This window comes from Catellatospora tritici, assembly GCF_019083965.1.
In the GTDB taxonomy this organism is placed as follows: Bacteria; Actinomycetota; Actinomycetes; order Mycobacteriales; family Micromonosporaceae; genus Catellatospora; species Catellatospora tritici.
Window position 1 is genome coordinate 57,672 of record NZ_JAHRCY010000008.1, and the last position, 56,370, is coordinate 114,041.

Below are 56,370 nucleotides of genomic sequence, written 5' to 3' on the forward strand. Positions count from 1 at the left end.
CGCTGGAGGAGCTGCGCTCCTCGCTGGAGCGGGCGGGCCTGGTGGTCTCCCCCGACGTCGCCCGCAGTGCCCGGCGCGGCGCCCACGTGCTGCTCGCGCTGTTCGCGCTGGGGCTGCTGCGGGCCTGGTCGGGCATCCGCAACGACCGGCCCATCGTGTACCTCGTGCTGGTCATGGTCCCGCTGCTGGTCGTGGGCCTGATTCTGCTGCTGCGCCGCCCGACCCGCACCAGGGCCGCCGACCGGGCGCTGGTCGACGCCCGTCGCCACTACTTCCACCTGTCCCCCGGCCAGCAGCCCTCCTGGGCCACGTACGGCGCGACGAGCGCGGCCATGGGCGTGGGCCTGTTCGGGGCGGCCGCGCTATGGAGCGCCGACCCGGCGTTCGCCGCCGAGGCCCAGATCGAGCAGGTCCGCCGGACGACCGGCGCCGACGGCAGCACCACCTACTCGTGCAGCACCGGCTCCTCCTGCAGCGGCGGCTCGTCGTGCGGCGGCGGCTCGTCCTGTGGCGGTGGCTCGTCCTGCGGCGGCGGTGGGTGCGGCGGATGACCCCGCTGGCCGGGCGCGGGGTCGGCATCGGCTGGCGGCCCGAGATCGCCGGATTCGTGGCGGAGCTGCCCGGACTGCGCTTCGTCGAGGTGGTCGCCGAGTCGGTGCCGCACCGCGGCCACGGCGAGCCGCACCCGGCACTGGCCGACCTGGCCCGCGCCGGGGTGGCCGTGGTGCCGCACGGGGTGAAACTGTCCCTCGGCGGCGCCGAACCGGTCGACCCGCACCGCGTCGAGCACCTGGCCCACTGCGCGCGGGTGCTGCGGGCGCCGCTGGTCAGCGAGCACATCGCGTACGTGCGCGCGGGCGGGTTGGAGGCCGGGCACCTGCTGCCGGTGCCGCGCAGTCGGGCGGCGGTCGCGGCGATCGCGGCCAACGTCGCCCGGACCACCGCCGAACTGGACGTGCCGCTGGCGCTGGAGCCGATCGCGGCCCTGTTCGACTGGCCCGACGACGAGCTCACCGAGGCCCAGTTCCTGACCGAGGTGCTGGACCGCACCGGCGCGCTGCTGCTGCTCGACATCGCCAACGTGTATGCCAACGCCCGCAACCGCGGCACCGACCCGCTGGCCCTGCTCGCCGAACTCCCGCTCGACCGGGTGGCCTACGTCCACGTCGCGGGCGGTTCCGAGCGCGGCGGCCACTACCACGACACGCACACCGACCCGGTGCCGTGGGAGGTGCTGGAGCTGCTGCGCGAGCTGTGCGACCGGTCCCGGCCGCCCGCGCTGCTGCTGGAGCGTGACGGCGACTACCCGCCCGCCGACGCCCTGCGCGCCGACCTCGATGGCATCGCTCACGCCGCCGGCTACCCGGTGATCACGTGACCCCCGCCGCCGGGCGAACGCCCGCCGCGAGGCGCCGGCCGAGGGTGCAGTCTCGGGGAAACTGCGGGAATCACGGCCGGAGTTCGCGCACTTTCCCCGAAACTGCACCGACCAACGGCACGCGAGGGCGGCGCGGGGGGATGGCGTGACGGGCGAGGCGTGGCGGGACGAATTGGCGCGGCGGCAGGAGGAGCTGGTCCGGGCGCTGGTGGGCGGGGGTGAGCTGCCCGGTGGGTTCGTGGCGCGGGACGTCGGCGCCACCCGTGACGCGCTGCTGCGCAAGCGGGCCGGTGAGGTGGCCCGGGTGTGGCCGCTGCTGGCGGCTTCGGCCGGTCCGGGCCGGTGGGCGGCGGAGTTCGGCGCGTGGGCGGCGGGACGGCCGCCGCAGGGCTCGCTGCGTGACGGCTGGGACTACGCGCGGGCGCATCCGCCGACCGGGGCGGCCGCGCTGGAGCTGGCAGAGCGGGAGCTGCTGTGGTCGTACGACAGCAGCTCCGCGCCCCGTCCCCGCCGGGGTCTCGGCCTGCGCCGGGTCGGCGGGGTGTTCCTGGTCCGCTGGCGCGGACGTGTCCACCGCTGGTGACGGTAGCCCAGCCCCACGTTAGCCCAGCGCGACGGCCTGTGGATCGGCCGCCGGCCCCGGGCCCGTGGCCGAATCGGTGACCGAGTCCAGCTCCCCGGCTCGCGGTGACCCTGTCGCGAGAAACTGCGTGCGGTAGAGGTCGGCGTACAGCCCACCCGCGGCGAGCAGCTGCTCGTGCGTACCGCGCTGGACGATGCGGCCGCCGTCGAGCACCAGGATCTGGTCGGCCTCGCGCACGGTCGACAGCCGGTGCGCGATGACCAACGAGGTGCGGCCGGTCAACGCGGTGGTGAGCGCCTGCTGCACCGCGGCCTCGCTCTCGGAGTCCAGGTGCGCGGTGGCCTCGTCGAGGATGACGATGGACGGGGCCTTGAGCAGCAGCCGGGCGATGGCGATGCGCTGCTTCTCGCCGCCGGAGAAGCGGTAGCCTCGCTCGCCCACGACCGTCTCGAGGCCGTCGGGGGTGTTGCGGACCAGGGTCTCGATCTGCGCGGCGCGCAGCGCGGCCCACAGCTCGTCGTCGGTGGCGTCGGGCTTGGCGTAGCGCAGGTTCTCGGCGATGGTCTCGTGGAACAGGTGGGCGTCCTGGGTGACCACGCCGATGGTGTCGCGCAGCGACTGCTGCGTCGCGTCGCGCACGTCGACGCCGCCGACGAGCACGGCGCCGGAGGTGGCGTCGTACATCCGGCTGACCAGCATCGAGGTGGTGGACTTGCCCGCACCGGACGGCCCGACCAGCGCGACCAGCTGCCCCGGCTCGACCGTGAACGAGACGCCGCGCAGCACCGGCTCGGTGGCGACCCGGTCGAGGACGGCCACGTCTTCGAGCGAGGCCAGCGACACCTCGCTGGCGGTCGGGTAGCGGAACACCACGTCGCGGAACTCGACGCGGGCCGCACGGGGCGGCAGGTCGACCGCGTCGGGCTTCTCGGCGATGGCCGGGTCCAGGTCGAGGACCTCGAAGACCCGGTCGAAGGAGACCAGGGCGCCCATCACGTCGACGCGGACGTTGGACAGGGCGGTGATCGGGCCGTACAGGCGGGTCAGCAGCAGGGCCAGGGCGACCACGGTGCCCGCCTCGATCTGGCCCTGGACCGCGTACCAGCCGCCCAGGCCGTAGACCAAGGCCTGGGCCAGCGCGGCGACCAGCATCATGGCGGCGAAGAAGGTGCGCGAGTACATGGCGCTCTCCACGCCGATGTCGCGCACCCGCCCGGCCCGCCGGGCGAACCGGTCCGCCTCCACCTCGGGGCGGCCGAACAGCTTCACCAGCAGCGCCCCGGCCACCCCGAACCGTTCGGTCATGGTGGCCTGCATGCGGGCGTTGAGGTCGTACGACTCCTTGGTGATCTCCGCCAGCCGGTGTCCGACCCGGCGCGCGGGCAGGATGAAGATCGGCAGCAGGACCAGGGACAGCACCGTGATCTGCCAGCTCAGCGTGAGCATGACGCCCGCGGTCAGCACGAGCTGGATGATGTTGCCGACGACGCCGGACAGCGTGCTGGTGAACGCGCGCTGGGCGCCGAGCACGTCGTTGTTGAGCCGGCTGACCAGGGCACCGGTCTGGGCCCGGGTGAAGAACTGCACGGGCAGCCGCTGCACGTGGTCGTAGACCTGGGTCCGCAGGTCGTAGATGAGGCCCTCGCCGATGCGGGCCGAGTAGTAGCGCTCGGCCAGCGACAACAGCGCGCTGAGCACGGCCAGGGCCGCGATGTACAGCGCGATCCGGATCACCGTCGCGGCCGCGTCGGGGTCGGGCGCGGCTCCGCGCGGCGGCGCGATCACGTCGACGACGTCCTTGGCCAGCAGCGGGGTCGCCACGCCGATGACCGCGCCGAGCACGATGGTCACCAGGAACACCGTGATCTCGGTCCGGTACGGGCGGGCGAACCCGAGGATCCGCTTGGCGGTCTGCCGACCTATCTTGCGGTCCTCGACACTCTGCCCTCTTCGCATGGAACGCATCAGCTGTTCCATGCCCCCCGCGCCACCTGGATGCATTACGTGCCTCTCGCTATTCCGCTCGGTCAGCCGGATTTAACGCGACCCGGAAACGGAAAATTCCTTAGCGGGGCTAATGATATCGCGAACGCAATTCGAGGACGAAAGCGGAATGCCTACTCGCCCAGTCCGGCCAGATCTCGAATACGGCGGGTCTGCGCTTCGCGTTCGGCCCGTTCCTGTTCCGGATAACCGCGCCCGGAAGCGCCGGACAGGAGCGCCTTGATCTCGATCACCGCGTCGCGCTGCCCGGCGAGCACCGCCTGCGCCAGGTCAGCGGCGGCCGCGTCCAGCTCGTCGCGCGCCACGACCAGGTTCACCAGGCCGATCCGCTCGGCCTCGGCCGCGCCGACCTTCCGGCCGGTCACGCACAGCTCCAGGGCCCGGCCGTAGCCGACCAGCTCGACCAGCCGCTTGGTGCCGGTGAGGTCGGGCACCAGCCCGAGGGTCACCTCGGCCATCGCGAACACCGCGTCGTCGGCGGCGATCCGCAGGTCACAGGCCAGCGCCAGCTGGAATCCGGCGCCGATGGCATGCCCCTGCACGGCCGCGACGGTGATCAGGTCAGGGCGCCGCAGCCACGAGAAGGCCTGCTGGAACTCGGCGATCCGGTCGGCGCACGCCTCCGGACTGATCCGGGCCAGTTCCTGGAACTCGCCCCCGGCGACCACGCTCAGGTCCAGGCCCGCGGAGAACGACCGCCCCTCCCCGCGCAGGACCACCACCCGCACATCGCCGGACAGGCCACGCGCGAACTCGCTCAGCGCCGCCCACAGGGCCGGGGTCTGCGCGTTGCGCACCTGCGGACGGTCCAATGTCACCGTCGCGACTGGACCCTCGACAAGTACGCGAAAGCCGGTCGCTGTCTCGTCAGACATCGGCCGGCTCCCACTGCTGCCTTGGTGCAAGCGGAATCATGCCTTCTTCCGCCGCCTGGCTCCGCCGCGCTGCCGCAGCGCCACACCGGACTCGGTGAGCACGCGGTGGATGAATCCGTACGAGCGACCAGTAGACGCTGCCAGCGCGCGGATGCTCTCACCCGACGTGTAGCGCTTCACGAGGTCCTTGGCGAGCGTCTGGCGTTCGGTGCCGACGATCCGGCGACCCTTCTCGGTGGCGGTAGCTGTACCGGTGGCTGCCATGTTGACTTCCTCACGTCCCGGACGATGCGGTTGCGGTCCCACCTATTAGACCGCCTCCGACGATCATGCGCTAGATATCAATTCCATGCCAACCGACACGCAAGGTGCTGTCGGGTACCCGATAGCCCGCATATAGCGTATGGCGCCATGACGGCTGAACCCGCGAGCGACCGCGCCAGGCAGTGGCGAGACCTGTTGGGCTGGTCCCTGCTGGTCGGCATCGGCCTGCTCGTGACCTGGGTGGCGGTGCGCGCCGGGGCCCGGCTCGGCACCGCCAGCGCCCCGTTCCTCGGCAGCTTCCGGCTCAAGGTCTCACCGCTGTCGGTCCTCGCGCCCATGGTCGCCGGGGCCGTCCTGGTGGCCGCCTGGCGCGGTTGGATCCATCGACTGCCGTGGTGGGCGATCAGTTCCGGCTCGGCGGTGGCGATGTTCGCCTGGGCGGCCGCGCTGGCTCTGGTCGACGGGGCCGACGGGTTCACCCGTTCGCTGTCGCCGGACAGCTACCTGGGCGACGTGCAGGAGGTCGGCGACCATCCGTTGGACTACCTGCGTACGTTCACCAGCCGCTCGGCCGAGCACACCACCGCCACCCGCGGCCATCCGCCCGCGCCGGTGCTGCTGCTGTGGGCGGTGCAGCGGCTCGGCGTCAGCAGCCACCTGACGCTGGCGCTACTGGTCACCGCGGTCGGGGCGCTGTCGCTGCCGCTGATCCTGGCGGCGGTGCGGGACATGGGCGGCGAGGTGACCGCGCGGGCGTACGCGCCGGTGCTGGTGCTCGCGCCGTACGCGGTGTGGGTGGCGGTGTCGATGGACGCGGTGGTCGCCACGATCGGGGCGGCGATGACGCTGGCCGGGGTGCGCGCGACGCGACGGCACGGCTGGCGCGCGGCGCTGTGGGCGGTGGCGGCCGGGCTGCTGCTCGGGGTGGCGGCGCTGTTCTCGTACGCGGCGGCGTGGCTGGGGCTGTCGGTGGTGTGCCTGTACTTCGCGCGCCGCCGGGCCGCCCTCAACCTGTTCAGCGGACTCGGCGCGCTGCTGCCGGTGCTGGGCGCGGCGCGGCTGGGCTTCACCTGGACCGACGGGCTGGGCGCGGCGTACGACGACTTCAACCAGCGCATCGAGCCGCATCGCTCGGTGCTGTGGTGGAGCCTGATCAGTGTGTGCGCGCTGCTGCTGGCGGCCGGTCCGGCGCTCTATCCGAGCCTGCGCAAGGTGCGCAACACCCCGGGCTGGCCGTTCCTGGTCGGCGCGGGCGCGGCGGTGCTGTTCTCGATCGGGGCTGGGCTGGCGCGCGGCGGCGTCGAGCACGCGTGGCTGCCGTACTTCCCCTGGCTGACCCTGGCCGCGGTGGCCCCCGAACGCCCCGGCGGCGAACCGGTGGCCTCCCCGCTCATCCTGGTGGCCGTCGGCGCCATGGCGGCGATGGTGATCGAGGCGGTGCTCGCGACCCCCTGGTGACGCCGCACGCCGAGACCGCCTCGGCCGGCCCCGCTCCGCAAGGAAAGGAAGGGCCCCTTCTTATCGCTTGGCGAGGTATGAGGGGCCCTTCTCAACGCCGTCGGCGGGCGCAGCCAGGTCAGGCGAGTTCGACGAGTTCGAGCAGGTCGTCGGACCAGGCGTCCTCGTCGCCGTCGGGCAGCAGGATGGCGCGGTCGGGCTTGAGCGCCGACACGGCACCCGGGTCGTGGGTGACCAGCACGATCGCGCCGGGGTAGCGGGCGATCGCGTCGAGCACCTGCTCCCGGCTGACCGGGTCGAGGTTGTTGGTGGGCTCGTCGAGCAGCAGCACGTTGGCACCCGAGCAGACCAGGGTGGCCAGCGCCAGCCGGGTCTTCTCGCCGCCGGACAGCACGCCCGCGGGCTTGTCCACATCGTCGCCGCTGAACAGGAACGCGCCCAGGATGCGGCGCAGCTCGGTGTCGGTCTGCTCCGGCGCGGCCGAGCGCATGTGGTCGAGGATGGTGCGATCGACCTCCAGCGTCTCGTGCTCCTGGGCGTAGTAGCCCAGGCGCAGCCCGTGACCGGCCTTCACCTCGCCGGTGTCGGGCTCCAGCATGCCCGCGAGCATCCGCAGCAGGGTGGTCTTGCCCGCGCCGTTGAGGCCGAGGATGACCACGCGCGAACCGCGGTCCACCGCGACGTTGACGTCGGTGAAGATCTCCAGCGAGCCGTACGACTTCGACAGGCCCTCCGCCGTCAGCGGCGTCTTGCCGCAGGCCGCCGGGGTGGGGAAGCGCACCTTGGCCACCTTGTCGGCGGCGCGCACCTCGTCCAGCCCGGAGATCATCTTCTCGGCGCGCTTGGCCATGTTCTGCGCGGCGATCGTCTTGGTCGCCTTGGCCCGCAGCTTGTCGGCCTGCGCCATGAGCGCCCCGGCCTTCTTCTCGGCGTTGGCACGCTCCCGCTTGCGGCGCCGCTCGTCGGTCTCGCGCGCCTCCAGGTACGTCTTCCAGCCCATGTTGTAGCCGTCGACGGTCGAGCGGTTGGCGTCGAGATACCAGACCTTGTTCACGACGGCGTCCAGCAGCGAGGCGTCGTGGGAGATGACCACCAGGCCGCCCTTGTGGCCGCTGAGGAAGCTGCGCAGCCAGGTGATGGAGTCGGCGTCGAGGTGGTTGGTCGGCTCGTCGAGCAGCAGGATGCCGCCGCCGGTCTCGGTGGCGTCGCGGAACAGGATCCGGGCCAGCTCGATGCGGCGGCGCTGGCCGCCGGAGAGGGTGCCCAGGGTCTGCGCGAGCACGCGGTCGGGCAGGCCGAGGTTGGCGCAGATGCGGGCGGCCTCGGACTCGGCGCCGTAGCCGCCGAGTGCGGAGAACTGGTCCTCCAGCTGCCCGTAGCGCCGCATGAACTTCTCGTCCTCGGCCAGGCGGCCCTCCAGGGCCTTCATCTCGTTGCGCAGCACGTCCAGGCCGCGGGCCGACAGCACCCGGTCGGCGGCGGTGATGTCGAGGTCGCCGGTGCGCGGGTCCTGTGGCAGGTAGCCGACCGGCCCGCGCCGGTCGACCTGGCCCGCGTAGGGCATGCCTTCGCCCGCGAGAACCTTGAGGGTGGTGGTCTTGCCCGCGCCGTTACGGCCGACCAGGCCGATACGGTCGCCGGGCTGGACCCGCAGGGTGGTCTCCCCCAGCAGGATGCGCGCGCCCGCGCGCAGCTCCAGACCGGTGGCCGTGATCATGTATCTCTCCCAGGTCGGGGTGGCCACCGGGTGGCGCGGGGAATGAGGAACCCATTCTACCGGGGCCGCGGACCCCACCTGCCACGGCATTTGCCTGTGGAGCGCCCTGATTTAGGTGTAATTGCCCACAAAAATGCCTAGGCTGGCGAACGTGAGCATCAATGAAAACGCTGAACTCGATCCGTCACAGGTCGAGGACATGCGCGGCCAGGGTGGCGGTGGCGGCGGAGGCGGCTTCAACTTTCCACCCATGGGCGGCGGTGGCGGCGGCGGCATGGGCGGCGCCGGTGCCGGTTGCCTGGGCGCCCTGCTGCCCAGCCTCATGCGCAGCAAGATCGGCATGGTGGTGCTCCTGGTCGGGGCGCTGTGCGTCGGCATCCTGCTGTGCACCGGCGGCGGCTCCGGCATCTTCAGCGGCCTCGGCGGGGTGAACCAGCCCGCCACCCAGCAGCAGCCCGGCGACTCCGGCTCCACCGGCGACCTGGCCACGAAATGCTCGAAGGACAACCCCGACCGGTTCAACGACGCCGCCTGCCGCAACCTGCTCTACATCAATTCGATCCAGAACTACTGGCAGAGCGCCATGCCGCAGTACTTCGGGCAGCCGTACCAGAAGGCGACCACCCGGTACTTCACCGGCTCGGTCAACACCGCGTGCGGCCCGGCCACCTCCGGCGTCGGCCCGTTCTACTGCCCCGGCGACAACCACGTGTACATCGACCTGGCCTTCTACAACGAGCTGGCCAGCCGGTTCGGCGCCAAGGGCCAGTTCGCCCAGGCCTACGTGCTCGCCCACGAGTACGGCCACCACATCCAGACCCTGACCGGCACCGAGGCGCAGGTGCGCCGGGCACAGCAGCGCGACCCCGCCAACGCCAACCGGTACTCGGTCGCGATGGAGCTGCAGGCCGACTGCTACGCGGGCGTCTGGGCCAACGCGGCGAGCAAGACCACCGACGCCACCGGTGCCCCGCTGTTCAAGAGCGTCACCCAGCAGGACATCGACCAGGCCCTGGAGGCTGCCGCCGCCGTCGGCGACGACGCGATCCAGCAGAAGGCCGGTGCCCAGATCAACCAGGACGCCTTCACCCACGGCTCGTCCCAGCAACGCCAGCAGTGGTTCAACCAGGGCTACACCACCGGCGACCCAAGGCAGTGCAACACGTTCGGCGGTTAGGTTCGGAAGGGCACCTTCTTCTACGCGAAGCGATAAGAAGGTGCCCTTCCTTTCCTCAGGGCACGAGGTGGATGCGGATGTTGTGGGCGAGGGTGACGGCGTCGACCAGCACGGCGTGGCGGGGTTCGGGGACGTCGAGCAGGCGCTCGTGGCGTAGCGGGAGCAGGGGTTCCAGGCGTTTGTCGGTGAGGATCGACTCGATGGTGGACCGGTCGCCGCCGCAGACCAGGGCGGACAGGCTGTCCGCGTACGGCAGCAGGATCCGCGCCGCCACGTCCGCCGCGCTCTGCGCCGCCGCGCTGGCCTGGTTGTCCCGGCGCCGGGCGTACCGCTGCTGCGACCAGCCCCCCGCCGCCGTCCGCGCCTGCACGTAGAACGTGTCCACCTTGGACGAGATCAGCTCGTCGCCGTCGGCCACCCCGACCGCCACCGCGTTGCGCCGCGCCAGCAGCAGCCCGAGCCGACGCGGCACGGCCAGTTCGGCCAGCAGCGTGTCCACGTCGGCGACCTCGGGCAGGCCGGGCGGCGGCAGCAGCAGCGCGGTGTCGCCATTGGCGGCCAGCAGCTTCAGCCCCTCCTCGGTTGCGCCGTCGTGCCGCGAGTAGAACCCGTCCAGCCAGCGGCGCAGCCGCCGCGGCTGCACCTCGACCCAGCGGCCCCCGCCCTCGGCGGGCTTGGCGACCATCAGGACAGCAGCGCCGCGACGGCGGCGTCCACATCGGCCTGCGTGGTGTAGACGTGGAACGCCGCCCGGACCCGCCCACCGCGTACCGCGGCGCGGATGCCCGCGGCGGCCAGCTTCTGCTCGGCCCCGGGCACGTCGACGGTGACGATGGCGCTGTCACGCGGCGGCAGCCCGAGCCCGGCGAGGAAGCGGTTGGCCAGGGCGAGGTCGTGGGCCTGAATGTTGGCCACGCCGATCCGCTCGATGAGCTCCAGCGCGGGCGCGGTGCCGACCCAGGCGTGCCAGACCGGCGACACGTCGAAGGCGCGGGCGTCCTTGGCCAGGCGCAGCGGCAGGCCGTAGTAGCCGCCGTGCACGTCCTCGGCGGCGAACCAGCCCGCCTGCGACGGCCGCAGCCGCTCGCGCAGTCCGGGGGCCAGGTAGGCGAAGCCGGTGCCGCGCGGGGACATCATCCACTTGTACGCCCCGGCGACGACCACGTCGGCCAGTGCGCCGTCGAACGGCAGCCAGCCGCAGGCCTGGGTCGCGTCGACGACCACCCACGCCCCGGCGGCGCGCGCCGCCGCGACGATGGCCGCGTAGTCGGCGACCCGGCCGTCCAGCGACTGCACCAGCGCGAACGACACGACGTCGACCCCGGCGTCGAGGTGCTCGGCCAGCTCCTCCAGCGGTGCGGTCCGCACGGTCACGCCGCGGTCGGCCTGGACCGCGAACGGGAACACCGCCGAGGTGAACTCGCGCTCCGGCACCAGCACCACGCCGCCGTCGGGCACCGCGTCGGCGACCGACGCGAGCATCTGCGACACCTGGGATCCGACCGCGACATCGGCGACGTCGACCCCGATGATCCGGGCGTACGCCGCCCGCGCCAGCTCGGTCGACTCGGCCCAGCCCTCCCAGGAGACCCGCCCGGCCCGCCAGTCGTCCTGCGCCGCCTGCAGCGCGTCCCACGCCGGAGTCGGCGGCAGGCCGAAGCTGGCCGTGTTCAGAAACCCGGGCTCGGCGGCCCACAGGTGGGCCAGCTCGGCCACGGGCGAACCGGTCGGATTAGTGTTCATGACCGCAGTATTCCACCGAGCTGCGGGAACATACGCGGGCCAATACGGGAGTGGTGGCATGGCGCAGCAGTTGCTGGCCCGGCTGGAGGCGGGGCTGACCGCGGCGGCGGACCCGGAGCGGGCCCCGGCGATGCGGGCATACCTGCGGGACCAGTTCGACTTCCTGGGTGTGCCCAATCCGGGCGTACGGGCTGTGGTGCGGGCGGCCGAGGCCGGACTGCCGAAACCCGACCAGGAGCAACTGCGGGAGCTGGCGCTGGCGTGCTGGCAGCGACCCGAGCGGGAGTACCAGTACGCCGCCCTGCTGGTGCTGCGCCGCCACGCCAAGGTGCTGCGGCCCGACTTCCTGGACACGGCCCGCCACCTCATCGTGACGAAGTCCTGGTGGGAAACGGTCGACACGTTGGCCCCGCACGTCGTCGGGGTGCTGGTCGCCCGGCATCCGGAACTGGTCGCGACGATGGACGAGTGGAACCGCGGCGACCGGGTGTGGCTGATCCGCGCCTCGATCCTGCACCAGCTCGCGTACGGGCAGGCCACCGACGCCGAGCGGCTGTTCGGTTACTGTGCCGCGCGGGCCGACCACCCGGACTTCTTCGTCCGCAAGGCGATCGGCTGGGCGCTGCGCCAGTACGCCCGCACCGACCCCGCCGCGGTCCGCGCCTTCGTCACCGCGCACCCCGAGCTGTCCGGCCTGTCCAGGCGCGAGGCGCTCAAGCACCTGGGCTGAGCCGACCCGCCCCGGTGGGCCGAGCGCCCGTGGTAGGACGAGGTGTGGAGTCCAACTCGCTGGGCCGCACCATGGCGTTCACCGACGGGGTGGTCGCGATCGCGCTCACCCTGCTGGTGCTGCCGCTGGTGGACACCGCCAAGGAGGCCGCCGTCGTGCCGGTCGGGCGGCTGGTCGGCGAGCACGCGGGCGACTTCCTGGCCTTCGTGACGTCGTTCCTGGTGGTGTCGCTGTTCTGGAGGGTGCACCGGCGCATCTTCGAGAACCTCGCCCGCGTGGGCGAGGGCGTGCTGATGCTCAACATCCTGTGGCTGCTCGGGGTGGTGTTCCTTCCGGTGCCCACAGCCGTGCTGACCTACGAGGTGGGCCACGACAGCGGCGCGGCCGTGCTGTACATGGTGAACCTGACCTTCATCGCGCTGTCGGGACTGCTGCTGTCACTGCGCATCCGGCATCGCCCGGTGCTGCAGCGACCCGACCGCCGGAAGGCCATCGAACGGTCGGTGCGGCGAGGCGTCGTCGCCACCGCCGCGATGGTGGTGACGCTGCTGGTCGCCATACCGTTGGGAAACCTGGCGCTGCCGCTGCTGGCCTTCCTGCCGGTGATGCAGGCCATCGCGGCGCGGCGCTGGATCAAACGCTACGGCGATGACGCCGACGAGGGCGACGCCGACCTCACAGCGACTGGCGCAGCAGAGTGAGCAGCTCGTGCCCGTCGGCGACCACCACGTCCGGGGTGTGCTCGCTCTCGCGGGCCTTGCCGTGCGGCATCAGGATCGCCGCGCCGGTGCCCGCCCTGCGCGCGCAGGCGATGTCGCGGTCGGGCTGGTCGCCGACGAACCAGCAGGCGGCCGGTTCGACGCCCAGCTCGCGGGTGGCCGCCCAGATCATGCTCGGGTGCGGCTTGTACACCCCCAGCTCGTCGCTGTAGATCTGGGTCGCCAGCGCCCCGGTGACGCCCAGCTCGTCGAGGACGTCGCGGTGCGCCTGCCCGGACCGGGTGTTGCTGACCACCGCCACCGGCATACCCCGCCCCACGGTGAAGTCGAGCAGGTCGGCGATGCCCTTGCGCAGGTTCCAACTCGGCCGCAGCGCCCACATCCGGGTCAGGTCGCCGGCGTGCACGAGCACCGTCGCCCGCGCGACCGCGGGCCACTGGGCCGCGACCAGCTCGCCCCACAGGTGCTCGTGGCTGAGCTCCAGGCAGTTCTCGGTCTCCTCGCGCAGCCGGTCGCGCTCGGCGTCGGCGTGCTCCAGCGAGGCCTGGATCTCCTCGTCGGTCAGCGCACCGGCCACGAGCTGGCGCACGCGCTGCACCAGCCGGGTGTACGGTTCCTCGGATTTTCGCGATTCGACGATCACACCGCCGAAGTCGAGCAGCAGCGCGGCAGGGGTAGGCAGCATGGCGCTACTCTGCCACGATCACCCGCCCCGGACCACGGCACCGTACGCCGCGGGCGCCCGCGCATCCGGTGGTGCCGTCCGCAGGTGAACCTTCCCCTGGTCCACCTGCGGACGGCGGTCACGCGGCCCGCGTCCGGTCATCAGCCGGAGGCGAGCGTCCACACCGCGAGCCCCAGGATCATGGCGCTGGAGGCGAGCGCGGTGGCCAGCCGACCCTTCGGCCCGGACAGCGCCCGGCCGACCAGCGCCCCGCTCCCGGCCACCAGCAGCTGCCAGCTCGCCGAGGCCAGGAACGCCGCGACCACGAACACCGCGCCCTGCCAGCCCGCGATACCGTCCGACGCGGTGCCGCCGAGCACCAGCGCGCCGAAGTAGACGATCGTCATCGGGTTGAGCAGGGTCAGCCCCAGCAGAGCGGCGAACGCCCGCCCGGGTGTGTTCAGGCCGGAGGCCTCCCGGGCGCGGGCCGGGTCGCGGTAGTGGCTGATCGCCCCGTACGCGGTGTGCGCGGCGAGGCAGACCAGGATGGCGACGGCGATCCAGCGCAGCGGACCGGCGATCGGCTCGATCCAGCGGGCCAGCGCGGCACCGCCGAGCACGGCGACCAGGGCGTAGATCCCGTCGGCGGCGGCGACGCCGAGGGCGGCCCCGGCACCGATCCGCAGGTTGGTCCGAGCGGTGAGGCTCATCAGCAGCAGGGCGATCGCCCCGACGGGCACGGCTACGCCATACCCCGCCAGCAGGCCCGCCACGAACGCGGCGGTCACGAGCGGAGCAGGCTCGCTCCGGCCACGGACCCACGCTGCTGTCGACCCCGTCCTTCCGCCGTGGCGGACAGGGGCGCGACGCGCGAAGAGTGAGTGGTCATGGCGGCCATACTGCCCGCCCGCCCCGACCCCCGCACTCCATTTTCGCGTCGATGCCGCGAGGTAAGGAAGGGCCCCCTCTTATCGCTTTACGTAGCGGAAGGGCCCCTTCTTAACGGGCGTCGGTGGTGTGCGCGGGGAACGGGTCGTAGTCGACCTCGAGGCGCTCCTGGGGCGGGCGCTGATCCTGCGGCACATGCTGCAGGTTGACCCGGATGCGGTACCAGACCGAACTGCGCCCGCGCATGCCGTCCACCAGCACGTCGATCGGCTGAAGCAGGTCGGCCACGGCCCCGTGGCGGGCCTTCCACCGCTCGAACCCGGCCAGCGCCTCGTCCTTGGTCTTGGCGCGCGCGATCTCGATCAGCGGCATGGTCGACTGGCGGCGACCGGTGCCCTTCGGCGGCTTCTCGGCCGGGCCGAGCCGCTCGGCCAACGCCAGCAGGCCGTCCAGCGAGCCGGTCGCCGAGTCCATGCCCGCCCACGGGTCGCCGCGTTCGGCGAAGCGGGCGGCGACGGTGGACAGGGTGAACCGCTCGGCCCGGCAGGTGGGCACCTCGTCCCAGTCCAGGGGCGTCGACACCCGCGCGTCGGGCGTCGCCCGCACCGAGTACGCCGAGGCCACCGTGCGGTCCTTGGCGTTCTGGTTGAAGTCGACGAACACGCCCTCCCGGTCCTCCTTCCACCACCTGCTGGTGGCCAGGTCCGGCACGCGGTGCTCGACCTCGCGGGCCACCGCCTCGGCGGCCAGCCGCACCTGCGGGTAGGTCCAGTCCGGGGCCACCCGGGCGTAGATGTGGAAGCCGCGCGAACCCGAGGTCTTCGGCCAGGCGGTGAGCCCGTGCTCCTCCAGCACCTCCCGGGCCACCTGGGCCACGTCGAGGATCTGCGGCCAGTCCGAGCCCGGCATCGGGTCCAGGTCGATGCGCAGCTCGTCGGGGTGGTCCAGATCCTCGGCCTGGACCGGGTGCGGGTTGAGGTCGACGCAGCCCAGGTTCACCACCCAGGCCAGCGCGGCCGCGTCGCGCACCACGACCTCCTCGGCCGAGGTGCCCGACGCGTAGCGCAGTTCGGCGACCTCGATCCAGTCCGGCCGCTTCTCCGGCGCCCGTTTCTGGAAGAACGCCTCCTCGTCGATGCCCTTGACGAACCGCTTGAGGATCATCGGCCGACCGCGTACGCCACGCAGCGCCCCATCGGCGACCCCGAGGTAGTACCGCACCAGGTCCAGCTTGGTGAGACCGCTCGCGGCGAACACCACCTTGTCCGGATTGGTGATGGTGACCTCACGCCCGCCGACCTCCAACACCTCTGCCTTCCCCATGCCCCCACTGTAGGGAAGCTCAGGCGGTGCGGTGGCGGACCCAGACGTTGGGCTCGACGTAGACGGCGCTGTCGTGCGCGACGTCGACGTTGACCGGGGTCAGCGCGAAGGGCACATGCACCGGGCCGTCGGCGTCGAACGGCAGGCCGGTGCGGTCGCGCCACTCGGCCAGGGTGCCGGGGATGACCATGGAGCGCGGCGCCACCTTCTCGATCACTCCCCCGGCACGTACGTGTACCCGCAGCCACGGGTCGACGGGCAGCCCGTCGGGGCGTGTGCGGAACGCGTACACGCTCATCGGTTCGTCGGGGTCGGTCTTGCCGTTGGGCCGCACCGGCGCGACCAGGTCGGTGAAGCCGAGCCGGGCCGCGTTGTCGCGCATCGCGGCCAGCATCAGCGACGACAGCCCCTTGCCCTGCATGTCCTTGCGGATGCCGATCTCGATCGCGGAGACGATGTTCGGGGTGTCCCCGGCGAGGTGGGTGCGGATGCCGCGCCGGATCGCCCCGTCCCAGCCGTCGTCGGGCAGTTCGTCGCCGACCAGCTGGAACGGGATGCTGTACGCCTGCGAGACCACTGTGCCCGGCTCGTCCGGATGCTCGGCGACCAGGACGAACTCGGGGAAGATCAGGTGCGCCACGTTGTAGTAGATCGATGAGATCGGGTCGTGCCGCATGAACTCCGGCCACGGGGAGGGCATGCCCCAGAGCGGCTCGAGCAGGTCGGGACGGTCGGCGAGGACGGAGATGCGCATGGCCCGCAGCCTGCTACACCCGCCCGATCGCGACAACCGGTTAACGGCCCACCCAAGATCGTTCAAGTTGCCGGGCACTCGGGGGTATGACCTGTCAAGATCGTTCAAGTTGCCCGGCAATCGGGGGTTTGACGGGTCAAGATACGCCCGATTGCCCGGCAACTTGAACGATCAAGGGCCCGCCGGATGACCGGCGGGCCCTTGCGAGCTGGAATATCTCAGACGTTGAAGCCGAGCGAGCGGAGCTGGTCCCGGCCGTCGTCGGTGATCTTGTCGGGGCCCCACGGCGGCAGCCACACCCAGTTGATCCGCATGTCGGCGGCCAGGCCACCGCCCGGACCGCTGCACAGCGCGGCGCGGGCCTGCTCCTCGATCACGTCGGTGAGCGGGCAGGCGGCCGAGGTCAGCGTCATGTCCAGGGTGACGGTGTTCTCGTCGTCGACGTGCACGCCGTAGACCAGACCCAGGTCGACCACGTTGATGCCGAGCTCCGGGTCGACGACGTCACGCATCGCCTCGATCACGTCGTCCACCGGCGCCTTCTTCACCGCGCCGGCCTCAGGCCGCGCGGTGGTGTCCGCGGCGGTCTCGGCCCGCTCGGTGGTGTCCGCGACAGTCTCGGCCCGCTCGGCGGTGCCCTCGACGATGTCGGTCTCGCTCATCACACTTCCTCCTTCTCGAGGGCGACGGCCTGGGCGACCGCGTCCTTCAGGGCCATCCAGGACAGCAGCGCGCACTTGACCCGGGCCGGGTACTTGGCGACGCCCGCGAACGCGACCGCGTCCCCGAGCACCTCCTCGTCCGGCACGACCTGACCCTTGCCGCCCATGAGCTCGGCGAACGCGGTGTGCACCCGCAGCGCTTCGGGGATCGTGCGGCCGCGCAGCAGCTCGTGCAGCACGCTGGCGGAGGCCTGGCTGATCGAGCAGCCGGAGCCGTCGTACGAGATGTCGCTGATGGTCTGCCCGTCCAGGGCAACCCGCAGCGTGATCTCGTCACCGCAGGTGGGGTTGACGTGGTGCACCCCGGCGGCGAAAGGCTCCCTGAGCCCTCGCCCCTGTGGGTGCTTGTAGTGGTCCAGGATGATCTCCTGGTAGAGCTGGTCCAGCTGCATGGCTAGGCGAAGACCTTCCGCACCTGCTCGAGGCCGCGCACGAGCGCGTCGACCTCTTCGGTCGTCGTGTAGAGGTAGAACGAGGCCCGGGTGAGCGCCGGGACGCTGAAACGGTCGCAGATCGGCCGGGCGCAGTGGTGGCCGACCCGGACCTGCACGCCGAGGGAGTCCAGCACCTGGCCGACGTCGTGCGGGTGGATGCCGCCGAGGGTGAACGAGATGGTGCCGCCGCGGCCGACCGGCACCCCCGGACCGTAGATCCGCAGGTCGGGCACGGTGGCCAGGGCGTCGAGCGCGTACGCCGTCAGCTCCTTCTCGTGCCACTGGACGGCGTCCATGCCGATCGCGGACAGGTAGTCCACGGCCGCCCCGAGCCCGACCGCCTGCGCGATCGGCGGGGTGCCCGCCTCGAACCGGGCCGGTGCGGGCAGGAAGGTCGAACCGGTCATCCGGACCGTCTCGATCATCGAGCCGCCGCCCAGGAACGGCGGCATGCTGTCCAGCAGCTCACGGCGGCCCCAGAGCACGCCGATACCGGTCGGGCCGAGCATCTTGTGGCCGGTGAAGGCGATGAAGTCGACGTCGTAGTCCACCACGTCCATGGGCAGGTGCGGCACCGACTGCGAGCAGTCCAGCATCAGCAGCGCGCCGACCTCGCGCACCCGCGCGGTGATCCGGGCGGTGGCGTTGACCGTACCGAGCACGTTGGAGGCGTGCACGATCGAGACGATCTTCGTCCGCTCGTTGACCAGCTCTTCCAGGTTCGACTCGTCGAGGCGGCCGGACTCGGTGATGCCGAACCAGCGCAGCGTGGCGCCGGTACGGGCACACAGCAGCTGCCACGGCACGATGTTGGAGTGGTGCTCCATCTCCGAGATCACGATCTCGTCGCCGGGGCCCAGCCGGAAGCGCGGGTCGTCGGCGTGCGAGCCGAACGCGTGCGCGACCAGGTTCAGCGCCTCGGTGGCGTTCTTGGTGAACACCACCTCGTCAGGGCTGCCCGCGCCGATGAACGCGGCGACCTTGGCGCGCGCGCCCTCGTACAGCTCGGTCGACTCGGTGCCCAGGGTGTGCACCGAGCGGGCCACGTTGGCGTTGTGCCGCGAGTAGTACTCGGCCATCGCGTCGATGACCTGGCGCGGCTTCTGCGAGGTGTTGCCGGAGTCGAGGTACACCAGCCGATGACCGTTGACCTCCCGATCCAGGATCGGGAAGTCGGCGCGCACGCGCTCCACGTCGAAGCGCGGCTTGTCGTCGTACTGCGGCATCCCGGCCGGGATGGTCAACGTCGTCATCGTCTCGTCTCTCCTCAGGCGCCCACGGCCGCCGCGCCAGCACCGGCGACGTAGCGCTCGTAACCCTCGGCCTCGAGCTTGTCGGCCAGCTCCGGGCCGCCCTCCTCGACGATGCGACCGGCGACGAAGACGTGCACGTAGTCGGGCTTGATGTAGCGCAGGATCCGGGTGTAGTGGGTGATCAGCAGCACCCCGGTGTCGCTGTTCTCGCGCACCCGGTTCACGCCCTCGCTGACCACGCGCAGCGCGTCCACGTCCAGGCCCGAGTCGGTCTCGTCCAGGATGGCGATCTTCGGCTTGAGCAGCTCCAGCTGCACGATCTCGTGCCGCTTCTTCTCACCGCCGGAGAAGCCCTCGTTGACGTTGCGCTGGGCGAACGCCGGGTCCATGCCCATCTTCTCCATCGAGCCCTTGAGCTCGCCCGCCCAGGTGCGCAGCTTCGGCGCCTCGCCGTCGATCGCGGTCTTGGCGGTGCGCAGGAAGTTCGCCACCGACACACCCGGCACCTCGACCGGGTACTGCATGGCCAGGAACAGGCCCGCGCGGGCCCGCTCGTCCACGCTCATCGCCAGCACGTCCTGGCCGTCCAGGTGCACGCTGCCGCCGGTGATCTCGTACTTCGGGTGGCCCGCGATGGAGTAGGCCAGCGTCGACTTGCCCGAGCCGTTGGGGCCCATGATGGCGTGGGTCTGGCCCGACTCCACCGTCAGCGTGACCCCGTGCAGGATCGGCTTCAGCTCGCCCTCGGGCAGCTTCACCGACACCTGAAGGTCGCGGATCTCCAACTTGCTCATCGGCTTACTCCATTACTCGGTGTCAGGCTGACGTAGACATCACCGTCGCGGATCTCGACGGGAAAGACGGGGACAGGCTCGGTCGCGGGCAGCCCGGTCGGCGCACCGGTACGCAGATCGAAACGCGAACCGTGCAGCCAACATTCCAGCGTGCACCCGTCGACCTCGCCCTCGGACAGGGCCACCGCCGCGTGCGAGCACTCGTCGTACGCGGCGTAGAAGGCGTCGTCCTCGGCGTGGACCACCACGACCGGGACGTCACCCAGCTCCACCGCGATCGCGGCGCCCTTGGCCACGTCGTCGGCCGCGCAGGCACGGACGAATTCGGACATCGTCACGAGCCCGCCTTCTCCAGGCGCTGCTCGATCGCGGCGCCCAGCCGCTCGCGCAGCTCCTCGGCCGGGATCTTGTGCAGCAGCTCGGCGAAGAAGCCGCGGACGACGAGCTTGCGCGCCTCGCCCTCCGGGATGCCCCGGGCCATCAGGTAGAACAGCTGCTCGTCATCGAAGCGGCCGGTCGCCGAGGCGTGCCCGGCGCCGACGATCTCGCCGGTCTCGATCTCCAGGTTCGGCACCGAGTCGGCGCGCGCCCCGTCGGACAGCAGCAGGTTCCGGTTGACCTCGTACGTGCTGGTGCCGGTGGCGTGGTCCTGGATCAGCACGTCGCCGACCCAGACCGTGTGCGCGCCCTCGCCCTGCAGCGCGCCCCGGAAGTTCACGAACGAGCGGCAGTCGGGCACCGAGTGGTCGACCAGCAGGCGGTGCTCCAGGTGCTGCCCGCCGTCGGCGAAGTACAGGCCGAACAGGTCGGCCTCGCCACCCCGGCCCGTGTACTCGACGCTGGTGAACTGGCGCACCAGGTCGCCGCCCAGGCTCACCTGCACGTGCACGATCTTCGCGTCGCGGCCGAGCTTCACCTTGACGTGCTGGGCCTGCACCGCGTCCGGCGCCCAGTCGGCGACCGTGACCAGGGTCAGCTTCGCGCCGTCGGCGACGGCGACCTCCACGTTGTCGGCCAGCGTGACGCTGCCGGTCTGCTCCAGCACCACCGTCGCCTCGGCGAACGCGCCGACCGACAGGTAGGTGTGCCCGGCCGCGGCGCCGTCGGCACCGGCGCCGTTCAGCCGCAGCGTGAACGGCTCGGCGAGCACGGTCTCCTTGGCCACCTCGACCACCAGCGCCTGGCCCGCGTTCTCGTACGCCCACGCGCTGATCCGGTCGAACGGGGTGAGCACCCCGCCGACCTTCACGCCGTCCAGCGCCGCCGTGGACACGGTGACGCCCTCGGGCAGCGCGCCGTACTCGTGCTTGGGGGCGACCCCGGGCGCGACCGTCCCGGCGGCCAGCCCGCGCAGGCGCTTGAGCGGCGTGAAGCGCCACTCCTCCTCGCGGCCGGTCAGCGCCGGGAAATCGGCGGAGTGGTACGAGCGCAGCGCCTGGGACTTGGTCTTCGGCGGTGCGATTGCTTCGGTGGTCATCAGCCGACGGCGCCTTCCATCTGCAGTTCGATCAGTCGGTTCAGTTCCAGCGCGTACTCCATCGGCAGCTCCTTGGCGATGGGCTCGATGAAGCCGCGCACGATCATGGCCATCGCCTCGTCCTCGGACAGGCCCCGGCTCATCAGGTAGAAGAGCTGGTCGTCGCTGACCTTGGAGACGGTCGCCTCGTGCCCCATGGACACGTCGTCCTCGCGGATGTCGACGTAGGGGTAGGTGTCCGAGCGGGAGATGGTGTCGACCAGCAGCGCGTCGCACTTGACCGTGCTCTTGCTGTGGTGCGAGCCCTCCAGCACCTGGACCAGGCCGCGGTAGGAGGTGCGGCCGCCGCCCCGGGCGATCGACTTGCTGATGATCGTGCTGGAGGTGTGCGGCGCGGCGTGCACCATCTTGGCGCCCGCGTCCTGGTGCTGGCCCTCACCGGCCATCGCCACCGAGAGCACCTCGCCCTTGGCGTGCTCGCCGACCATGAACACGGCCGGGTACTTCATGGTCACCTTGGAGCCGATGTTGCCGTCGACCCACTCCATGGTGGCGCCCTCGTGGCAGACGGCCCGCTTGGTGACCAGGTTGTACACGTTGTTCGACCAGTTCTGGATGGTCGTGTAGCGGCAGCGCGCGTTCTTCTTCACGATGATCTCCACGACCGCGCTGTGCAGCGAGTCGGAGGAGTACACGGGCGCGGTGCAGCCCTCGACGTAGTGCACGTACGCACCCTCGTCGACGATGATCAGCGTCCGCTCGAACTGGCCCATGTTCTCCGTGTTGATCCGGAAGTACGCCTGCAGCGGGATCTCCACGTTGACGCCCGGCGGCACGTAGATGAACGAGCCACCCGACCAGACGGCGGTGTTCAGCGCGGCGAACTTGTTGTCACCCACCGGGATGACGGTGCCGAAGTACTCCTGGAACAGCTCCGGGTGCTCGCGCAGCGCGGTGTCGGTGTCCAGGAACAGCACACCCTGCTGCTCCAGGTCCTCGCGGATGGCGTGGTAGACCACCTCGGACTCGTACTGGGCGGCGACACCGGCGACGAGGCGCTGCTTCTCCGCCTCCGGGATGCCCAGCTTGTCGTAGGTGTTCTTGATGTCCTCGGGCAGCTCTTCCCAGCTCGCCGCCTGCTTCTCGGTCGAGCGGACGAAGTACTTGATGTTGTCGAAGTCGATGTCGGACAGGTCCGCGCCCCACGACGGCATCGGCTTGCGCCCGAACAGCCGCAGACCCTTGAGCCGCAGCTCGAGCATCCAGTCGGCCTCGCTCTTCTTCGACGAGATGTCGCGCACGACCGCCTCGTTGAGACCGCGCTGCGCGTTGGCGCCGGCCACGTCCGGGTCGGCCCAGCCGTACTCGTACTTGCCCAGGCCAGCGAGCTGGTCCTCGGTCGTGGTGATCTGCTCGGTCATGAGTCTGTCCTCATCGTGACGGCGTCGGTTTGCAGGTTGGTCGAGAAGTCGGTGGTGGGCACGGCGGGCCGCACTTTGGGGGGTATGTGCGTGGTGCACACCCCGTCGCCGTGCGCGATGGTCGCGAGCCGCTGCACGTGCGTGCCGACCAGGCGGGAGATCACCTGGGTCTCGGCCTCGCACAGCTGCGGGAACTCGGCGGCGACGTGAGCCACGGGGCAGTGGTGCTGGCACAGCTGCCCGCCGGTGGCGATCGCCGACGCGCTCGCAGCGTATCCCTCGGCGGTCAGCGCACCCGCGAGCGCCTCCGCGCGGGCGAGAGGATCGTCACCCGCGTCGCGTACGGCGGTCTGGCAGCGCTCCTCGAGCCCGGCCACCTGAGCGGCGGCGAAGGCGGCGACCTCGCGGGGGCCGCCGTGCTCGGCGATCCAGCGCAGGGCGGCGGCGGCCAGCCCGTCGTAGTGGTGGCCCAGCCCCTCGCGGGCGGCGTCGGTGAGCAGGAAGACCTTGGCGGGGCGGCCCCGGCCGCGCGGCCCGCGGCGCACCTGCTCGCGCGTCTTCACCAGGCCCTCGGCCAGCATCGCGTCGAGGTGGCGGCGGATGCCCGCGGTGGACAGGCCCAGCACGGCGCCCAGGTCGACGGCGGTGGCCGGGCCCTGGGCGAGCAGCTCGATCACCCGATCGCGCGTGGCCGGGTGTACGGTGCGCCGATCGGGTGCCTCGATCATCGTGGCGCCCTTTTTCACTACACCAGTGTTACTTATTTCGTCCGACGTGCGCAAACCTACCCACCGGTGACGCGGGCCACTCACGCTCCCCGCGCCCGGCCCGTCCGCTTGGCGCGCCTACCATCGTTTCGTGCTGTCTGTCCTCGCCGCTGTCCCCCGCCGCCTCGTGCGCCTGGCCGTGCTGCTGTGGCGGCTGCTGCTCGACGCCCCCACCTTGCTGTGGCGGCTGCTGCTCGACGCCCCCACCTCGCTGCGGCGCGGCCTGACACTGGCGAACCTCGTCGGCAACATCGTCATCGTGGTCACCGGCGGCGCGGTCCGGCTCACCGGCTCGGGCCTGGGCTGCCCGACCTGGCCACGGTGCACCGAGGACTCCTACACCACCACGCGCGCGATGGGCGTGCACGGGGTGATCGAGTTCGGCAACCGGATGCTGACCTTCGTGCTCGTCCTGATCGCCGGGGCGGCGCTGCTGGCCGCGTGGCGGCACGCGCGCCTGCGCCCGCTGGCGCTGGCCGTGGTGCTGGGCATCCCGGGGCAGGGCGTGGTCGGCGGGTTCACCGTGCTGAGCGACCTCAACCCGTACGTGGTGGGCCTGCACTTCCTGCTGTCCATCGCGATGGTCGGCGGGTCGTACGCCCTCTGGCAGCGCACCCTCGACCCGGCCCCCGCCGCTCCCGCCACGGCCCGGCTGCGCCCGCTCACCTGGGCGGTCGTCGCGGCGGGCGCGGTCGCGCTGGCGGTCGGCGTGGTGGTCACCGGCAGCGGCCCGCACGCGGGCGACGAGCAGGCCCGGCGCACCGGGCTGGACCCGGCGATGATTTCGCAGCTGCACGTGGACACCGTGTTCCTGCTGCTCGGCCTCGCGGTCGCGACCTGGTTCGCCGCCCGCGCGGTGGCCGCCCCCGCGCTGACCCGCCGGGCCGCGATCCTGCTCGGGGTGCTGCTCGGACAGGGCGCGATCGGCTTCGTCCAGTACTTCACCGGGCTGCCCGAGATCCTGGTCGGCGCGCACATGCTCGGGGCCTGCCTGCTGTGGGTGGCCGCGCTCGGGACGGTCTGGGCGACCGGCTTCGACGCCGCGCCGCGCGGCGACGGCGACGCAGTGACTGGGAGCGCACCCACGGTGAGCAGCGCGGATTCTGTACCCCCGTTGGTCACTGTCCGGTAACCGCCAGGTTCCGATCTGAGCGTCAACCGCTGCCGGAACCATCCCGGCGACGTGCCGACGGGGCGATGATGAGCGGGTGCCGACCTCTCTGCGCCGCGCACCGCAGGCGCACTCCGACGACTCGCTGCCGGGCGTGGTGGCCCAGACCTTCACCACCGACGGGCACCTCGACTACTGGGCCGTCGTACGCCACGCCGAGCAGGCGGCTGTGCTCGTGGAAGAGCTGGCCACGCTCGTCGGCACCGGCCGGGCTGAGGTCGCCCGGCAACCACTGGCACAGGCTGTCAGCCTGCTGCTGAGCACCCTCGACCGCGCCGACGACGCCTCGGGGGCGCTGGACAACCTGCTGCACCGCCTGCTCGCCGTACACGCCGAGGCCTGCGGGCAGGCGCCCGGCGACGGGGTCGAGCTGGCCGACTGGCTGATCGCGGTGCAGTTCGAGGGTGGGCGCTGGTGCCCGATCGACATCTGGGCGTACGGGCCCGCGCTGGGCGCCGACGGCCTGGACCACTACCGCGCCGTGGTCCGCCGCCGCTGGGCCGCCGACCCCGGCGACCTGAGCGCCCGCGACGCCATCGAACGGCTGGCCCGGTGGGAGCGCGACACCCCGACCCTGGTCGAGGTCATCGGCGGCGACCTGCGCCACGCCGCCCAGTACGGCCGCCTGGCCCGCGCCCTGGCCGACATCGGCGAACCCGAGGCCGCCCGCGCCTGGGCCGAGCGCGGCCTCGCCGCCCACCCCGACGACCCACCCGGCGCAGGCCTCCGCGACTTCCTCTCCCGCACCCCCTGACCCTTCGGGGCCCTGGTTGGAGGCTGCAGTTTCGGGGAAAGTGCGCGAATTCGCGCGCCGATTGCGGCAGTTTCCCCGAAACTGCGGCGAGCGGCGAGCGGCGAGCGGCGCGGCAGGCGAGCGGCGGCGGAGAGGGGCCGGTCAGGCGCCGTGGGTGAGGCGGGCGGCGATGGCGGCGGCGAGGCGGTCGGCAGCGGCGGGGTCGTGCTCGAGGAAGACCGAGGGCTCGGTCAGTTCCAGCTCGATCAGGTGCGGGTTGCCGTCGGCGTCGGGGATCAGGTCGACGCGGGCGTAGACCAGGCCGTCGGGCAGGGTGGCGACCACGGCCTCGCCGACGGCCAGTTCCGCGGCGGTGGGCGTACGCGTGGTGATGTCCTCGGCCTTGTACAGCTCGTCCACCCCGTCGACGTGCGGTCCGGTCAGCAGCGGCCCCTTACGGATGGCGTGGCTGTACACCAGCCGCCCCGTCGCCGGGTCGGCGAAGAACAGCAGAGCCGTCTCGCCGTACGCGTCCACGGCTCCCAGGTAGGGCTGGATCAGCACGAGCCGCCCGGCGGCCTGCAACCGGCGGACGTGGTCGGCGGCCTGCACGGCGTCGCCGGGCCCGTACCGGCCGGTGTCGCGGCTGCCCGAGCTGACCGAGGGCTTGATGACGTACTCGCCGCCGCCGTCCGGGGCGGTCCACTCGTCACCCGGGGCGACGAAGGTGGTCGGGATGATCGGGATCCCGGCGGTCGCCAGCTCGGCCAGGTAGCTCTTGTCGGTGTTCCAGGCGACCACGGCGGCCGGGTTGGCCAAGGTGGGCACGGAACGGGCCCAGTCCAGGAACTTGTCCCGCTGCCAGGAGTAGTCCCAGGTGGACCGGAGCACCACCAGGTCGTAGCCCGTCCAGTCGACCGCGGGGTCGTCCCAGACGACCGGCTCGGCGGTGACGCCCCGCGCGGCCAGCGGCGCCAGCACGAGCTGGTCGTCGGGCTCCAGCAGCGGGATCTCGGCGCAGGTCGCGATGGCGACGCGCGGCGCGGCGGCGCGGCGAGATCCGGGCTCGGATACCAGGGCGACCCGGGCAGCTGCCCGGGTCGCACGGTCAAGGGGTGTGCTCACAAGATCCAAGATAGCTCGCGGATCTGAAACTTCCTCAGCGCGTCAGTGTCCGCTTGGACATGGACCGCCAGAGGTCGTTGGTGGGACGCATGAGCTCGATGAGCTCCCGCTCCCATTCGTTCTCCACGGTGATGCCAGCCCGTTCACAGGCGGCCCGGGCGATGTCGGTGCTGGCGGCGAACCGGTCGCCCCACGCTCCGTCGCCACCCACCAACACGATGCGAGCACCGCGCCGACCGACGTACTCGATGACCCCCTTCGCACCTCCGTGCGCGCTAGCGAACTCGCGCAGGCCGGCCACGAGTGTGGCCGTGGGGTGCTCGATGGTCACCGTCGTATCTGAACCTTCTGCCATGCAAGCACGATAAGCAGAACGGGCATCCGGTAGCGGGATTGTGAGCACTTTTTGTGATCCCCGTTACGTAGCTGCAACCCGATGTACAGAGATCGACTGTCCGGGTTCGCCCAGAAATATCCCCGTCAATGTGTCGCAGAACGGACACCCTGCCAACCCCTGGACACGCCCGGCCCGGGGATTAGGGCGTGTCACTAATAAATTCGGTAAATCGGTCAGATGAACACGTCGACGCCGACCGCCACGAAGACGATCGTGAGGTACGCCGTTGACCAGTGGAAAAGCCGCATCGGCTTGACCGGCTCGCCCTTCATGGTGCGGCTGTACAGCCCGTGGGCTTCCAGGATGAACATCATTCCGCAGATGAGCGCGGGGATGCCGTACACCCGGGACATGCCCAGCGGCCAGACCGCGAGCGAGGTCGCCACGGTCAGCCAGGAGTACACCACCGACTCGATCGCGACGCGACGCGGGGTGGCCACCACCGTGAGCATCGGGATGCCCGCCCTGGCGTAGTCGTCCTTGAACCGGATCGCCAGCGCGTAGAAGTGCGGCATCTGCCAGAAGAAGACGACGCCGAACAGCAGCCAGGCGGCCGGGGCCAGGGAACCGGTCACCGCGGCCCAGCCGATCAGCACCGGCATCGCCCCGCACACGCCACCCCAGAAGGTGTTGTGCGGCGTGCTGCGCTTGAGCCAGGCCGTATAGATGACGTCGTAGTAGACGATCGCGGCCACGGTCAGCGCGGTGGCCAGCCAGTTGGTGAACGCGGCCATCAGCGCGGTCGAGGCGACGGCCAGGGCGAGGCCGAAGATGAGCGCGTCGCGCGGGGCCACCGCGTGGGTGACCAGCGGCCGACGTGACGTTCGTCCCATCAGCGGGTCGATGTCACGGTCGAGGTAGCAGTTGATCGCGTTGGCGGCCCCCGCCGCGAACGAGCCGCCGACCAGCACGACCAGCATCAACCAGACCGAGGGAAGCCCCTTGGCCGCGAGCATCATCGCCGGGATGGTGGTGATGAGCAGCAGCTCCACGATGCGTGGCTTGGTCAGCGACAGGTAGGCGCCGAACACCGCCCAGCGGGCCTGGCGCCGCGACACCCGGATGGCGCGCGCGGCACTGCCGGGCTGCACCGGGATCACGGGGAGGGGGTGGGACGGGAGGTCTATGGTGCCGGCCGCCTCTGGCGACTCCGCGGCGAGCGTGCTCACCCGAGACAGGGTACGGCAACGCTGGTCAAACCCTGCGGCCGCGCCCGGCGGCGCGGACACCCCGTGGCACAAAGCACGGGTTCGCACATGTGTCGTGCGAGGTATGAGTAGGGTCAACACCGACAGGGCGACACCGTGGCCGCCCTTATGACGATGCGTTGCGCCTTTCCACAGCTCCGGTGCGTGCTATTCCGGGTCACGGCCCTGGAGCGACGGCAAGACTGACCCGCTAGGAGTAGCACAGCTGTGACCGAGCAGTTGATCTGGTCTGACATCGACCGCCGCGCGGTGGACACCGCCCGTGTGCTGGCCATGGACGCGGTGGAGAAGGCCGGCAACGGCCATCCCGGCACCGCGATGAGCCTCGCCCCCCTCGCCTACCTGTTGTTCCAGCGGGCTATGCGCCTCGATCCCAACGACCCGGACTGGACCGGCCGCGACCGCTTCGTGCTGTCCGCCGGGCATTCCTCTCTCACCCAGTACGTCCAGCTGTTCCTGGCCGGGTACGGCCTGGAGCTGTCGGACCTGCAGACTTTGCGCCAGTGGGGCTCGCTGACCCCGGGTCACCCCGAGCACGGGCACACCCGCGGCGTGGAGACCACCACCGGCCCACTGGGCCAGGGCCTGGGCAACGCGGTGGGCATGGCGATGGCCGCCCGCCGCGAGCGCGGCCTGTTCGACCCCGACGCCGCGCCGGGGACCAGCCCGTTCGACCACCACATCTACGTGATCTGCTCCGATGGCGACATCGAGGAGGGCATCACGCACGAGGCGTCGGCGATCGCCGGGCACCAGAAGCTCGACAATCTCATCGTCTTCTACGACGACAACGAGATCTCGATCGAGGACGACACTCGCATCGCCAAGTCCGAGGACGTCTGCAAGCGGTACGAGGCGTACGGCTGGCACGTGGAGCGGATCGACTGGACCGGCGGCAACGGCAACTACCACGAGGACATCCCGGCGCTGTGGGCGGCGATCCAGCGCGCGAAGGGGGTCACCGACCGGCCCAGCTTCATCGCGCTGCGCACCATCATCGGCTGGCCCGCGCCGACCAAGCAGAACACCGGCAAGATCCACGGCTCGGCGGTCGGCCCGAACGAGGCGGCCGCGGTCAAGGAGGTGCTGGGCTTCGACCCGGCGGTCGCCTTCCCGGTCGAGGACGAGGTGCTGGCGCACACCCGCGCGGTGCGTGAGCGCGGCCGGGTGCTGCACGAGCAGTGGGAGGACGCCTTCCACGACTGGGCCAAGGCCAACCCGGACCGGCTGGCCCTGTTCGACCGGATGAGCACCCGTACCCTGCCCAAGGGCTGGGCGGAGGCGCTGCCGAGCTTCCCGGCCGACGCCAAGGGCATCGCCACCCGCGCCGCGTCAGGCCAGGTGCTCAACGCGCTGGCGCCGGTGCTGCCGGAGCTGTGGGGCGGCTCGGCCGACCTGGCCGAGAGCAACAACACCACGATGAAGGGCGAGCCGTCGTTCATCCCGGCGGAGTACGCCACCAAGGAGTTCCCGGGCCACGAGTACGGCCGCACGCTGCACTTCGGCATCCGCGAGCACGCCATGGGCTCGATCATGAACGGCATCGCACTGCACGACGGCACCCGCGTCTACGGCGGCACGTTCCTGGTCTTCAGCGACTACATGCGCCCGGCGGTCCGCCTGGCCGCGCTGATGAAGCTCCCGGTGACCTACGTGTGGACGCACGACTCGATCGGTCTGGGCGAGGACGGCCCGACCCACCAGCCGGTGGAGCACCTGACCGCGCTGCGGGCCATCCCGGGCCTGGACGTGGTGCGCCCCGCAGACGCCAACGAGACCGCGCACGCCTGGCGGATGGCGCTGACCCACACCGACCGGCCGACGGCCCTGGCGCTGAGCCGCCAGAACCTGCCGGTGATGGACCCGGCGAAGGTCGTCGGCTTCGAGCACGGCGGCTATGTGCTGGAGGAGGCGTCCTCGGGCACGCCGCAGGTGATCCTCATGGGCACCGGCTCCGAGGTGCAGCTCTGCCTGGCCGCCCGGGAGCTGCTGGAGGCCGACGGCATCGCGACCCGGGTGGTGTCGATGCCGTGCCAGGAGTGGTTCCGCGCGTCCGACGCCGGGTACCGGGAGTCTGTGCTGCCGTCGTCGGTCAAGGCCCGCGTGAGTGTCGAGGCGGGTATCGCCATGTCGTGGCGCGACCTGATCGGCGACGCGGGCGAGGCCGTCAGCCTGGAGCACTACGGCGCGTCCGCCCCGGCGGCGACCCTGTTCGAGAAGTTCGGTTTCACACCGCAGGCGGTGGCCGACGCCGCCCGGCGGTCCCTGGCCAAGGCCAATGAAGGGCAGTGACTGGCGATGACTGATCCCCTGGGCGAGCTCTCGGCCGCCGGTGTGGCGGTCTGGCTTGACGACATCTCCCGGGAGCGGCTGACCGACGGCGGCTCCCACACCGCGCTGGCGGAGCTGCGCGACACGCGGCACGTGGTCGGGGTGACCAGCAACCCGACCATCTTCGCCGCGGCGCTGGCGGGCAGCGACGACTACGACGAGCAGCTGCACGAGCTGAAGGCGCGCAAGGTCTCGGTCGACGAGGCGGTGCGCATGCTCACCACGTACGACATCCGGTGGGCCTGTGACGTGATGCGGCCGGTGTACGACGCGAGCGGCGGCCGGGACGGCCGGGTGTCGATCGAGGTCGACCCGCGGCTGGCGCACGAGACCGAGCCGACCATCGCCGAGGCCAAGCAGCTGTGGTGGCTGGTCGACCGGCCCAACCTGTTCATCAAGATCCCGGCGACGCTGGAGGGCCTGCCCGCGATCACCGCGGCGCTGGCCAACGGCATCAGCGTCAACGTGACGCTGATCTTCTCGCTGGAGCGCTACCGCGCGGTGCTGGACGCCTGGCTGACCGGTCTGGAGCAGGCCAAGGCCAATGGCCACGACCTGTCGAAGATCGAGTCGGTGGGGTCGTTCTTCGTGTCCCGCTTCGACACCGAGATCGACAAGCGGCTGGAGAAGATCGGCACCCCGGAGGCGCTGGGCCTGCGCGGCCAGGCCGCCGTCGCCAACGCCCGCCTGGCCTACGGGGAGTACCTGCAGGTCGTCGGGTCGCCGAGGTGGGCCGAGCTCAAGGCGGCCGGGGGCAACCCGCAGCGGCCGCTGTGGGCCTCCACCGGCACCAAGAACCCGGAGTACCCGGACACGCTCTACGTCGAGCAGCTGGTCGCCGCCGACACCGTCAACACCATGCCGGAGAAGACGCTGCAGGCCTTCGCCGACCACGGCGAGGTGCCCGGGGACACGGTCACCGGCAACCTGGCCGCGGCGCAGCAGACCATCGACGCGCTGCGGGCCGCCGGGGTCGACTACGACGACGTGGTGGCGTTCCTGGAGAGCGACGGCGTGGCGAAGTTCGACGCGAGCTGGCAGGAGCTGCTGGCCGGGGTACAGGCGAAACTGGAGCAGGCATGACCCAGACCGCATCGGGAGGCGGGCTGACCGTCCGCCTCTCCCCCGCGGCGGCACAGCAGGCCGCGGCGCAGGTGTCGGAGCTGGCGGCGGCGGGCGTGCCCGCCGCCCTGGCGGCCAAGGATGCCGACCTGTGGGGTCCGGCCGCGCAGCCTGAGGCGTCGATCCGGCTGGGCTGGGTCGACACCTTCGTGCGCAGCCGGGCACTGCTGCCGCAGCTGGCCGAGCTGCGCGAGGAGCTGGGCGACCTCGACCACGTCGCGCTCGCGGGCATGGGCGGCTCGTCGCTGGCGCCCGAGGTCATCTCGCTGACCCTGGGCAAGGCGCTGACGGTGCTGGACACCACCGACCCGGGCCAGGTCAAGGCGGCCCTGGGCGACCGGCTGGCCCGCACCGTGGTGGTGGTCTCCAGCAAGTCCGGCGGCACCATCGAGACCGACAGCCACCGCCGGGCGTACTGGCAGGCGTTCCTCGACGCGGGCCTGCCCGAGGCCGAGGTCGGGCGCCATTTCGTGATCGTGACCGACCCCGGCTCGCCGCTGGAGTCGACCGCCCGCGACATGGGCGCCTACGTGGTGCTGGCCGACTCCGACGTCGGCGGCCGCTACTCCGCGCTGACCGCGTTCGGCCTGGTGCCGACCGCGCTGGCCGGGGTGGACGTGGCCGAGCTGCTGGACCAGGCCGAGGAGTTCGCCGCGACGCTGACCGCCGCCCCCGAGGCCAACCCGTCGCTGCTGCTGGGCGCCGCGCTCGGCGCGGCCGCGTTGGCCGGGCGGGACAAGGTGTCGCTGGCCGACGACGGTAGCGGCATCACCGGGCTGGGCGACTGGGCCGAGCAGCTCATCGCCGAGTCCACCGGCAAGGAGGGCAAGGGCATCCTGCCGGTCGTGGTGGAGGGCCCGAACGCGCCCGGCGCGACCGGTGCCGACGTCTTCACCGCGACCGTGGGCGCCGCGGGCGGAGCCGTGGCGGGTACGCCCGACGCGGCCGTCAACGGCCCGCTGGGCGCCCAGTTCCTGTGCTGGGAGGCGGCGACCGCCATCGCCGGGCGGGTGCTCGGCATCAACCCGTTCGACCAGCCGAACGTGACCGAGTCCAAGCAGAACACCGGCAAGATCCTCGACGAGGGCATGCCCGCCGAGCAGCCCGCGTTCACCGAGGGCGACATCGAGGTCTACACCACGGCGGGCGTGAACGACCTGTACGAGGCGCTGTCCTGGCTGGCCACGGAGGCCGGGCCGGACGGGTACATCGCGATCATGGAGTACCTGGACCGGTTCGCCGACGCCGACGCCGCCAAGCTGCGCGCGTCACTGGCCGAGGCGAGCGGCCGCCCGGTCACCTACGGCTGGGGGCCACGGTTCCTGCACTCGACCGGCCAGTACCACAAGGGCGGGCCGCAGGTCGGCGCGTTCCTGCAGGTCACCGGCGCGGTCAGCGCGGACCTGGCGGTGCCGGGCAAGCCGTACAGCTTCGGCACACTGCAGGCGGCCCAGGCCGCCGGCGACCGCCAGGCGCTGGCCGGTCGCGGCCGTCCACTGCTGCACCTGCACCTCACCGACCGGTCCAAGGGCATCGCCCAGCTGCTCGAAGCGGCGCACCACCTGGCCACGGCCACCAGCAAGGAGAGGTGACGTCACGTGAGCGTGTCGTCCACCCCGCAGCAGCCCAACCCGCTGCGGGATCCGCAGGACCGGCGCCTGCCGCGCATCCCTGAGCCGTGCGCGCTGGTCATCTTCGGGGTCACCGGCGACCTCGCCCGCAAGAAACTGCTGCCCGCCGTGTACGACCTGGCCAACCGCGGCCTGCTGCCGCCCGGCTTCGTGGTGCTCGGCTTCGCCCGCCGCGACTGGGGCGACGGCGACTTCGAGCAGCTGGCCCGCACGTCGGCCCAGGAGCACGCGCGCACCCCCTGGCGCGAGGAGGTCTGGAACCGGCTCTCGGGCAACATCAAGTTCGTCGGCGGCGCCTTCGACGACGACGCGGCGTTCGACACGCTGTCGCGCACCCTGGACGAGCTGCGCGACTCGCACGGCATCCCGGGCAACGCGGCGTTCTATCTGTCCATCCCGCCCGCGGCCTTCCCGACCGTGCTCAAGCAGCTCGAGCGCACCGGCATGGCCGACAACGACAAGTCGGGCGGCTGGCGCCGGGTCGTGGTGGAGAAGCCGTTCGGGGAGGACCTGGCCTCGGCCAAGTCGCTCAACGACCTGGTGGACGACGTGGTGAGCGCGCAGGACGTGTTCCGCATCGACCACTACCTCGGCAAGGAGACGGTGCAGAACATCCTCGCGCTGCGCTTCGCCAACTCCCTGTTCGAGCCGCTGTGGAACTCCAAGTACGTCGACTCGGTGCAGATCACCATGGCCGAGGACGTCGGCATCGGCACCCGCGCGGGCTTCTACGACGCCACCGGCGCCGCCCGGGACGTGCTGCAGAACCACCTGCTGCAGCTGCTGGCGCTGGTCGCCATGGAGGAGCCGACGACCTTCGACGCCGCGGAGATCCGGGCCGAGAAGCTCAAGGTGCTACGCGCCACCGCACCCCCGGCCGACGTGTCGACCGGCACGGTGCGCGGGCAGTACCTCACCGGCTGGGTGGCCGGGCAGCGGGTCAAGGGCTACCTGGAGGAGTCCGACGTCCCGGCGAGCTCGACGACGGAGACGTACGTCGCGGCGCGGCTGTCCATCCAGAACCGGCGCTGGGCCGGGGTGCCGTTCTACATCCGGGCGGGCAAGCGCCTGCCCCGGCGGGTCACCGAGGTCGCGGTGCTGTTCAAGAAGGCCCCGCACCTGCCGTTCTACCCGGAGGACGTGGAGCTGCTGGGCCACAACCAGCTGGTCATCCGGGTGCAGCCGGACGAGGGCGTGATGCTCAAGTTCGGGTCCAAGGTGCCGGGCACCCAGATGGAACTGCGCGACATCAGCATGGACTTCGCGTACGGCGAGGCGTTCACCGAATCCAGCCCGGAGGCGTACGAGCGGCTCATCCTCGACGTGATGCTCGGCGACCGGACGCTGTTCCCGGACGCCGCCGAGGTCGAGGAGGGCTGGCGCATCGTCGACCCGCTGGAGGCGGCGTGGGTCGGCACCAAACCGGCCACCTACCGGGCGGGCGAGTGGGGCCCGCGCGAGGCCGACGAGATGCTGGCCGCCGAGGGCCGTAGCTGGCGGCGGGCATGAGCGAGCAACGCGAGCGAATCATGAAGCACAGCTGCGTAAGTGCCTCGTGTCGAAAGTCCGCGAAGCGGACTTTCGACACGAGCAAGCACGTTCTCTCCGGAAGGCGGGCGGGATGCTAGCCCTGTGGGACACCACCGGTAACGAGGTGGTGCGCAAGCTCGCCGCGGAGCGGCGCAACGCCGGCGGCGTGGCCAGCGGCCTGGCCCTGAACCTGGTCGTCATCGTGGACGAGGGCCGGGTGCGCCAGGTCGAGGACGCGGCCACCATCGCCGCCGCCTCGCACCCCTGCCGCCTGCTCGTGGTCAGCCGTGGGCCGGTGCCCGGGGTCGACTCGGCCACCGCCAACGCCAAGGACCGGCTCGACGCCGAGATCGTGGTCGGCGGGCGGCTCGGCCCGTGCGAGGCCGTGATCATGCGGATGCACGGTCGCCTGGCCCTGCACAGCGAGTCGGTGGTCATGCCGCTGCTCGCCCCGGACGTGCCGGTGGTCACCTGGTGGCACGGCACCCCGCCGGAGCACATCGCGTACGACCCGCTCGGCGTCGTGGCCGAGCGCCGGGTCACCGACATCACCCAGTGCGCCGACCCGGAGGCGGCCCTGCGCCAGCGGGCGCTGGACTACGCGCCGGGCGACACCGACCTGTCCTGGACCCGGCTCACCGGCTGGCGCTCGCTGATCGCGGGCGCCTTCGACACCGGCAACAACAGCGCGGTCTCGGCGGTCGTCTACGCCGGTGCCGCCGACCCGCTCGGCGCGCTGCTGCGCGGCTGGATCATCTCCCGCACCGGCATCCCGGTCCGGCTGGCCGACTCGGCCGACGGCAAGCTCAACGGCGTCGACTTCGCGCTGGCCGACGGCGGCACGCTCAGCCTGCACAGCACCGGCGACGGGATGGCGCTGCTGCGCCGCCCCGGCCACCTCGACCTGGTGCTGCCGCTGCTGCAGCGGCGGCTGGGCGAGGAGCTGGCCGAGGAACTGCAGCGGCTGGACGCCGACCAGCCGTACTCGCGGGCGCTGGCGGCGGCGACCGGGGTGGGCGGGCTCGGCGAGCGGCCGAGCGTGCGCACCCACATCTGGCAGGACCCGGCCTGGACCCAGCCCGTGGGGGCGACGGCATGACCGTGGTGGTGCACGCCGACGCCGCCGCGCTGGCCGAGGCGGTCGCGGCGCGGCTGCTGGCGAAGCTGGCGCAGGCCCAGGCGGCGCATGGCGGCGCCCACGCGGTGCTGACCGGCGGGCGGGTCGCCGCGGCCGTCTACCGGGCGGTGCCGGCAAGCCCCGCCCATGACTCCGTCGACTGGTCGCGGGTCGACCTGTGGTGGGGCGACGAGCGGTTCCTGCCCGCCGGCGACCCCGACCGCAACGAGACCCAGGCGCGCGCGGCTCTGCTGGACGCGCTGCCGCTAGATCCGGCCCGGGTGCACCCGATGCCACCCTCCGACGGCCCCGACGGCGCAGATCCGGCTCTGGCGGCCCGCCGTTACGCCGGAGAGCTCGCGGCGGCGGCCGACAGCGGGCAGCTGCCGCGCTTCGACGTACTGCTGCTGGGCGTCGGCGAGGACGGGCACGTCGCCTCGGTCTTCCCGGGCCACCCGGTGGCCGACGGGACGGTCGGCGCGGTGACCGACAGCCCCAAGCCGCCGCCGATGCGCACCACGCTCACCCCGGCCGCGATCAACACGGCCGACGAGGTGTGGCTGATCGCGGCGGGCGGCGACAAGGCCGAGGCGGTCGGCACGGCCCTGACCAGTGGCGGCGGCCTGCCCGCCGCCTCGGTGCGCGGGCGCTCGCGGACCCTCTGGTTACTGGACGAGGCGGCGGCGGCGCAGATCCCGGCGGACTCACCCGCCCTACGCTGACCACGCGGCCGGTCTGCGCCGACCACGCCGAATGTTTGGAAGGGCACCTTCTTATACGCGAAGCGATAAGAAGGTGCCCTTCCTTTCGTTCTGGGCGCGGGGCGGACGCGAAAGGGCCGGTCGGTGATCCGACCGGCCCTTCACGTGATCGCGAGGATCAGGCGCCACCCATCTCCAGCTTGAGCCACAGCCCCAGGCCGACGATGCAGGCGAACCAGACGATGCCCACCAGCACGGTGTACCGGTCCAGGTTCTTCTCCGCCACGGAGGAACCGGCCAGGCTCGACGAGACGCCACCGCCGAACATGCTGGACAGGCCGCCGCCCTTACCACGGTGCAGCAGCACCAGCAGGGTCAGCAGGGCGCTGGTGATGATCAGCAACACGATCATTGCGTAGGCGAAGCCGATCGGCATGAGCACGGTCCTTAGGTTTCGGTGGCCGCTGGCGCGGCCTTGGTGTCGGTCAAGAATAGCGGGCGCGGCCCGGAGTCAGGAGGGCGAGGATGCCACATCCGTGGCGACGGTCGGGTCGAGCAGGCCGAGCGCGGACAGATCGGGCATGCCGAACTGGGAGTGAATGAACATCCCGCCCACGTTCGACCCGGACATCCGGATCGCGTTCGGGTAGAGCACCGGGATCGTCACCGCCATCTGCGAGAGCTTGCCGTCCAACTCGCCCCACAGCTTGTACTGGCGCGGCAGGTCCGGCTCGGCGTTGGCCTCCTTGATCGCCTGGTCGATCTCGGGATCCTTGAGGAACGAGTAGTTCGACCCGCTCAGCTCGCCCGGCGGCTGCACCAGACTGCCGTCGAACAGCGGCGGGATGACCGCCGAGCCGTTGGCCCAGTCGGGGATCCAGCCCGCGTAGACCATGTGGTACGAGTGGCCGGAGTCGGCGATCAGGTCCCAGTACGCGTCGGCGTCGAGCCGCTTCAGGTTGACCTTGATACCGACCCGGACGTACGCGTCGACCATCGTCTTGACGTACCGGGCGATGGTGTCGTTGTCCGGCAGCGCCACGTTGATGGAGTCGGGGCAGGTGACACCGGCGTCCTTGGCCTGGTCGATCAGGGCGATCGCCTTGTCCTCGTTGCCGTCGCCGTCGCTCAGCGTGCCGTAGTCGTCGAACGTGGCGTGCGCGGCCAGGTTCGGCGGGATCATCGAGGTGGCCAGTTCACCGATGATCGAGCCGCCCATCGCCTGGCGGTACTTGCGCTTGTTGAACGCGTACACCAGCGCCTGGCGGCAGCGCAGGTCCTTGACCAGCTTGGTGTTGATGGCGAAGTAGCGCGTCGCGCCGGTCGGGCCGGTCGCGGTCCGCTTGGACAGCTCGGGGTCGTTGACGACCTGCTGCAGGAAGTTCGGCGCGACGTTGGCGTTGAGCATGACCGAGTTACGGTCGCCGCCCTGGTCCTGGATCAGCGCGTTGGTCACCGCCGGGTCGTTCTCGTTCTTCACGATCTCGATCTTGTCCGGGAACGCCTTGCGGACGGCGTCCACGCTCGACGACCAGTGCTCGTTGCGCACCAGCGTGATCCGGTCGTCGGCGACCCGCGGCTCCACCCGGTACGGCCCGTTGGACAGCGGGCGCCGGTCGTAGGCGTCCTTGTCCCCGTCCGAGCCCGGCTTGGCCGGAGAGAACACCGACAGCGCCACCGCGTAGTTGAAGTCGCCGGTGGGCTGCTTCAGCTTGAACTTGATCGTGTGCGTGTCGTCGCAGGTGACCGACTCCAGCTCCTTGCCGCTGTACGGACCCTCGTACGGGGTCGCGTTGTCGGCCAGCAGCAGCTTCGCGTACGGCAGGCCCGACTTGAACAGCGAGGAGAAGTTGCGCTCGACGCCGTACTTCACCTGCTGGCAGTTGATCGCGGCGCCGTCCTCCCACTTGATGCCGTCGCGCAGCTTGAACTCCCACACCGTGTTGTTCTCGCTGGGCCGGCCGAGGTCGGTGGCGAGGTCGGGGACCAGCTCGCTACCGGCCGCGCCGGACTCGGACTTGTACGTCGTGAGCGTGCGCGACAGCAGGCGGCTGATGTTGGAGTCCAGCGCCGCACCGATCTTCTGCGGGTCCAGGTGCGAGGGCAGCTGCGTCAGCACCACCCGCAGCGTGCCACCCGAGGTGACGGTGGTGCTCGAGTCGGCCGCCGAGTCGCAGGCGGCAACCGCGCCCGCGGTGACGAGCGCCACGACGGCAGCGGTCAGGCGGCGCATATGCGCGAGGTGAGGCATGGTCGTCCTCTCGGCGGGCGCGGGTAGCCCGCCAAGGATCTCGAGGGGTGGTCGGGGGCGGGACCGCGCACCCAGAGGTGGCCCGGTCACGCGCCACACTTTAGGCACTCGCGCCGCGGCACCGGCAGGCGGGAGCCAGATCGCAACAAAGAAGGACTCCCGGCACTCGGAAGATCACTGCCGGTGACAGCAGAGCGGGCGGGGAGCCGATGGCCACCCGCCCGCTCTCTCGTACCGGGGCTACTCGCCCAGGCGGCAGATCTTCGCGAAGTCGTCGGCGTCGAGGCTCGCCCCGCCGACCAGCGCGCCGTCGATGTCGGGCTGCGCCATGATCGCGGCGATGTTCGAGCCCTTCACCGAGCCGCCGTAGAGGATGCGCACCACGTTCGCGGTGGCGTCGCCCTGGGTCTTGGCCAGCTGCGCGCGGATGGCGCCGATGACCTCCTGGGCGTCCTCCGGCGTGGCGGTCTTGCCGGTGCCGATGGCCCACACCGGCTCGTACGCCACGACGACCTTCTCGACCTGCGCGGGGGTGAGCCCGGCCAGGCCGCCGTCGAGCTGGGCCAGCGTGTACTCCACGTGGTTGCCCGCCTCGCGGATGTCCAGGCCCTCACCGATGCACAGGATCGGCGTCATGTCGTCGGCCAGCACGGCCTTGACCTTGGCGTTGACCAGCTCGTCGCTCTCGGCGTGGTACTGCCGCCGCTCGGAGTGGCCGACCACCACGAACGTGCAGCCCAGCTTGGCCAGCATGCTCGAGGCGATCTCGCCGGTGTAGGCGCCCGACTTGTGCGCCGAGACGTCCTGCGCGCCGTACTTGAGCAGCAGGCGGTCCCCGTCGACCAGGGTCTGCACGCTGCGGATGTCGACGAACGGCGGCAGCACCGCCACCTCGACCGCCTCCAGCTGCTTCTCGTTCAGGCTGAACGCGAGCTTTTGGGTCAGGGCGATGGCCTCGAGGTGGTTGAGGTTCATCTTCCAGTTGCCGGCCATCAGCGGCCGACGCTTCTCGACTGCCATCTCATGCCTCCAAAGCGAGCAGGCCCGGCAGAGCCTTGCCCTCGAGGTACTCCAGCGACGCGCCGCCGCCGGTGGAGATGTGGCCGAAAGCCGCCTCGTCCAGGCCCAGCGCCCGCACGGCCGCGGCGGAGTCGCCGCCGCCGACCACGGTGAAGCCGTCGACCTTGGTGATCGCCTCGGCCACGCCGCGGGTGCCGCCCGCGAACGGGGCCAGCTCGAACACGCCCATCGGGCCGTTCCAGAAGACCGTCTTCGCCCCGGCCAGCGCGTCGGCGAACAGCGCCACCGACGCCGGGCCGATGTCCAGCCCGAGCCAGCCGTCGGGGATGGCGTCGGCGGCGACCGTCTCGGTCTGCGCGTCGGCGGCGAACTTGTCCGCCACCACGATGTCCACCGGCAGCACGATCCGGTCGCCGGCGCGGGCCAGCAGGTCGCGGCAGGTGTCGACCATCTCGTCCTGCAGCAGCGAGCCGCCGACCCCGTGGCCCTGGGCCTTGAGGAAGGTGAAGCACATGCCGCCGCCGATGAGCAGCTTGTCGGCGCTGTTCAGCAGCGCCTCGATCACAGCGAGCTTGTCGGACACCTTCGACCCGCCGAGCACCACCACGTACGGCGTGGCCGGGTTCTCGGTGAGGCGCTTGAGCACCTCGACCTCGGTCGCGACCAGGCCGCCCGCGTAGCGCGGCAGCCGGGCCGCCACGTCGTAGACGCTGGCGTGCTTGCGGTGCACCGCGCCGAACGCGTCGTCGACGTAGACGTCGGCGAAGGCGGCCAGCTGGTCGGCGAACGCGCCGCGCACGGCGTCGTCCTTGCTGGTCTCACCGGCGTTGAAGCGCAGGTTCTCCAGCAGCACCACACCGCCGGGCTGCAGGCCCGCGACGGCGGCCTGGGCCGACTCGCCGACGGTGTCGGCGGCGAACTCCACCGGCGAGCCCAGCAGTTCCTGGAACCGCTGGGCCACGGGGGCCAGGGTGTACTTCGGGTCGGGCTCGCCCTTGGGGCGGCCCAGGTGCGACATGACGATCACGGCCGCGCCCGCGTCCCGCAGGGCGACGATGGTCGGCAGGACGGCCCGAATGCGGCCGTCGTCGGCGATGACGCCGGGTTTGTCCTTGACGAAAGGCACGTTCAGGTCGGCGCGCACCAGGACGCGCCGACCTGAGACACCCTCGCCGAGCAGGTCGTCGAGGGAACGCATCAGAGCGAGGCACCCACGAGCTTGGTCAGGTCGACCAGGCGGTTGGAGTAGCCCCACTCGTTGTCGTACCAGCCGACGACCTTGACCTGGTTGCCGATGACCTTGGTCAGGCCGGCGTCGAAGATGCAGGAGGCCGGGTCGGTGACGATGTCAGCCGACACGATCTCGTCCTCGGTGTAGACCAGGATGCCCTTGAGCGGGCCCTCGGCCGCCGCCTTGATCGCGGCGTTGACCTCCTCGACCGACGTCTCGCGAGCGGCGGTGAAGGTCAGGTCGGTGGCCGAGCCGGTCGGGATCGGCACGCGCAGCGCGAAGCCGTCCAGCTTGCCCTTCAGCTCCGGCAGCACCAGGCCGATCGCCTTGGCGGCACCGGTCGAGGTCGGCACGATGTTCAGGGCCGCGGCGCGGGCGCGACGCAGGTCCTTGTGCGGGCCGTCCTGCAGGTTCTGGTCCTGGGTGTACGCGTGGATCGTGGTCATCAGACCCTTTTCGATCCCGATCGAGTCGTTCAGGACCTTCGCCATCGGCGCGAGGCAGTTGGTGGTGCAGGACGCGTTCGAGATGATCGTGTGCGCGGCCGGGTCGTACTTGTCGTGGTTGACGCCCAGCACGATGGTGATGTCCTCACCCTTGGCCGGGGCCGAGATGATGACCTTCTTCGCGCCGTTGTCGGCGTGCACCTTCGCCTTGGCGGCGTCGGTGAACAGGCCGGTCGACTCGATCACGATGTCGGCGCCCAGGTCGCCCCAGGGCAGCTTGCCCGGGTCGCGCTCGGCGAACGCCTTGAACGACTTGCCGTTGACCGTGAGGTCGGTCTCGGTGGCCTTCACCTCGTAGGGCAGGCGGCCGAGGATGCTGTCGTACTTGAGCAGGTGCGCCAGGGTCGCGTTGTCGGTCAGGTCGTTGACGGCAACCAGCTCGATGTCCGCGCCGGACGCCAGCAGGGCCCGGTAGAAGTTACGCCCGATGCGGCCGAAGCCGTTGATGCCAACCCGGATGGTCACAGGTCCCATCTCCTCGCATGTGCGCCGTCTGGCGGCTGGAAAGCCGAGTGCGGCGGCCTATAGGTCACTCGCCCGGTCCCGCCGCCCACACACCTGGCATAACGGCTTGCGCCGAGCTGCCGGCAGCGTCGCCGTACTTGTTCGACCCTAGCTGAGCTGTGACCGCCCGCACCGTCGGGGTCTTTGTTTCACAGGGGTGTCGTCCGCCACTCTTTTCTGCGACATGCTCGCCGGCTACCGCGGCCTCAGTCGGTGCCATCCTTCGCTGCGTTACGGATGGCACCGAGCGGCCGCTACCGCGGGCGACGATTGAGAAAAGACGATCCCGCCTGAACAGGTCAGGCGGGATCGGGTGGCGCGGGTCACTCAGACGGTGAGCATCTCGGCGGTGACGGCGGCCTCCGTGTCGGGGATGCCCAGGTCACGGGCCCGCTTGTCGGCCAGGGCGAGCAGGCGCCTGATGCGCCCGGCGATCGCGTCCTTCGTCAGCGGCGGGTCGGCCAGCGCGCCCAGCTCCTCCAGCGACGCCTGCCGGTGCTCCAGCCGCAGCCGACCCGCGCTGGTCAGGTGACCGGGCGCGTCGTCGGCCAGGATCTCCAGCGCGCGGGTGACCCGGGCCGCCGCGGCGACCGCGGCCCGCGCCGAGCGGCGCAGGTTGGCGTCGTCGAAGTTGGCCAGCCGGTTGGCCGTGGCGCGCACCTCGCGCCGCACCCGGCGCTCCTCCCAGGCCAGCACGCTGGAGTGGGCTCCTATGCGGGTCAGCAGCGCGGCGATCGCGTCGCCGTCCTTGACCACGACCCGGTCCACCCCGCGCACCTCGCGTGCCTTGGCCGTGATGCCCAGCCGCCGCGCCGCGCCGACCAGTGCCAGCGCCGACTCCGGCCCGGGGCAGGTGATCTCCAGCGCGCTGGAGCGGCCCGGCTCGGTCAGCGAACCGTGTGCGAGGAAGGCGCCGCGCCACGCCGCCACCGCGCAGCAGACGCTGGCCGAGACCACGTTCGGGGGCAGGCCCCGCACCGGGCGGCCGCGCACGTCCAGCAGGCCGGTCTGCCGGGCCAGCGCCTCGCCGTCCTTGACGATGCGCACGATGTAGTGGCTGCCCTTGCGCAGCCCACCCGAGGCCAGTACGTGCACCTCGCTGGGGTAGCCGAACAGGTCGGCGACGGTCGTGCGCAGCCGCCGGGCCACCGCGCCGGTGTCCAGCTCCGCCTCGACCACCACCCGGCCGGAGACGATGTGCAGACCGCCCGCGAAGCGCAGCAGGGCCGCCATCTCCGACCTCCGGCAGCACGGCTTGGGCACGTCGACCCGGCTCAGTTCGTCTTTGACCGCAGCGGTCATCGCCATCGTGTCGTCACCTCGTGGCCGGTCGCGGGCTGTGCGCCATGGTTTGTGGTCAAGTCAGTGGTGCCGGGTTCGTACGTGCTAACGAGCGGTGCCCAAGAGTGGCACCAGTGCGCGGCCCAATCGGACCGGATCGTGTCGGGGTGTGCCGTCGTCGACCGCCACCGGGGCGAGCGCGATGCGGGCACCGAGTGATTCTGCCGCATTCGCGACCGGTTCGGGGTCTGGCACGGCATTCCTGTCGACCAGAACAATATCCACCTTGAGGTCCGGCAGGTACCGGCTCAGTGCGGCGAGGTGGTCGGGCAGCGACAGACCGACCGTCTCCCGGTCCGCGGCGAGGTTCAGGGTCACCAGGCGGCGCGCCGGGCTGGCCACGATCGCGGCCGCCTGTTCGGGCACCAGCAGATGCGGAATGACGCTCGTGTACCAGCTGCCCGGCCCGAACACGAGCCAGTCGGCCGAGCCGATCGCCTCGATCGCCTGCGGGCACGGCTGCGGCTGGGGCGGCTCCAGCCGTACCTCCAGCACCCGGCCCGGCGCGACCGCGACCTGGTGCTGGCCGCGGACCGTGACCTTCTCGCCGTCGACGATCAGATCGGCCTCGATGCCCAGCGGATGGCAGGACATCGGCAGCACCCGGCCGACCGCGTGCACCATCGCCTGGGCGTGCTCCAGCGCCGCCACCGGGTCGCCGAGCAGCTCCATCAGGCCGCACAGCACCACGTTGCCGACCGGGTGCCCGGCCAGCTCGTCCGAGCCGGTGAAGCGGTACTGCATCAGCTTGGCCGTGCCGTCGCTGACCCCGTCGTCGGCGGCCAGCGCCGCCAGCGCCTGGCGCAGGTCACCGGGGGGCAGCACCGAGCGGGCGGCGCGCAGCCGCCCGCTGGAGCCGCCGTCGTCAGCCACGGTCACCACCGCGGTCAGGTCCAGCGGCAGCCCGGTGGCGCGCAGCGCGCGCAGGCTGGCGCTCAGGCCGTGCCCGCCACCGAAGGCCACCACCTTGATGGGCTTACTCGCCTCGTTCATGCCCGCTCCTCGCTGAGCTCGTCGCGGTCATGGACGTGCCGAGCCTCGTCAGTGTTCCCCGTCATCTGCGCCAAGGTCACTCACGGCCGAGGTCGCGGTGCTGCGCGTGTGCCACCACCCGCAGTTCACGCAGGCGGCGGGCCAGCTCCTCGGCGATGGCGACGCTACGATGCTTACCGCCGGTACAACCGACGGCCACGGTCAGATACCGCTTGCCCTCGCGTTCGAAACCCGGCGCGGTGGCCAGAACGAGCCGGGCGTACGTCTCCACGAACGTCCCCGCGCCCCGCTGGCCGAGCACGTACCGGCTGACGGGCTCGTCGCGGCCGGTCTGCTCACGCAGCTCCGAGACCCAGAACGGGTTGGGCAGGAAGCGGGCGTCCAGCACGAAGTCGGCGTCGGGGGGCAGCCCGTACTTGAAGCCGAACGACAGCACGGTCACCCGCAGGCGCAGCGCGTCGGGGCTGGCGAACAACTCCTCGACCCGGGCCCGCAGCTGGTTGACGTTCAGGTGCGAGGTGTCGATCAGCACGTCGGCCTGCTCGCGCGCCTCGGCGAGCAGGGTGCGCTCGGCGGCGATGCCGTCGGACAGCCGACCGTCGCCCTGCAGCGGATGCGAACGCCGTACGCTCTCGAACCGCCGGATCAGCACCTCGTCGTCGGCGTCGACGAAGACCACGCGGGGGCTGAAGCCGCGCTCGCGCAGCTCCCGGATCGCCCCGGCCAGGTCGGTGGAGAAGGCGCGGCTGCGCACGTCGAGCACCATCGCGGTGTGCCGGGCCGCCCCGCCCGCCTTCGCGGCGAGCTCGGCCAGCTGCACCAGCAGCGCCTGGGGCAGGTTGTCGACCACGTAATAGCCGACGTTCTCCAGGGCGCGGGCCACGGTGCTGCGACCGCCGCCCGAGACGCCGGTCACCACCACCAGGTCTGTCCCGGCCTCGTCGGTCACCTCAGTCTCGGCCGCCGGCTCCGCGCGCTCCCCCGCCGCGCCGTGCCTTGCCGTATCCACGCTCACGTACGCCCCCACTAAGCGCCTCCGTGCCGGTTCACCGCCCGGCACGGAGGTTCATCCTAGCCAGGCTCCCCGGAAGCACCGCTTCCTGCCGCCGGATTCACCTGCTGGGGTACGCCCAGCGCCGCCAGCACCGCCGCCGCCGTGCGCGGCCCGATCCCGGGCACCTGGGCGATCTCGTCGGCGCCCGCGGCGGCCAACCGCTTGAGCGAACCGAAGTGCCGCAGCAGCGCCTTGCGCCGGATCTCGCCCAGGCCGGGCACGCTGTCGAGGTCGGAGGCGGTCATCCGGGCCGAGCGCCGCTGCCGGTGGAACGTGATCGCGAACCGGTGTGCCTCGTCGCGGACGCGCTGCAACAGGTAGAGGCCCTCGGCCTGGCGCGGCAGGATGACCGGCATCGGGTCGTCGGGCAGCCACACCTCCTCCAGCCGCTTGGCCAGGCCGCAGACCGCGACGTCGGTGACGCCCAGCTCGGACATGACCGCCGCGGCGGCGTTGACCTGGGGCGCGCCGCCGTCGACCACGATCAGCTGCGGCGGGTACGCGAACCGCTTGGGCCGCCCCCCGTCGGGCTCCGGCTCGACCGGCCCCTCGGCCAGGTAGCGCGCGAACCGGCGCCGCATCACCTCGCTGATCGCCGACACGTCGTCGGTGGCGCCCTTGATGATGAAGCGCCGGTAGTCGCTCTTGCGCGGCACGCCGTCCTCGAAGACGACCATGCTGGCGACCACGTCGGTGCCCTGGATCTGGGAGATGTCGAAGCACTCGATCCGCAGCGGGGCGCTGGCCAGGCCGAGGGCGTCCTCGATCTCCTCCAGCGCGCGGCTGCGGGCGGTCAGGTCGCCCGCGCGGCGCAGCTTGTGCTGGGCCAGCGACTGCAGCGCGTTGCGGGCCACCGTCTCCAGCAGCGCCTTCTTGTCGCCGCGCTGCGGCACGCGCAGGCTGACCCGCGAGCCGCGGTGCGCCGACAGCCAGTCCGACAGCGCGTCGGCGTCGGCGGGCAGCTCCGGCACCAGGATCTCGCGCGGCACGTCGGCCTCGGGGCCCTCGGTCACCTCGGCGTCGCCGTAGATCTGGGTGCAGAAGTGGTGCACCAGGTCGCCGATGGTCAGCTCCTCGGTCTTGTCCACGATCCAGCCGCGCTGGCCGCGCACCCGCCCGTCGCGGACGTGGAACACCTGGACGGCGGCCTCCAGCGGGTCGTCGGCGAAGGCGACCACGTCGGCGTCGGTGCCGTCGGACAGCACGATCGACTGCTTCTCCATCGCCCGGCGCAGGGCGACCAGGTCGTCGCGCAGGCGGGCGGCGCGCTCGTACTCCATCGCGGCCGACGCCTCACGCATCTGCCGTTCCAGGCGCCGCTGCATCTCGTCCGTGCGCCCGGCCATGAAGTCGCAGAACTCCAGCACGATGGCGCGATGCTCGTCGGCGCTGACCCGGCCCACGCACGGCGCCGAGCACTTGCCGATGTCGCCGAGCAGGCAGGGGCGGCCGATCTGCCCCGCGCGCTTGAACACCCCGGCCGAGCAGGTGCGCGACGGGAAGACGCGCAGCAGCAGGTCGAGGGTCTCGCGGATGGCCCAGGCGTGCGAGTACGGCCCGAAGTAGCGCACGCCCTTCTTCTTCGCCCCGCGCATGACCAGCAGGCGCGGGAACTCCTCGTCCAGGGTGACGGCGAGATAGGGGTAGGACTTGTCGTCGCGGTACTTCACATTGAAGCGGGGGTCGTACTCCTTGATCCAGGAGTACTCCAGTTGCAGCGCCTCGACCTCGGTGCCGACGACCACCCAGTCCACGCCCGCGGCGGTGGTGACCATCTGCTGGGTGCGCTGGTGCAGCGACCACAGGTCGGCGAAGTATGAGTTCAGCCTGCTGCGCAGGCTCTTGGCCTTGCCGACGTAGATGATCCGTCCCGTGTCATCACGGAACCGGTACACACCGGGCGCGTCGGGAATGCTGCCCGGCGCGGGCCGGTACTGGGACGGATCAGCCACGCCGCAAGCCTAGTAGGAAGGTCTGACGTCGCCCGCGCGGCAGCGGCCGCCCGGTGCCATCCGCAGCGCGGCGAGGATGGCACCGGTCAAGGCCGCGGTAGCCGATGAGCACGTCACAGCCTTCAGGCGATGCGCACCTCGTCGCCCTCGACCACGATCTTGCGCTCGTCCAGGGCCCGCTGGGCGGGCTGGTCCTTCTTGGCCGGAGCGCCGTCGCCGATGTTGAACTCGCTGAAGTGGCAGGTGCACTTGATCTTGCCGTCGGCGATCTGACTCACCGGGCAGCTCTGGTGCGTGCAGATGCTGCTGAACCCGACGAAGACGTTCGCCGACGGCTGGGTCACCACGGTGCCGTGCTCGGCGAAGATCTTGCCGCCGCCGACCGGGATGTCGGCCGTCTTGCCCAGCACGGTGCCGCTGGCCGGAGCCTGCGCGCCGCCGTTGCCGCCACCGGGGCCGCCGGCGCCGCCGGTCGTCGGCGTGGCTGCCGGTTCGTCGGTGCCGCAGGCGGCCAGCAGCCCGGCAGCGCCCGCCATCCCCGCGCCCGCGATCAGGGCACGGCGCGAGGTGGCAGGCTGAAGCGCGTCACTCATGGAGGTAGGGGCCTTCCTGTGAGGGGTCTGAAAGGCAACCTACCCAACGTCTCTGAAACTTAGCTGCGAATTCAACTACCCGTTTCGGCAGCGGATCAGACGGTCTGCACCTGCTTGGCGCGGCTCGCCTTCTTCGCCCGGGGCGCGGGCGCCGCCGGGGCGGCCGCCTTGAGCATCGGGGCCAGGAACTCCCCGGTGTAGCTGCCGGACACCGCCGCGATCTCCTCGGGCGTACCGGTGGCCAGCACGGTGCCGCCCTTGTGGCCACCCTCCGGGCCCATGTCGATCAGGTAGTCGGCCGACTTGATCACGTCGAGGTTGTGCTCGATGACGATCACCGTGTTGCCCTTGTCGACCAGCCCCTGCAGCACCAGCAGCAGCTTGCGGATGTCCTCGAAGTGCAGACCGGTGGTCGGCTCGTCCAGGACGTACACGGTGCGGCCGGTGGAGCGCTTCTGCAGCTCCGAGGCGAGCTTGACCCGCTGCGCCTCGCCGCCGGACAGCGTCGGGGCGCTCTGCCCCAGCCGCACGTAGCCCAGACCCACGTCGACCAGCGTCTTGAGGTGCCGGTGGATCGCCGGGATGGCCTCGAAGAAGGCGGCGCCCTCCTCGATCGGCATCTCCAGCACCTCGGCGATGGTCTTGCCCTTGTAGTGCACCTCCAGGGTCTCCCGGTTGTACCGGGCGCCCTTGCACACCTCACACGGGACGTACACGTCCGGCAGGAAGTTCATCTCGATCTTGATGGTGCCGTCGCCCGCGCAGTTCTCGCAGCGGCCGCCCTTGACGTTGAACGAGAACCGGCCCGGCCCGTAGCCGCGCACCTTCGCCTCGGTGGTCTCGGCGAACAGCTTGCGGATGTTGTCGAACACGCCCGTGTACGTCGCCGGGTTCGACCGCGGCGTCCGCCCGATCGGCGACTGGTCCACGCCGACGACCTTGTCCACGTGCTCCAGGCCGGTGACCCGGGTGTGCCGACCCGGCACCATCCGGGCGCCGTTGATCTGGTTGGCCAGCACCGTGTACAGGATGTCGTTGACCAGCGTCGACTTGCCCGACCCGGACACGCCGGTGACCGCCGTGAACTGCCCCAGCGGAAACGCCACGGTCAGGTTGCGCAGGTTGTGCTCGCGCGCCCCGACCACGGTCAGCTCCCGCCCCGGCGTACGCGGCCGCCGCGTCGGCGGCACCGCGATCTCCCTGCGCCCGGACAGGTACTGCCCGGTCACCGACTCCTCGCTGACCAGCAGCTTGTCGTAGGTGCCCGAGTGCACGATGCGGCCACCGTGCTCGCCCGCGCCCGGACCGATGTCCACGATCCAGTCGGCGGTGCGGATGGTGTCCTCGTCGTGCTCGACCACGATCAGGGTGTTGCCCAGGTCGCGCAGGCGCACCAGGGTCTCGATCAGGCGGTGGTTGTCGCGCTGGTGCAGGCCGATCGACGGCTCGTCCAGCACGTACAGCACGCCGACCAGGCCCGAGCCGATCTGGGTGGCCAGCCGGATGCGCTGGGCCTCACCGCCCGACAGCGAACCCGAGGGGCGGCCCAGCGACAGGTAGTCCAAGCCCACGTCGACCAGGAAGCGCAGCCGGGCGTTGATCTCCTTGAGCACCCGCTCGGCGATGAAGCGCTGCCGGTCGTCCAGCTCCAGCCCGGCCAGCGCCTCGGCGGCCTCGCCCACCGACAGCGAGCACAGCTCGGCGATGTTGCGCCCGTCCAGGGTCACCGCCAGCACCTCGGGCTTCAGGCGGGTGCCGCCGCAGACCGAGCAGGGCACCTCCCGCATGTAGCCCTCGTACTTCTCCCGGGACCACTCGCTCTCGGTGTCGGAGTGGCGGCGCTCCAGCCACTTCACCGCACCCTCGAACTCCGAGTAGTAGGAGCGCTCGCGCCCGTACTTGTTGCGGTAGCGCACGTGCACCTGGTTGTCGGCGCCGTGCAGGATCACCTTCTGCGCCTTGGCGGTGATGGCCCGCCACGGGGTGTCCATGTCGAAGCCGTACTTGTCGCCCAGGCCCTCCAGCAGGCGGGAGAAGTACTCCATGGTGTGCCCGCCCGACCACGGCGCGATCGCGCCCTCGGCCAGGGTCTTCTCCGGGTCCGGCACGACCAGCTCCGGGTCGACCTCCTTCTTGGTGCCCAGGCCGGTGCACTCCGGGCACGCGCCGTAGGGCGAGTTGAAGGAGAAGACGCGCGGCTCCAGGTCCTCGATGCCCAGGGGGTGCTCGTTCGGGCAGGCCAGGTTCTCGGAGAACTTGCGCTCGCGGTGCTCGTCGTCCTCGGGCAGGTCGACGAAGTCCATGATCACGATGCCGCCCGCCAGCGCGAGCGCGGTCTCCACCGAGTCGGTGAGGCGCTGCTTGCTGCTGTCCTTGACCGCAAGCCGGTCGACCACCACCTCGATGGTGTGCTTCTGCTGCTTGGCCAGCTTGGGCACCTCGGTCAGCGAGTGCACCACGCCGTCCACCCGCGCGCGGGCGAAGCCGCGGCTCTGCAGGTCGGAGAAGAGGTCGAGGTATTCACCCTTGCGGCCACGGATGACCGGGGCGAGCACCTGGAACCTGGTGCCCTCGGGCATGGCCAGGATGCGGTCGACGATCTGCTGGGGGCTCTGTCGGCTGATCGCCTCGCCGCAGGTCGGGCAGTGCGGCTGGCCGACGCGGGCGAACAGGAGACGAAGATAGTCGTACACCTCGGTGATGGTGCCGACGGTCGAGCGCGGGTTGCGCGAGGTCGACTTCTGGTCGATCGAGACCGCCGGGCTCAGGCCCTCGATGAAGTCGACGTCGGGCTTGTCCATCTGGCCGAGGAACTGCCGGGCGTACGACGAGAGCGACTCGACGTAGCGCCGCTGGCCCTCGGCGAAGATCGTGTCGAAGGCCAGGCTGGACTTGCCCGACCCGCTCAGGCCGGTGAACACGATCATCGCGTCGCGCGGCAGGTCCAGGCTGACATCGCGCAGGTTGTGCTCGCGCGCCCCACGAATGATCAGGCGATCGCTCACGGAAGGCTCTCCCCACCACGGTTGCTCGGAAGTGTTACCAATGAACGCGCCCCGGCGGGGCGCTCGAAAGTTACGACACCGGACAAAGCTCCCAGCGGGTACGCGCGCAGCAGCGCGCACCTGCGCAGAGCTCACGCGGACTGCAGGGCAGTCCAATGCCTGGGCAACTCTAGCCCCGCCCTCCGACAAGTTCGGCACGCGCCACGAACACACGTGCTAACCACGGCGAGTCCCCGGTGACAGCCGCGTCCGGTGGGTTGGACGGCTTCAGTCATACACCTTGGATGACACCTGGCGGGCGCGCTAGCATCCGCCACCGTGACCGACGTGACCAGCACCTCAGCCCCTGCCGACCGCGCCGACGAGGCCGGTCCCGTCTGCGTGCTGTGCCACCACCTCCCGGCCGCGCCCGCGACCCTCCACCAGGTGAACGGCGTACTGGTGTATCTGCGCTGGAACCGGGAGCAGGGACCGTTCTGCCGCGACTGCGGCACGACGCTGTTCCGCGACGCCACCGCCCGGTCGCTGAGCCGCGGCAGCTGGCACCTCCTGTCCCCCGTGCTGGTGCCCCTGGTACTGGCCCGCAACCTGGCCGCGCGGCGCGCCGTCACCGCGCTGGCCGACCCCCGACCCCACCCGGTGCTGGCCGCGCCCAACCACCGGCCGCTGGTGCCGGGCCGCCCGGTCATGCGGCGGCCCACCTCGTGGCTGGCGCCGCTGCTGCTGGCGGTGCTGGTGTCACTCGCGCCACTGGTCGCGGGGCCGGGCGTGCGGTACGACCGGGTCGGCGGCTGCGTGCGGAAGTCCACCCCGCTGGGCATGTACGACGCCATCCGCTTCGTCTCCTGCGCCGACGTCCACGACGCGCGAATCGCCGCGGTGGTGACCAGCTGGACCGAGTGCCGTGGCTTCGACGAGTACGTCGCCGAAGGCGGCCACTTCTACTGCCTCACCACCGAACCGGACCCCACCCCGGCGCAGCCCGACTGACCCCGCCGGAACCGCGGCCACGGCCCCGTCAGGCGCGGGTCACAGCCGGAACCGGGGCGGCCGTTCCCACTGCCGCCCGCGCCGCCGGGCCGCCGTGGCCAGCCGGTCCTCGCGCCGCCGCGACTCGTACGCCAACTCGCGCTGCAGCTTGCACCAGCTCTCCCAGCGGCGCCCGGTCAACGCCCCGTCGGCCAGCGCCTCGCGCACCGCGCAGCCCGGCTCCTCGCCGTGACCGCAGTCGGCGAACCGGCACTCCGTGATGATCGCCAGTACGTCGGAGAACGTCTGCTCCAGCCCGACCTCGCCGTCGAGCAGGCCGACTCCCCGGATGCCGGGCGTGTCCAGCACCGCCCCGCCGCCGGGGACCGGCATCAGGGCCCGGTAGGTCGTGGTGTGCCGCCCCTTGCCGTCCACCCGCCGGTTGGCCTGGGTCGTCATCACGGTGGCCCCGAGCAGCGCGTTGACCAGCGTGGATTTGCCGACGCCGGAGGGGCCGAGCAGCCCGAGGGTGCGGCCGGGGGCGACGTACGGCATGAGGGCGGCCAGGCCGTAGCCGTGTTCGGCGCTGATCGGCAGGACGGGCACGCCGGGGGCCAGTTCGGCAAGGTGGTCGGCCAGGGCGGCCGGGTCGGCGACCAGGTCGGCCTTGGTCAGCACCAGCACCGGTTGGGCGCCGGACTCCCAGGCCAGGGCGAGCAGGCGCTCGACGGTGGCCGGTTCGGGGCCGGGGTCGAGGGAGGCGACCACGGCGACGGTGTCGAGGTTGGCGGCCAGCACCTGGCCGGTCGAGTCCTTGCCGGCCGTGCGGCGGACGACGGCGCTACGGCGGGGCAGCACCGACTCGATGGTGGTGCGGGCGTCGGGCCAGTGGCGCAGGGCCACCCAGTCGCCCGCGCAGGGCAGCGCGACCGGATCGGCCGCTGCGGCGATCATGGCCGGGCCGCCGAGTCCGGCGCGTACGGTGCCGCCGGCGGTGAGCACGGTGCACACGCCGCGGTCGGCGCGCACCACCCGGCCGGGTTCGTGGTCGGGCCGGTCGAAGAGGGGGTATGCGGAAGCGAAGCGGTCGTCCCATCCGAGGGACGACAACGAGACGGTCATCTGCGATGTCCTTGCCTTGCTGGTACGGGAAGCGGGGTCACGCCACCCGATCGGGTGGCGTGCTGGAAACCTCGACAGTCATGGCGCCACCCCCTTCAAGGCCGTCGTCTGGAGCCGGTCTGGCGAGCCGGTCTCGCGTACTGGCCGCCACGCTACGCGCACCCGCCGCCCGGGTGCCACGGATTATCGCCGCGCAGGTCAGGCGCTGGGCGGGGCGTTGACCGCGGTGGAGCGCCCGGCGACGGCCAGCGAGCCGAAGGCGTACCGGTAGTCGGCGCAGCGGTGCCGGTGGCAGATCGGGCAGCCCGCCTGCGGCGACGCCGGGTCCGGGGTGTGGTCGCGCAGCATGCGCCGGTAACCCGCGGCCTGCGCGTCGGAGATTCGTCCACTGTGCACGTCGGCCTCCCCAGTGCGCCGTCCCGGCTTCCAGACTCGCACGTGCGAGTTTCAGGTTCAAGGTGGCGCGCGAGCCAACTCTGGCAGGTCGCCGACATCGGGTACGCGAGCGCGGCGCGGCGGGTCTTGCCGGGTCCGAAGGGGCCGCACCAGACTGGGGCGAACCGATCGTCGTCGAAGGAGGGTCATGGCTACTTCGGGCACGTCACTGCGCCGCCGCAGGCTCGGCGTCGCGCTGCGGGAGTTGCGCGAGCGCGCCGGGATGACCCACCAGCAGGTGGGGCCGGTGCTGGACTGCTCGCCGTCCAAGCTGAGCCGGATCGAGAACGGCGAGGTGGGGGTACGCCGCGGCGACCTGCTCGCCCTGCTCGACCTGTACGGCCTCGACGACGCCCTCCAGCGCGACGAACTCACCGAACTGGCCCGCGAATCCAAGCGCCGCGGCGGTTGGTGGCTGAAGTACGGCGACCTTTCCGCGCCCTTTCTGAAACTCATTCAACTCGAATCCGAGGCGGCCTCGATTCGCGGCACCGATCTGATGCTGGTGCCCGGTCTGCTACAGACCGCCGAATATGCCAGAGCCCTCATAAGGACGGCCGTTCCCGACGACGAGGAGGAGCTCGAGCGCCGGGTCCGGATCCGGCTGACCCGCCAGGAGATCCTGCTGCGACCGGACCCGCCGGAGCTGTGGGTGATCCTCGACGAGGCGGCGCTGCACCGGCGCGTGGGCGGCCCGGCCGTGATGAGTCAGCAGCTCAAGGCGCTTGTCGCGGCGGGCGACCGGCCGAACGTGACCATCCAGGTGTTGCCGTTCGACCACGGCGAGTACGAGGCCATGGTCGGCTCGTTCCGGGTGATGCGATTCGCCGATCCGCGTGATCCCGACACGGTCTATCTCGAGGGATATGTGGGCGCGGTGTACCTTGACGACAGTCGCGACGTCCGGCGATATAGTCTGGTCTTCGACCATCTCTGCGCGGCGGCATTGAGCCCGCAATCGTCACGGCAGCTACTGCTCCGTATAGCGCAGAATCACGTTGAGTAAGGCATAAGGAGCACGCGCGATGCGCGATGTGGAATTGATGGCCGCGACCTGGCGCAAGAGCACCCGCAGCGGACCGAACGTGAGCGACTGCGTCGAGATCGCCGAGACACCGGCCCTGGTGGCGGTGCGCGACTCCAAGGACCCGGCCGGACCGGTGCTGCGGTTCTCCTGGGACGAGTGGCGCAGTTTCGTGGCGGGGGCCAAGGCCGGGGAGTTCGACCGGTAGCCCGCCGTGCCCGGCTGCGGTAGGACGGTGTGATGAACGAGATCAGCACCGTCCTGCCGCCCGAGGGGGCGCCGGTGGACGAGAACGCGCCCTGGCTGCCGCTGCACCCCGAGCAACTCGCCGAACTGCTGTCCGGCGTGGCCGCCCCCTGGTACGTCGCCGCCGGTTGGGCCCTAGACCTGCACCGGGGCGAGCAGACCCGGCCGCATCACGACCTGGAGATCGGGGTGCCCCGCCCGGCGTTCGGGCAGATCGCCGCCGCGCTGCCGCAGTACGTCTTCCACGTCGTCGAGCAGGGACGAGTGCTGCCGCTGACCGAGGCGGCGCTGGCGCAGACCTTCCAGACGTGGGCCTGGGACCCGCTCGACAGCGGGTACCGGGTGGACGTGTTCCGGGAGGCGCACGAGGGCGACCTGTGGATCTGCCGTCGCGACGAGCGGGTGCGGCTGCCGTACGCCGACGTCGTCCGGCACACGCCCAGCGGGCTGCCGTACCTGGCGCCCGAGCTGGTCCTGCTGTTCAAGGCGAAGGGGCGCCGCCCCAAGGACGAAGCCGACTTCGCGGGCATCCTCCCGCTCCTGACCGCCGCCGAGCGCGCGACCCTGCGCGAACTGCTGGACCTCGTCCACCCCGGCCACGAGTGGATCGCCGCACTCGACTGAGCCCGAAGGCGCTGAGCCCGAAGGTGCTGAGTCCGAAGGTTAAGAAGGGCCCCTTCCTCTACGCAAAGCGATAGGAAGGGGCCCTTCCTTACCTCAGGGCTGGTCGAAGAGGAGGCTGAGGCGGTTGTCGGACTGCTCCACGACGAGCAGGGTGCCCGGCGGGACCGTCTCCAGCACCTCCGGTGGGAGTTGCACCGTGCCGTCGCTGGCGACGACGGCGAACTCGCGGCCGTCGCGGCCCTCGGCGCCGACCCGGCCGTCGCGGATGGTCACCGCCCGGCCCAGGCGGGCGCCCACCTCCGGGTCGTGCGTGACCGCGACGATGGTGGTGCCGCGTTCCCGGTTGACCGTGTCCAGGGCGTCGAGCACCTCGTCGCGGGCGGAGCGGTCCAGTCGGCTGGTGGGTTCGTCGACCAGCAGCAGGCCGGGCGAGGCGGCCACGCCGACCGCGATCGCGGCCCGCTGCGCCGCACCCGGGGCCAGGTCACGGACCCGGCGGTGACCCATGCCGACCAGGCCGAGCAGCGACAGGATCCGCTCCGGCGGCTCCAGGTCGGCCGGGCGCACCTGCGCGGCCCGCCGCTGCGCCAGCCAGATGTTGGCGGCGACCGTGGCGTACGGCAGCAGGTTGCGTCGCGCCCCCTGCAGCACCACGCCCAGGTCGGTGCCGCGCATGCGGGCCAGCTCAGCCTCGCTGACGCGGCCGATGTCGGTGGCGCCGATGCGCACCTGCCCGGCGCTGGGCCGCATCAGCCCCGACAGCAGCGCGATGAGCGTGGACTTGCCCGAGCCGGACGGCCCGACCAGCGCCAGCCGCTCGCCCGCCGCGATGTCGAGGTCCACGCCGGACAGCGCCACCACGTCACCGCCGCTGGACCGGTAGATGTGCACGACCCTGCGGCACCTGACCGCCAGACCTGTCACTGGTCCGCTCCCTCACTCTGCGCGCGCACCAGGTGCGTCGCGATCCAGCACCCCACCAGCAGCACCGCCGCGGCCGCCGCGACCGGCCCGGCGACCGCGCCCAGCCGGGGCAGCGCCGGGGCGGGGAACGACGGATCACCGTCGGAGAAGACCGGCAGCACGTCGCGGGCCAGCGCCCACGCGGCCGCCGCCGCGACCAGCCCGGTCAGCATCGCGACCAGCGCCAGCGCGCAGCGGCTGCCGGTGGCCACGGTGCGCAGCGTCCGCACGCGTACGCCCTGCAGGCTCAGCACCGACAGGCCGCTGTCACCGCCCGGCCGTTCGAACGTCGCCAGCGCCGCCAGCCCGGCCGCGGCCAGCAACAC

At 71.5% G+C, this 56,370-nt stretch carries 55 protein-coding genes (2 of these 55 running past the window's edge); 19 read left to right on the forward strand and 36 right to left on the reverse strand.

Annotated elements, in window-relative coordinates; all coding sequences use genetic code 11:
• The 3 genes from KUA19_RS19395 to KUA19_RS19405 form a co-directional block, all read left to right on the forward strand.
• Positions 1-551, forward strand: the 3' portion of a protein-coding gene (locus KUA19_RS19395; RefSeq protein ID WP_217397470.1) for a TIGR04222 domain-containing membrane protein. Its footprint begins 370 nt before the window's first position; only the last 551 of its 921 coding nucleotides appear in the window; the start codon falls outside the window, past its left edge; its stop codon occupies positions 549-551.
• Complete coding sequence (locus KUA19_RS19400; protein ID WP_217397472.1) at positions 548-1,378, forward strand: MbnB/TglH/ChrH family RiPP precursor modification enzyme; 831 nt, start codon at positions 548-550, stop codon at positions 1,376-1,378. The genes KUA19_RS19395 and KUA19_RS19400 overlap by 4 nt, the downstream gene beginning before the upstream one ends.
• A gap of 145 nt (positions 1,379-1,523) precedes the next feature.
• Positions 1,524-1,961, forward strand: a complete 438-nt coding sequence (locus KUA19_RS19405; RefSeq protein ID WP_217397473.1) for an SCO6045 C-terminal-like domain-containing protein — start codon at positions 1,524-1,526, stop codon at positions 1,959-1,961.
• Between the two features lie 18 nt (positions 1,962-1,979).
• Here the strand turns inward: KUA19_RS19405 and KUA19_RS19410 are convergent, their stop codons facing one another.
• The 3 genes from KUA19_RS19410 to KUA19_RS19420 all read right to left on the reverse strand — a co-directional run bounded on the left by KUA19_RS19410 (position 1,980) and on the right by KUA19_RS19420 (position 5,104).
• Positions 1,980-3,926, reverse strand: a complete 1,947-nt coding sequence (locus KUA19_RS19410) for an ABC transporter ATP-binding protein (protein ID WP_372451813.1) — start codon at positions 3,924-3,926, stop codon at positions 1,980-1,982.
• Positions 3,927-4,078: 152 nt separating this feature from the next.
• On the reverse strand, positions 4,079-4,840 hold the full coding sequence (locus KUA19_RS19415) for an enoyl-CoA hydratase/isomerase family protein (protein WP_217397476.1): 762 nt from the start codon (positions 4,838-4,840) through the stop codon (positions 4,079-4,081).
• A 36-nt stretch (positions 4,841-4,876) separates the two neighbouring features.
• On the reverse strand, positions 4,877-5,104 hold the full coding sequence (locus KUA19_RS19420; RefSeq protein ID WP_212825574.1) for a helix-turn-helix domain-containing protein: 228 nt from the start codon (positions 5,102-5,104) through the stop codon (positions 4,877-4,879).
• 147 nt (positions 5,105-5,251) lie between these two features.
• On the opposite strand from KUA19_RS19420, the gene KUA19_RS19425 reads away from it, so the two are divergent.
• The gene (locus KUA19_RS19425; RefSeq protein ID WP_217397478.1) at positions 5,252-6,562 is read left to right on the forward strand and encodes a glycosyltransferase family protein; all 1,311 of its coding nucleotides are present in this window, start codon (positions 5,252-5,254) and stop codon (positions 6,560-6,562) included.
• A gap of 118 nt (positions 6,563-6,680) precedes the next feature.
• Here KUA19_RS19425 and KUA19_RS19430 read toward each other — a convergent pair whose 3' ends face one another.
• Positions 6,681-8,279, reverse strand: a complete 1,599-nt coding sequence (locus tag KUA19_RS19430) for an ABC-F family ATP-binding cassette domain-containing protein (RefSeq protein WP_217397480.1) — start codon at positions 8,277-8,279, stop codon at positions 6,681-6,683.
• 151 nt (positions 8,280-8,430) lie between these two features.
• Here KUA19_RS19430 and ypfJ point away from each other — a divergent pair, with 151 nt between their 5' ends.
• Positions 8,431-9,456, forward strand: coding sequence for a KPN_02809 family neutral zinc metallopeptidase (gene ypfJ, locus KUA19_RS19435; RefSeq protein ID WP_217397482.1), 1,026 nt, complete (start codon positions 8,431-8,433; stop codon positions 9,454-9,456).
• A 55-nt stretch (positions 9,457-9,511) separates the two neighbouring features.
• Here ypfJ and KUA19_RS19440 read toward each other — a convergent pair whose 3' ends face one another.
• Entirely contained in the window at positions 9,512-10,144 is a 633-nt protein-coding gene (locus KUA19_RS19440; RefSeq protein ID WP_217397944.1) for an acVLRF1 family peptidyl-tRNA hydrolase, read from the reverse strand.
• Positions 10,141-11,199, reverse strand: coding sequence for an aminotransferase class V-fold PLP-dependent enzyme (locus tag KUA19_RS19445; protein WP_217397484.1), 1,059 nt, complete (start codon positions 11,197-11,199; stop codon positions 10,141-10,143). The genes KUA19_RS19440 and KUA19_RS19445 overlap by 4 nt, the downstream gene beginning before the upstream one ends.
• A gap of 58 nt (positions 11,200-11,257) precedes the next feature.
• On the opposite strand from KUA19_RS19445, the gene KUA19_RS19450 reads away from it, so the two are divergent.
• Together KUA19_RS19450 and KUA19_RS19455 are read left to right on the forward strand one after the other, a co-directional pair.
• A complete protein-coding gene (locus KUA19_RS19450; RefSeq protein WP_217397486.1) occupies positions 11,258-11,929 on the forward strand; it encodes a DNA alkylation repair protein in 672 nt (223 codons plus the stop codon).
• 44 nt (positions 11,930-11,973) lie between these two features.
• The gene (locus KUA19_RS19455) at positions 11,974-12,630 is read left to right on the forward strand and encodes a TMEM175 family protein (protein ID WP_217397488.1); all 657 of its coding nucleotides are present in this window, start codon (positions 11,974-11,976) and stop codon (positions 12,628-12,630) included.
• Here the strand turns inward: KUA19_RS19455 and KUA19_RS19460 are convergent.
• From KUA19_RS19460 to KUA19_RS19515, 12 genes are all read right to left on the reverse strand, one after another.
• Positions 12,605-13,333 carry an HAD family hydrolase gene (locus KUA19_RS19460; RefSeq protein WP_217397490.1) on the reverse strand — a complete coding sequence of 243 codons (729 nt, stop codon included), beginning with the start codon at positions 13,331-13,333 and terminating at the stop codon, positions 12,605-12,607. The two genes, KUA19_RS19455 and KUA19_RS19460, sit on opposite strands and share 26 nt — an antisense overlap.
• Positions 13,334-13,473: 140 nt before the next feature.
• Entirely contained in the window at positions 13,474-14,100 is a 627-nt protein-coding gene (locus KUA19_RS19465; protein ID WP_217397492.1) for a LysE family transporter, read from the reverse strand.
• Positions 14,101-14,311: 211 nt separating this feature from the next.
• The gene (ligD, locus tag KUA19_RS19470) at positions 14,312-15,523 is read right to left on the reverse strand and encodes a non-homologous end-joining DNA ligase (protein WP_217397494.1); all 1,212 of its coding nucleotides are present in this window, start codon (positions 15,521-15,523) and stop codon (positions 14,312-14,314) included.
• Positions 15,524-15,542: 19 nt separating this feature from the next.
• Positions 15,543-16,277: an N-acetyltransferase gene (locus KUA19_RS19475; RefSeq protein ID WP_217397496.1), complete on the reverse strand. Its 735-nt coding sequence runs from the start codon at positions 16,275-16,277 to the stop codon at positions 15,543-15,545.
• A gap of 218 nt (positions 16,278-16,495) precedes the next feature.
• The gene (locus KUA19_RS19480; RefSeq protein WP_217397497.1) at positions 16,496-16,939 is read right to left on the reverse strand and encodes a metal-sulfur cluster assembly factor; all 444 of its coding nucleotides are present in this window, start codon (positions 16,937-16,939) and stop codon (positions 16,496-16,498) included.
• Positions 16,939-17,391 (reverse strand): Fe-S cluster assembly sulfur transfer protein SufU, encoded by a 453-nt coding sequence (gene sufU, locus KUA19_RS19485; protein ID WP_217397499.1) that lies wholly within the window; start codon positions 17,389-17,391, stop codon positions 16,939-16,941. Before sufU ends, KUA19_RS19480 begins: the two co-directional genes overlap by 1 nt.
• A gap of 2 nt (positions 17,392-17,393) precedes the next feature.
• A complete protein-coding gene (locus tag KUA19_RS19490) occupies positions 17,394-18,686 on the reverse strand; it encodes a cysteine desulfurase (RefSeq protein ID WP_217397501.1) in 1,293 nt (430 codons plus the stop codon).
• Between the two features lie 14 nt (positions 18,687-18,700).
• Complete coding sequence (sufC, locus tag KUA19_RS19495; RefSeq protein WP_217397503.1) at positions 18,701-19,480, reverse strand: Fe-S cluster assembly ATPase SufC; 780 nt, start codon at positions 19,478-19,480, stop codon at positions 18,701-18,703.
• Positions 19,477-19,812, reverse strand: coding sequence for a non-heme iron oxygenase ferredoxin subunit (locus KUA19_RS19500; protein ID WP_217397946.1), 336 nt, complete (start codon positions 19,810-19,812; stop codon positions 19,477-19,479). The genes sufC and KUA19_RS19500 overlap by 4 nt, the downstream gene beginning before the upstream one ends.
• Before the next feature lie 2 nt (positions 19,813-19,814).
• The gene (sufD, locus tag KUA19_RS19505; RefSeq protein ID WP_217397505.1) at positions 19,815-20,957 is read right to left on the reverse strand and encodes a Fe-S cluster assembly protein SufD; all 1,143 of its coding nucleotides are present in this window, start codon (positions 20,955-20,957) and stop codon (positions 19,815-19,817) included.
• Positions 20,957-22,378 (reverse strand): Fe-S cluster assembly protein SufB, encoded by a 1,422-nt coding sequence (sufB, locus tag KUA19_RS19510; RefSeq protein ID WP_217397507.1) that lies wholly within the window; start codon positions 22,376-22,378, stop codon positions 20,957-20,959. Before sufB ends, sufD begins: the two co-directional genes overlap by 1 nt.
• Positions 22,375-23,106 carry a helix-turn-helix transcriptional regulator gene (locus KUA19_RS19515; RefSeq protein WP_217397509.1) on the reverse strand — a complete coding sequence of 244 codons (732 nt, stop codon included), beginning with the start codon at positions 23,104-23,106 and terminating at the stop codon, positions 22,375-22,377. The genes sufB and KUA19_RS19515 overlap by 4 nt, the downstream gene beginning before the upstream one ends.
• Before the next feature lie 214 nt (positions 23,107-23,320).
• On the opposite strand from KUA19_RS19515, the gene KUA19_RS19520 reads away from it, so the two are divergent.
• Together KUA19_RS19520 and KUA19_RS19525 are read left to right on the forward strand one after the other, a co-directional pair.
• A complete protein-coding gene (locus KUA19_RS19520; RefSeq protein WP_372451815.1) occupies positions 23,321-24,277 on the forward strand; it encodes a COX15/CtaA family protein in 957 nt (318 codons plus the stop codon).
• Positions 24,278-24,353: 76 nt separating this feature from the next.
• The gene (locus KUA19_RS19525; protein WP_217397511.1) at positions 24,354-25,070 is read left to right on the forward strand and encodes a hypothetical protein; all 717 of its coding nucleotides are present in this window, start codon (positions 24,354-24,356) and stop codon (positions 25,068-25,070) included.
• 141 nt (positions 25,071-25,211) lie between these two features.
• Here the strand turns inward: KUA19_RS19525 and KUA19_RS19530 are convergent, their stop codons facing one another.
• The 3 genes from KUA19_RS19530 to KUA19_RS19540 all read right to left on the reverse strand — a co-directional run bounded on the left by KUA19_RS19530 (position 25,212) and on the right by KUA19_RS19540 (position 27,662).
• Positions 25,212-26,126 carry an ATP-grasp domain-containing protein gene (locus KUA19_RS19530; RefSeq protein ID WP_217397950.1) on the reverse strand — a complete coding sequence of 305 codons (915 nt, stop codon included), beginning with the start codon at positions 26,124-26,126 and terminating at the stop codon, positions 25,212-25,214.
• Between the two features lie 82 nt (positions 26,127-26,208).
• Positions 26,209-26,529 (reverse strand): hypothetical protein, encoded by a 321-nt coding sequence (locus KUA19_RS19535; protein ID WP_217397513.1) that lies wholly within the window; start codon positions 26,527-26,529, stop codon positions 26,209-26,211.
• A gap of 215 nt (positions 26,530-26,744) precedes the next feature.
• Positions 26,745-27,662: a heme o synthase gene (locus KUA19_RS19540; RefSeq protein WP_372451816.1), complete on the reverse strand. Its 918-nt coding sequence runs from the start codon at positions 27,660-27,662 to the stop codon at positions 26,745-26,747.
• Positions 27,663-27,986: 324 nt separating this feature from the next.
• On the opposite strand from KUA19_RS19540, the gene tkt reads away from it, so the two are divergent.
• The 6 genes from tkt to pgl all read left to right on the forward strand — a co-directional run bounded on the left by tkt (position 27,987) and on the right by pgl (position 36,232).
• Positions 27,987-30,071, forward strand: a complete 2,085-nt coding sequence (gene tkt, locus KUA19_RS19545; RefSeq protein ID WP_308167522.1) for a transketolase — start codon at positions 27,987-27,989, stop codon at positions 30,069-30,071.
• Positions 30,072-30,077: 6 nt separating this feature from the next.
• The gene (tal, locus tag KUA19_RS19550) at positions 30,078-31,193 is read left to right on the forward strand and encodes a transaldolase (RefSeq protein ID WP_217397515.1); all 1,116 of its coding nucleotides are present in this window, start codon (positions 30,078-30,080) and stop codon (positions 31,191-31,193) included.
• Positions 31,190-32,824 carry a phosphoglucose isomerase-related protein gene (locus KUA19_RS19555; RefSeq protein WP_217397517.1) on the forward strand — a complete coding sequence of 545 codons (1,635 nt, stop codon included), beginning with the start codon at positions 31,190-31,192 and terminating at the stop codon, positions 32,822-32,824. Before tal ends, KUA19_RS19555 begins: the two co-directional genes overlap by 4 nt.
• A 12-nt stretch (positions 32,825-32,836) precedes the next feature.
• Positions 32,837-34,372 (forward strand): glucose-6-phosphate dehydrogenase, encoded by a 1,536-nt coding sequence (gene zwf / locus KUA19_RS19560; protein WP_217397955.1) that lies wholly within the window; start codon positions 32,837-32,839, stop codon positions 34,370-34,372.
• 112 nt (positions 34,373-34,484) lie between these two features.
• Positions 34,485-35,492: a glucose-6-phosphate dehydrogenase assembly protein OpcA gene (locus KUA19_RS19565; RefSeq protein WP_217397519.1), complete on the forward strand. Its 1,008-nt coding sequence runs from the start codon at positions 34,485-34,487 to the stop codon at positions 35,490-35,492.
• Positions 35,489-36,232, forward strand: a complete 744-nt coding sequence (pgl, locus tag KUA19_RS19570; protein WP_217397521.1) for a 6-phosphogluconolactonase — start codon at positions 35,489-35,491, stop codon at positions 36,230-36,232. The genes KUA19_RS19565 and pgl overlap by 4 nt, the downstream gene beginning before the upstream one ends.
• A gap of 157 nt (positions 36,233-36,389) precedes the next feature.
• Here pgl and secG read toward each other — a convergent pair whose 3' ends face one another.
• The 11 genes from secG to uvrA all read right to left on the reverse strand — a co-directional run bounded on the left by secG (position 36,390) and on the right by uvrA (position 50,661).
• Positions 36,390-36,647 carry a preprotein translocase subunit SecG gene (gene secG, locus KUA19_RS19575; RefSeq protein ID WP_217397523.1) on the reverse strand — a complete coding sequence of 86 codons (258 nt, stop codon included), beginning with the start codon at positions 36,645-36,647 and terminating at the stop codon, positions 36,390-36,392.
• Positions 36,648-36,722: 75 nt separating this feature from the next.
• A complete protein-coding gene (locus tag KUA19_RS19580; RefSeq protein ID WP_217397525.1) occupies positions 36,723-38,444 on the reverse strand; it encodes an ABC transporter substrate-binding protein in 1,722 nt (573 codons plus the stop codon).
• Between the two features lie 258 nt (positions 38,445-38,702).
• Positions 38,703-39,482 carry a triose-phosphate isomerase gene (gene tpiA, locus KUA19_RS19585; RefSeq protein ID WP_217397527.1) on the reverse strand — a complete coding sequence of 260 codons (780 nt, stop codon included), beginning with the start codon at positions 39,480-39,482 and terminating at the stop codon, positions 38,703-38,705.
• Position 39,483: 1 nt separating this feature from the next.
• Positions 39,484-40,680: a phosphoglycerate kinase gene (locus KUA19_RS19590; RefSeq protein ID WP_217397529.1), complete on the reverse strand. Its 1,197-nt coding sequence runs from the start codon at positions 40,678-40,680 to the stop codon at positions 39,484-39,486.
• Complete coding sequence (gene gap / locus KUA19_RS19595) at positions 40,680-41,684, reverse strand: type I glyceraldehyde-3-phosphate dehydrogenase (protein ID WP_217397531.1); 1,005 nt, start codon at positions 41,682-41,684, stop codon at positions 40,680-40,682. Before gap ends, KUA19_RS19590 begins: the two co-directional genes overlap by 1 nt.
• 366 nt (positions 41,685-42,050) lie before the next feature.
• Positions 42,051-43,031, reverse strand: a complete 981-nt coding sequence (gene whiA, locus KUA19_RS19600; protein ID WP_217397533.1) for a DNA-binding protein WhiA — start codon at positions 43,029-43,031, stop codon at positions 42,051-42,053.
• A gap of 78 nt (positions 43,032-43,109) precedes the next feature.
• Positions 43,110-44,057 carry a gluconeogenesis factor YvcK family protein gene (locus tag KUA19_RS19605; protein ID WP_217397535.1) on the reverse strand — a complete coding sequence of 316 codons (948 nt, stop codon included), beginning with the start codon at positions 44,055-44,057 and terminating at the stop codon, positions 43,110-43,112.
• A 76-nt stretch (positions 44,058-44,133) separates the two neighbouring features.
• Positions 44,134-45,006, reverse strand: a complete 873-nt coding sequence (rapZ, locus tag KUA19_RS19610) for an RNase adapter RapZ (RefSeq protein ID WP_217397538.1) — start codon at positions 45,004-45,006, stop codon at positions 44,134-44,136.
• 122 nt (positions 45,007-45,128) lie between these two features.
• A complete protein-coding gene (gene uvrC / locus KUA19_RS19615) occupies positions 45,129-47,063 on the reverse strand; it encodes an excinuclease ABC subunit UvrC (protein WP_217397540.1) in 1,935 nt (644 codons plus the stop codon).
• Between the two features lie 122 nt (positions 47,064-47,185).
• On the reverse strand, positions 47,186-47,656 hold the full coding sequence (locus tag KUA19_RS19620) for a Rieske (2Fe-2S) protein (RefSeq protein ID WP_217397542.1): 471 nt from the start codon (positions 47,654-47,656) through the stop codon (positions 47,186-47,188).
• A gap of 95 nt (positions 47,657-47,751) precedes the next feature.
• Positions 47,752-50,661, reverse strand: a complete 2,910-nt coding sequence (gene uvrA / locus KUA19_RS19625) for an excinuclease ABC subunit UvrA (RefSeq protein ID WP_217397544.1) — start codon at positions 50,659-50,661, stop codon at positions 47,752-47,754.
• Positions 50,662-50,988: 327 nt separating this feature from the next.
• Between uvrA and KUA19_RS19630 the strand changes: the two genes are divergently transcribed.
• Positions 50,989-51,651 (forward strand): hypothetical protein, encoded by a 663-nt coding sequence (locus tag KUA19_RS19630; protein WP_217397546.1) that lies wholly within the window; start codon positions 50,989-50,991, stop codon positions 51,649-51,651.
• 39 nt (positions 51,652-51,690) lie between these two features.
• Here the strand turns inward: KUA19_RS19630 and rsgA are convergent, their stop codons facing one another.
• A complete protein-coding gene (gene rsgA, locus KUA19_RS19635) occupies positions 51,691-52,752 on the reverse strand; it encodes a ribosome small subunit-dependent GTPase A (protein WP_217397548.1) in 1,062 nt (353 codons plus the stop codon).
• A 198-nt stretch (positions 52,753-52,950) separates the two neighbouring features.
• Positions 52,951-53,148 carry a hypothetical protein gene (locus KUA19_RS19640; protein ID WP_217397551.1) on the reverse strand — a complete coding sequence of 66 codons (198 nt, stop codon included), beginning with the start codon at positions 53,146-53,148 and terminating at the stop codon, positions 52,951-52,953.
• Positions 53,149-53,335: 187 nt separating this feature from the next.
• Here KUA19_RS19640 and KUA19_RS19645 point away from each other — a divergent pair, with 187 nt between their 5' ends.
• The 3 genes from KUA19_RS19645 to KUA19_RS19655 are packed head-to-tail and all read left to right on the forward strand — an operon-like array spanning position 53,336 to position 55,081.
• Positions 53,336-54,193 carry a helix-turn-helix domain-containing protein gene (locus KUA19_RS19645; protein WP_217397553.1) on the forward strand — a complete coding sequence of 286 codons (858 nt, stop codon included), beginning with the start codon at positions 53,336-53,338 and terminating at the stop codon, positions 54,191-54,193.
• 19 nt (positions 54,194-54,212) lie between these two features.
• A complete protein-coding gene (locus tag KUA19_RS19650) occupies positions 54,213-54,419 on the forward strand; it encodes a DUF397 domain-containing protein (RefSeq protein WP_217397556.1) in 207 nt (68 codons plus the stop codon).
• Positions 54,420-54,451: 32 nt separating this feature from the next.
• Positions 54,452-55,081, forward strand: coding sequence for a nucleotidyltransferase domain-containing protein (locus KUA19_RS19655; RefSeq protein WP_254549770.1), 630 nt, complete (start codon positions 54,452-54,454; stop codon positions 55,079-55,081).
• Between the two features lie 93 nt (positions 55,082-55,174).
• Here KUA19_RS19655 and KUA19_RS19660 read toward each other — a convergent pair whose 3' ends face one another.
• Both KUA19_RS19660 and KUA19_RS19665 read right to left on the reverse strand, forming a co-directional pair.
• Positions 55,175-56,005 carry an ABC transporter ATP-binding protein gene (locus KUA19_RS19660; RefSeq protein WP_217397557.1) on the reverse strand — a complete coding sequence of 277 codons (831 nt, stop codon included), beginning with the start codon at positions 56,003-56,005 and terminating at the stop codon, positions 55,175-55,177.
• Positions 56,002-56,370 carry the 3' end of a hypothetical protein gene (locus KUA19_RS19665; RefSeq protein ID WP_217397559.1) on the reverse strand. The gene runs 2,604 nt beyond the window's last position, so 369 of the gene's 2,973 nt are visible here — the last part of the coding sequence; its start codon lies beyond the right edge, outside the window — the gene reads right to left on this strand; the stop codon is at positions 56,002-56,004. The genes KUA19_RS19660 and KUA19_RS19665 overlap by 4 nt, the downstream gene beginning before the upstream one ends.

Coding starts and splice junctions, on each gene's coding strand:
- KUA19_RS19400 (WP_217397472.1), top strand. CDS start 548: ATGACCCCGCTGGCCGGGCGCGGGGTCGGCATCGGCTGGCGGCCCGAG.
- KUA19_RS19410 (WP_372451813.1), bottom strand. CDS start 3,926: ATGCGTTCCATGCGAAGAGGGCAGAGTGTCGAGGACCGCAAGATAGGT.
- KUA19_RS19415 (WP_217397476.1), bottom strand. CDS start 4,840: ATGTCTGACGAGACAGCGACCGGCTTTCGCGTACTTGTCGAGGGTCCA.
- KUA19_RS19420 (WP_212825574.1), bottom strand. CDS start 5,104: ATGGCAGCCACCGGTACAGCTACCGCCACCGAGAAGGGTCGCCGGATC.
- KUA19_RS19425 (WP_217397478.1), top strand. CDS start 5,252: ATGACGGCTGAACCCGCGAGCGACCGCGCCAGGCAGTGGCGAGACCTG.
- KUA19_RS19430 (WP_217397480.1), bottom strand. CDS start 8,279: ATGATCACGGCCACCGGTCTGGAGCTGCGCGCGGGCGCGCGCATCCTG.
- KUA19_RS19445 (WP_217397484.1), bottom strand. CDS start 11,199: ATGAACACTAATCCGACCGGTTCGCCCGTGGCCGAGCTGGCCCACCTG.
- KUA19_RS19450 (WP_217397486.1), top strand. CDS start 11,258: ATGGCGCAGCAGTTGCTGGCCCGGCTGGAGGCGGGGCTGACCGCGGCG.
- KUA19_RS19460 (WP_217397490.1), bottom strand. CDS start 13,333: ATGCTGCCTACCCCTGCCGCGCTGCTGCTCGACTTCGGCGGTGTGATC.
- ligD (WP_217397494.1), bottom strand. CDS start 15,523: ATGGGGAAGGCAGAGGTGTTGGAGGTCGGCGGGCGTGAGGTCACCATC.
- KUA19_RS19475 (WP_217397496.1), bottom strand. CDS start 16,277: ATGCGCATCTCCGTCCTCGCCGACCGTCCCGACCTGCTCGAGCCGCTC.
- KUA19_RS19480 (WP_217397497.1), bottom strand. CDS start 16,939: ATGAGCGAGACCGACATCGTCGAGGGCACCGCCGAGCGGGCCGAGACT.
- sufU (WP_217397499.1), bottom strand. CDS start 17,391: ATGCAGCTGGACCAGCTCTACCAGGAGATCATCCTGGACCACTACAAG.
- KUA19_RS19490 (WP_217397501.1), bottom strand. CDS start 18,686: ATGACGACGTTGACCATCCCGGCCGGGATGCCGCAGTACGACGACAAG.
- sufC (WP_217397503.1), bottom strand. CDS start 19,480: ATGAGCAAGTTGGAGATCCGCGACCTTCAGGTGTCGGTGAAGCTGCCC.
- KUA19_RS19500 (WP_217397946.1), bottom strand. CDS start 19,812: ATGTCCGAATTCGTCCGTGCCTGCGCGGCCGACGACGTGGCCAAGGGC.
- sufD (WP_217397505.1), bottom strand. CDS start 20,957: ATGACCACCGAAGCAATCGCACCGCCGAAGACCAAGTCCCAGGCGCTG.
- sufB (WP_217397507.1), bottom strand. CDS start 22,378: ATGACCGAGCAGATCACCACGACCGAGGACCAGCTCGCTGGCCTGGGC.
- KUA19_RS19515 (WP_217397509.1), bottom strand. CDS start 23,106: ATGATCGAGGCACCCGATCGGCGCACCGTACACCCGGCCACGCGCGAT.
- KUA19_RS19535 (WP_217397513.1), bottom strand. CDS start 26,529: ATGGCAGAAGGTTCAGATACGACGGTGACCATCGAGCACCCCACGGCC.
- tal (WP_217397515.1), top strand. CDS start 30,078: ATGACTGATCCCCTGGGCGAGCTCTCGGCCGCCGGTGTGGCGGTCTGG.
- KUA19_RS19555 (WP_217397517.1), top strand. CDS start 31,190: ATGACCCAGACCGCATCGGGAGGCGGGCTGACCGTCCGCCTCTCCCCC.
- KUA19_RS19565 (WP_217397519.1), top strand. CDS start 34,485: ATGCTAGCCCTGTGGGACACCACCGGTAACGAGGTGGTGCGCAAGCTC.
- pgl (WP_217397521.1), top strand. CDS start 35,489: ATGACCGTGGTGGTGCACGCCGACGCCGCCGCGCTGGCCGAGGCGGTC.
- secG (WP_217397523.1), bottom strand. CDS start 36,647: ATGCCGATCGGCTTCGCCTACGCAATGATCGTGTTGCTGATCATCACC.
- KUA19_RS19580 (WP_217397525.1), bottom strand. CDS start 38,444: ATGCGCCGCCTGACCGCTGCCGTCGTGGCGCTCGTCACCGCGGGCGCG.
- tpiA (WP_217397527.1), bottom strand. CDS start 39,482: ATGGCAGTCGAGAAGCGTCGGCCGCTGATGGCCGGCAACTGGAAGATG.
- KUA19_RS19590 (WP_217397529.1), bottom strand. CDS start 40,680: ATGCGTTCCCTCGACGACCTGCTCGGCGAGGGTGTCTCAGGTCGGCGC.
- whiA (WP_217397533.1), bottom strand. CDS start 43,031: ATGGCGATGACCGCTGCGGTCAAAGACGAACTGAGCCGGGTCGACGTG.
- KUA19_RS19605 (WP_217397535.1), bottom strand. CDS start 44,057: ATGAACGAGGCGAGTAAGCCCATCAAGGTGGTGGCCTTCGGTGGCGGG.
- KUA19_RS19620 (WP_217397542.1), bottom strand. CDS start 47,656: ATGAGTGACGCGCTTCAGCCTGCCACCTCGCGCCGTGCCCTGATCGCG.
- rsgA (WP_217397548.1), bottom strand. CDS start 52,752: ATGACCGTCTCGTTGTCGTCCCTCGGATGGGACGACCGCTTCGCTTCC.
- KUA19_RS19645 (WP_217397553.1), top strand. CDS start 53,336: ATGGCTACTTCGGGCACGTCACTGCGCCGCCGCAGGCTCGGCGTCGCG.
- KUA19_RS19650 (WP_217397556.1), top strand. CDS start 54,213: ATGCGCGATGTGGAATTGATGGCCGCGACCTGGCGCAAGAGCACCCGC.
- KUA19_RS19655 (WP_254549770.1), top strand. CDS start 54,452: ATGAACGAGATCAGCACCGTCCTGCCGCCCGAGGGGGCGCCGGTGGAC.